This window comes from Myroides sp. DF42-4-2, assembly GCF_030326445.1.
In the GTDB taxonomy this organism is placed as follows: domain Bacteria; phylum Bacteroidota; class Bacteroidia; order Flavobacteriales; family Flavobacteriaceae; genus Flavobacterium.
Genome location: NZ_JACAKI010000005.1, coordinates 1 through 57,671 on the forward strand (window position 1 = coordinate 1; position 57,671 = coordinate 57,671).

50 protein-coding genes and 1 riboswitch are annotated in these 57,671 nt (G+C 38.6%); of the genes, 23 read left to right on the plus strand and 27 right to left on the minus strand.

Annotated features, from left to right (window positions below; all coding sequences use genetic code 11):
• Positions 1-133: 133 nt before the first annotated feature.
• Complete coding sequence (gene dusB, locus HX062_RS05590; RefSeq protein WP_182628007.1) at positions 134-1,129, minus strand: tRNA dihydrouridine synthase DusB; 996 nt, start codon at positions 1,127-1,129, stop codon at positions 134-136.
• 139 nt (positions 1,130-1,268) lie between these two features.
• On the opposite strand from dusB, the gene HX062_RS05595 reads away from it, so the two are divergent.
• Entirely contained in the window at positions 1,269-3,635 is a 2,367-nt protein-coding gene (locus HX062_RS05595) for a hypothetical protein (protein WP_182627932.1), read from the plus strand.
• Here the strand turns inward: HX062_RS05595 and HX062_RS05600 are convergent.
• Entirely contained in the window at positions 3,616-4,773 is a 1,158-nt protein-coding gene (locus HX062_RS05600) for a Pycsar system effector family protein (protein WP_286466746.1), read from the minus strand. The two genes, HX062_RS05595 and HX062_RS05600, sit on opposite strands and share 20 nt — an antisense overlap.
• A gap of 28 nt (positions 4,774-4,801) precedes the next feature.
• Between HX062_RS05600 and HX062_RS05605 the strand changes: the two genes are divergently transcribed.
• The gene (locus tag HX062_RS05605) at positions 4,802-8,512 is read left to right on the plus strand and encodes a BamA/TamA family outer membrane protein (protein ID WP_286466747.1); all 3,711 of its coding nucleotides are present in this window, start codon (positions 4,802-4,804) and stop codon (positions 8,510-8,512) included.
• Here HX062_RS05605 and HX062_RS05610 read toward each other — a convergent pair.
• Entirely contained in the window at positions 8,495-9,376 is an 882-nt protein-coding gene (locus tag HX062_RS05610; protein WP_182627926.1) for an SdiA-regulated domain-containing protein, read from the minus strand. The two genes, HX062_RS05605 and HX062_RS05610, sit on opposite strands and share 18 nt — an antisense overlap.
• Before the next feature lie 339 nt (positions 9,377-9,715).
• Between HX062_RS05610 and lepA the strand changes: the two genes are divergently transcribed.
• Positions 9,716-11,512 carry a translation elongation factor 4 gene (gene lepA, locus HX062_RS05615; RefSeq protein ID WP_286466748.1) on the plus strand — a complete coding sequence of 599 codons (1,797 nt, stop codon included), beginning with the start codon at positions 9,716-9,718 and terminating at the stop codon, positions 11,510-11,512.
• 779 nt (positions 11,513-12,291) lie between these two features.
• On the opposite strand, the gene HX062_RS05620 is transcribed toward lepA, so the two are convergent.
• The 7 genes from HX062_RS05620 to HX062_RS05650 all read right to left on the minus strand — a co-directional run bounded on the left by HX062_RS05620 (position 12,292) and on the right by HX062_RS05650 (position 19,558).
• On the minus strand, positions 12,292-15,027 hold the full coding sequence (locus HX062_RS05620) for a M16 family metallopeptidase (protein ID WP_286466750.1): 2,736 nt from the start codon (positions 15,025-15,027) through the stop codon (positions 12,292-12,294).
• Positions 15,028-15,236: 209 nt separating this feature from the next.
• Positions 15,237-15,554: a thioredoxin gene (gene trxA, locus HX062_RS05625; RefSeq protein WP_182627919.1), complete on the minus strand. Its 318-nt coding sequence runs from the start codon at positions 15,552-15,554 to the stop codon at positions 15,237-15,239.
• A gap of 5 nt (positions 15,555-15,559) precedes the next feature.
• On the minus strand, positions 15,560-16,987 hold the full coding sequence (locus HX062_RS05630; protein ID WP_182627917.1) for an MBL fold metallo-hydrolase: 1,428 nt from the start codon (positions 16,985-16,987) through the stop codon (positions 15,560-15,562).
• Positions 16,988-17,063: 76 nt separating this feature from the next.
• Positions 17,064-17,849, minus strand: a complete 786-nt coding sequence (locus HX062_RS05635; protein WP_286466751.1) for a sulfite exporter TauE/SafE family protein — start codon at positions 17,847-17,849, stop codon at positions 17,064-17,066.
• A gap of 3 nt (positions 17,850-17,852) precedes the next feature.
• Positions 17,853-18,488, minus strand: a complete 636-nt coding sequence (locus HX062_RS05640; RefSeq protein ID WP_182627913.1) for a Crp/Fnr family transcriptional regulator — start codon at positions 18,486-18,488, stop codon at positions 17,853-17,855.
• A gap of 83 nt (positions 18,489-18,571) precedes the next feature.
• Positions 18,572-18,985, minus strand: coding sequence for a DUF6691 family protein (locus HX062_RS05645; RefSeq protein ID WP_182627911.1), 414 nt, complete (start codon positions 18,983-18,985; stop codon positions 18,572-18,574).
• A 12-nt stretch (positions 18,986-18,997) separates the two neighbouring features.
• Positions 18,998-19,558, minus strand: a complete 561-nt coding sequence (locus HX062_RS05650; RefSeq protein WP_182628005.1) for a YeeE/YedE family protein — start codon at positions 19,556-19,558, stop codon at positions 18,998-19,000.
• Between the two features lie 203 nt (positions 19,559-19,761).
• Here HX062_RS05650 and HX062_RS05655 point away from each other — a divergent pair, with 203 nt between their 5' ends.
• The 14 genes from HX062_RS05655 (at position 19,762) to HX062_RS05720 (ending at position 36,878) form a co-directional block, all read left to right on the plus strand.
• Positions 19,762-20,124 carry a DsrE family protein gene (locus HX062_RS05655; protein WP_182627908.1) on the plus strand — a complete coding sequence of 121 codons (363 nt, stop codon included), beginning with the start codon at positions 19,762-19,764 and terminating at the stop codon, positions 20,122-20,124.
• A gap of 58 nt (positions 20,125-20,182) precedes the next feature.
• Positions 20,183-22,627 carry a bifunctional UDP-N-acetylmuramoyl-tripeptide:D-alanyl-D-alanine ligase/alanine racemase gene (locus HX062_RS05660; RefSeq protein ID WP_286466753.1) on the plus strand — a complete coding sequence of 815 codons (2,445 nt, stop codon included), beginning with the start codon at positions 20,183-20,185 and terminating at the stop codon, positions 22,625-22,627.
• 64 nt (positions 22,628-22,691) lie between these two features.
• Complete coding sequence (mscL, locus tag HX062_RS05665; protein WP_182627904.1) at positions 22,692-23,138, plus strand: large conductance mechanosensitive channel protein MscL; 447 nt, start codon at positions 22,692-22,694, stop codon at positions 23,136-23,138.
• Between the two features lie 436 nt (positions 23,139-23,574).
• Positions 23,575-26,931, plus strand: coding sequence for a SusC/RagA family TonB-linked outer membrane protein (locus tag HX062_RS05670; RefSeq protein ID WP_286466754.1), 3,357 nt, complete (start codon positions 23,575-23,577; stop codon positions 26,929-26,931).
• Between the two features lie 13 nt (positions 26,932-26,944).
• Positions 26,945-28,468 carry a RagB/SusD family nutrient uptake outer membrane protein gene (locus HX062_RS05675; RefSeq protein ID WP_286466755.1) on the plus strand — a complete coding sequence of 508 codons (1,524 nt, stop codon included), beginning with the start codon at positions 26,945-26,947 and terminating at the stop codon, positions 28,466-28,468.
• A gap of 21 nt (positions 28,469-28,489) precedes the next feature.
• Positions 28,490-29,386: a substrate import-associated zinc metallohydrolase lipoprotein gene (locus tag HX062_RS05680; protein ID WP_286466756.1), complete on the plus strand. Its 897-nt coding sequence runs from the start codon at positions 28,490-28,492 to the stop codon at positions 29,384-29,386.
• Positions 29,387-29,391: 5 nt separating this feature from the next.
• Complete coding sequence (locus HX062_RS05685; protein ID WP_286466757.1) at positions 29,392-30,681, plus strand: DUF4302 domain-containing protein; 1,290 nt, start codon at positions 29,392-29,394, stop codon at positions 30,679-30,681.
• 53 nt (positions 30,682-30,734) lie between these two features.
• Positions 30,735-31,214: a hypothetical protein gene (locus tag HX062_RS05690; RefSeq protein ID WP_286466758.1), complete on the plus strand. Its 480-nt coding sequence runs from the start codon at positions 30,735-30,737 to the stop codon at positions 31,212-31,214.
• Between the two features lie 94 nt (positions 31,215-31,308).
• Positions 31,309-31,932 (plus strand): 4'-phosphopantetheinyl transferase family protein, encoded by a 624-nt coding sequence (locus HX062_RS05695; protein ID WP_286466760.1) that lies wholly within the window; start codon positions 31,309-31,311, stop codon positions 31,930-31,932.
• 39 nt (positions 31,933-31,971) lie between these two features.
• Entirely contained in the window at positions 31,972-32,679 is a 708-nt protein-coding gene (locus HX062_RS05700) for a Bax inhibitor-1/YccA family protein (protein WP_182627889.1), read from the plus strand.
• Positions 32,680-32,739: 60 nt separating this feature from the next.
• The gene (gene pnuC, locus HX062_RS05705; RefSeq protein ID WP_286466761.1) at positions 32,740-33,360 is read left to right on the plus strand and encodes a nicotinamide riboside transporter PnuC; all 621 of its coding nucleotides are present in this window, start codon (positions 32,740-32,742) and stop codon (positions 33,358-33,360) included.
• Complete coding sequence (locus tag HX062_RS05710; protein WP_286466762.1) at positions 33,357-33,755, plus strand: aminoacyl-tRNA hydrolase; 399 nt, start codon at positions 33,357-33,359, stop codon at positions 33,753-33,755. The genes pnuC and HX062_RS05710 overlap by 4 nt, the downstream gene beginning before the upstream one ends.
• 70 nt (positions 33,756-33,825) lie before the next feature.
• Positions 33,826-34,509: a glycosyltransferase family 32 protein gene (locus HX062_RS05715; protein ID WP_182627883.1), complete on the plus strand. Its 684-nt coding sequence runs from the start codon at positions 33,826-33,828 to the stop codon at positions 34,507-34,509.
• A gap of 188 nt (positions 34,510-34,697) precedes the next feature.
• The gene (locus tag HX062_RS05720) at positions 34,698-36,878 is read left to right on the plus strand and encodes a TonB-dependent receptor (RefSeq protein WP_286466763.1); all 2,181 of its coding nucleotides are present in this window, start codon (positions 34,698-34,700) and stop codon (positions 36,876-36,878) included.
• A 60-nt stretch (positions 36,879-36,938) separates the two neighbouring features.
• Here HX062_RS05720 and HX062_RS05725 read toward each other — a convergent pair whose 3' ends face one another.
• Entirely contained in the window at positions 36,939-37,409 is a 471-nt protein-coding gene (locus HX062_RS05725; RefSeq protein WP_182627879.1) for a hypothetical protein, read from the minus strand.
• A 155-nt stretch (positions 37,410-37,564) separates the two neighbouring features.
• On the opposite strand from HX062_RS05725, the gene greA reads away from it, so the two are divergent.
• Both greA and HX062_RS05735 read left to right on the plus strand, forming a co-directional pair.
• Positions 37,565-38,041, plus strand: coding sequence for a transcription elongation factor GreA (gene greA / locus HX062_RS05730; protein WP_182627877.1), 477 nt, complete (start codon positions 37,565-37,567; stop codon positions 38,039-38,041).
• A gap of 18 nt (positions 38,042-38,059) precedes the next feature.
• On the plus strand, positions 38,060-38,449 hold the full coding sequence (locus HX062_RS05735) for an HIT family protein (RefSeq protein ID WP_182627875.1): 390 nt from the start codon (positions 38,060-38,062) through the stop codon (positions 38,447-38,449).
• A 93-nt stretch (positions 38,450-38,542) separates the two neighbouring features.
• Here HX062_RS05735 and HX062_RS05740 read toward each other — a convergent pair whose 3' ends face one another.
• Complete coding sequence (locus HX062_RS05740; RefSeq protein ID WP_182627873.1) at positions 38,543-39,691, minus strand: sensor histidine kinase; 1,149 nt, start codon at positions 39,689-39,691, stop codon at positions 38,543-38,545.
• A 317-nt stretch (positions 39,692-40,008) separates the two neighbouring features.
• Here HX062_RS05740 and HX062_RS05745 point away from each other — a divergent pair, with 317 nt between their 5' ends.
• Genes HX062_RS05745 through aat form a run of 3 tightly spaced genes read left to right on the plus strand, consistent with a single transcriptional unit; the run spans position 40,009 to position 42,083 of the window.
• Positions 40,009-40,881 (plus strand): flavin reductase family protein, encoded by an 873-nt coding sequence (locus HX062_RS05745; RefSeq protein WP_182627871.1) that lies wholly within the window; start codon positions 40,009-40,011, stop codon positions 40,879-40,881.
• A 23-nt stretch (positions 40,882-40,904) separates the two neighbouring features.
• Positions 40,905-41,396 carry a DUF3127 domain-containing protein gene (locus tag HX062_RS05750; protein ID WP_286466765.1) on the plus strand — a complete coding sequence of 164 codons (492 nt, stop codon included), beginning with the start codon at positions 40,905-40,907 and terminating at the stop codon, positions 41,394-41,396.
• A 42-nt stretch (positions 41,397-41,438) separates the two neighbouring features.
• Positions 41,439-42,083: a leucyl/phenylalanyl-tRNA--protein transferase gene (aat, locus tag HX062_RS05755; RefSeq protein ID WP_286466766.1), complete on the plus strand. Its 645-nt coding sequence runs from the start codon at positions 41,439-41,441 to the stop codon at positions 42,081-42,083.
• 14 nt (positions 42,084-42,097) lie between these two features.
• On the opposite strand, the gene HX062_RS05760 is transcribed toward aat, so the two are convergent.
• The 8 genes from HX062_RS05760 to thiS are packed head-to-tail and all read right to left on the minus strand — an operon-like array spanning position 42,098 to position 48,739.
• Entirely contained in the window at positions 42,098-42,808 is a 711-nt protein-coding gene (locus HX062_RS05760; RefSeq protein WP_286466767.1) for a HesA/MoeB/ThiF family protein, read from the minus strand.
• A 2-nt stretch (positions 42,809-42,810) separates the two neighbouring features.
• Positions 42,811-43,935, minus strand: a complete 1,125-nt coding sequence (gene thiH / locus HX062_RS05765; RefSeq protein ID WP_286466769.1) for a 2-iminoacetate synthase ThiH — start codon at positions 43,933-43,935, stop codon at positions 42,811-42,813.
• A 2-nt stretch (positions 43,936-43,937) separates the two neighbouring features.
• Entirely contained in the window at positions 43,938-44,708 is a 771-nt protein-coding gene (locus tag HX062_RS05770) for a thiazole synthase (RefSeq protein ID WP_286466771.1), read from the minus strand.
• Complete coding sequence (thiE, locus tag HX062_RS05775; protein WP_286466772.1) at positions 44,705-45,325, minus strand: thiamine phosphate synthase; 621 nt, start codon at positions 45,323-45,325, stop codon at positions 44,705-44,707. Before thiE ends, HX062_RS05770 begins: the two co-directional genes overlap by 4 nt.
• A complete protein-coding gene (locus HX062_RS05780) occupies positions 45,318-46,070 on the minus strand; it encodes a hydroxymethylpyrimidine/phosphomethylpyrimidine kinase (protein WP_286466773.1) in 753 nt (250 codons plus the stop codon). The genes thiE and HX062_RS05780 overlap by 8 nt, the downstream gene beginning before the upstream one ends.
• Entirely contained in the window at positions 46,037-46,669 is a 633-nt protein-coding gene (locus tag HX062_RS05785) for a thiamine phosphate synthase (RefSeq protein WP_286466774.1), read from the minus strand. Before HX062_RS05785 ends, HX062_RS05780 begins: the two co-directional genes overlap by 34 nt.
• 1 nt (position 46,670) lies before the next feature.
• Positions 46,671-48,488, minus strand: a complete 1,818-nt coding sequence (gene thiC, locus HX062_RS05790) for a phosphomethylpyrimidine synthase ThiC (RefSeq protein ID WP_286466775.1) — start codon at positions 48,486-48,488, stop codon at positions 46,671-46,673.
• A gap of 44 nt (positions 48,489-48,532) precedes the next feature.
• Positions 48,533-48,739, minus strand: a complete 207-nt coding sequence (gene thiS / locus HX062_RS05795) for a sulfur carrier protein ThiS (protein ID WP_182627852.1) — start codon at positions 48,737-48,739, stop codon at positions 48,533-48,535.
• A 63-nt stretch (positions 48,740-48,802) separates the two neighbouring features.
• Positions 48,803-48,898, minus strand: a riboswitch (TPP riboswitch).
• 83 nt (positions 48,899-48,981) lie between these two features.
• Here thiS and HX062_RS05800 point away from each other — a divergent pair.
• Complete coding sequence (locus HX062_RS05800; protein WP_182627850.1) at positions 48,982-49,281, plus strand: hypothetical protein; 300 nt, start codon at positions 48,982-48,984, stop codon at positions 49,279-49,281.
• A 167-nt stretch (positions 49,282-49,448) separates the two neighbouring features.
• Here the strand turns inward: HX062_RS05800 and HX062_RS05805 are convergent, their stop codons facing one another.
• From HX062_RS05805 to polA, 7 genes are all read right to left on the minus strand, one after another.
• On the minus strand, positions 49,449-50,630 hold the full coding sequence (locus HX062_RS05805; protein ID WP_182627848.1) for a dicarboxylate/amino acid:cation symporter: 1,182 nt from the start codon (positions 50,628-50,630) through the stop codon (positions 49,449-49,451).
• A gap of 89 nt (positions 50,631-50,719) precedes the next feature.
• Positions 50,720-51,685 carry a translation elongation factor Ts gene (tsf, locus tag HX062_RS05810; RefSeq protein ID WP_286466776.1) on the minus strand — a complete coding sequence of 322 codons (966 nt, stop codon included), beginning with the start codon at positions 51,683-51,685 and terminating at the stop codon, positions 50,720-50,722.
• 106 nt (positions 51,686-51,791) lie between these two features.
• A complete protein-coding gene (gene rpsB, locus HX062_RS05815) occupies positions 51,792-52,535 on the minus strand; it encodes a 30S ribosomal protein S2 (RefSeq protein ID WP_002987799.1) in 744 nt (247 codons plus the stop codon).
• A 140-nt stretch (positions 52,536-52,675) separates the two neighbouring features.
• On the minus strand, positions 52,676-53,062 hold the full coding sequence (gene rpsI / locus HX062_RS05820) for a 30S ribosomal protein S9 (RefSeq protein ID WP_182627844.1): 387 nt from the start codon (positions 53,060-53,062) through the stop codon (positions 52,676-52,678).
• Positions 53,062-53,517, minus strand: coding sequence for a 50S ribosomal protein L13 (gene rplM, locus HX062_RS05825; RefSeq protein ID WP_182627842.1), 456 nt, complete (start codon positions 53,515-53,517; stop codon positions 53,062-53,064). The genes rpsI and rplM overlap by 1 nt, the downstream gene beginning before the upstream one ends.
• Before the next feature lie 295 nt (positions 53,518-53,812).
• Positions 53,813-54,376 carry a 1-acyl-sn-glycerol-3-phosphate acyltransferase gene (locus HX062_RS05830; protein WP_182627840.1) on the minus strand — a complete coding sequence of 188 codons (564 nt, stop codon included), beginning with the start codon at positions 54,374-54,376 and terminating at the stop codon, positions 53,813-53,815.
• A gap of 284 nt (positions 54,377-54,660) precedes the next feature.
• Positions 54,661-57,462, minus strand: a complete 2,802-nt coding sequence (gene polA, locus HX062_RS05835) for a DNA polymerase I (protein ID WP_182627838.1) — start codon at positions 57,460-57,462, stop codon at positions 54,661-54,663.
• Positions 57,463-57,671: the final 209 nt, after the last annotated feature.

Consider the following 57,671-nt stretch of genomic DNA (forward strand, 5'->3'; position numbering starts at 1 on the left):
TTTTCCAAACCATTTATTACTATATTTAATAATGAAGTTAATGTTTAAAAACGGTCAACCATATTTAGGGATGTACATTATTCACCACTCACCACTCACTACTCACTACTCACTACTCACTACTCACCACTCACTACTCACCAATCACATAATCTTTGTATTCTTCAGCAATTTGGTCAAATAAGTTCAGTAACTCCGTTACGTCATCTGTAGTAACTAATTTCAGGCGATGTGGTTTAAAACTGTGGATACCTTTGAAGTAATTGGTATAGTGGCGACGCATTTCTACAATACCCAAGCGCTCTCCTTTCCATTCCATCGACCAAATCAGATGGTTTTTAGCCGCTTCTAAGCGATCTTGAATCGTCGGTGGGGCTAGGAGTTCACCCGTTTGGAAATAGTGCTTTATTTCATCAAAAATCCATGGGTATCCAATCGCAGCACGACCAATCATCATACCGTCTAAACCGAATTTTTCTTTGTATTCTAGGGCTTTTTGTGGGCTATCAATATCGCCATTGCCAAAAATTGGTATTTTGATGCGCGGATTGTTCTTAATGCGTTCAATATGGGTCCAATCGGAGTGTCCTTTGTACATTTGTGCGCGGGTTCTCGCGTGGATGGTCAAGGCTTGTACTCCCACATCTTGTAGTCGCTCAGCTACTTCGTCTATGTTAATCGACTCCTCATCCCACCCCAAACGCGTTTTGACCGTAACAGGCAAGGAGGTACTCGATACAACTGCTTTAGTTAGGCGGATCATCAAGTCAATGTCCTTCAATACACCTGCTCCAGCTCCTTTGGAAACGACCTTTTTTACTGGACACCCAAAATTAATATCCACCAAGTCAGGACGTACTGTTTCAACTATACGCGCTGACATCGCCATCGCTTCTTCGTCTCCACCAAAAATCTGAATACCAACTGGTCGTTCGTAATCAAAAATATCTAATTTCATCTTGCTCTTTATCGCATCGCGAATTAATCCTTCAGAAGAGATAAATTCGGAATACATTAAATCCGCCCCGTGCTTTTTACACAAACGGCGAAAAGGAGGATCACTCACATCTTCCATGGGCGCCAAAAGAAGCGGATGATCAGGTAATTCTATATTGCCAATTTTAATCATAATCGTTTTCGATATTTCCTGCAAAAGTACAATATTTTATTTTTTCGTTTTTTAGAACTTTTCAAAGAAGATAAATCGGCGGAAACGGAATTAAAACTAAGGGATTCCGTATCTTTAAACCCTTATTGAAGTACATGACATGAGATTAAAAGCGTTTGAATTGACCCCGTTCCACATCGAATTCTCCTTTGACAAGCTAAAAGAAGAATTGAGGAAGTATATTGCGCTTGACTATGGAAATCCGTATAAGAAAGCGTATTACGAAGATCTTTTAGCTAGAGCTGATCAACAGCTGATCGTCGATGAAGAGGTGATTGATAACCCCCTGGCAGATACCTATGAAAGCTTGGTAAAAGAACTCTTTGATGTTATCTTTCCTTCGGCTTTGTCAGACAATGAGATTAAGGCGGTTTCTATGCCTTTTCAAAATATCATGTTCAATCACACCAGGCGTTTTAAGCAAATTATTATCGATGCAGGAGGACGCTATACAGGGGAAATACGCAACTTTAATCAAAACGAATACTATATTGCGTGTTGTTGTATAATTATGAATTTTTACTTCAACACGACCTTTGATCTCAGCCAACCGCTATTTATTGATTTACCAGATAAGCGCGGCATTACGCGATATTATCGCGTGTTGTACAACGCGGATTTTGTCGAACTTTCTCCAAGGGAAAACGCCGTAATGCTCACCCAAGAAGACATCGAATTACTACAAGATAACTACGATAATTTCGAACTATGGCAGCGCTATTTTCCGCAGAAAAGCTGGAACCTCAAGGGATTCGGCTTGTTGAGTTTGGTCGATGTTACCTTTGAAAATGCCTTGTCACTGCTAAAAGAAAGCTTCTTGAAAACAGAACTACAACGCAAACCATTGGGTGATTTTATCAATCAATTGTTTAGTTCTATTTTTAAGTTGCCTAATCTCAAAGTCGGATTGACGGTGTTGCGCGGCGATTCTACTACACAAGCAGAGCTACAAAACGCCATGATTGTCAATAGCTATTTGCTCAATGAAGAACAAAGCAAAATCGTTATTTCTGCCCAAGCCTATCGCCAATTAATGGTTCAGAAGCAGTACTTTAGTATTTCCAACGTCCAGGCAGAAACTCAAAATGAAGATCATCGTGAAATGTGTCAAAACCTCGAGAAAAAGGGTGTTCGAAGCTGTTTATTTAGCCCGATTATCACCTCGACAGGAATTGAGGGAATCTTGGAAATCGTGTCGAGCAATCCACGCGATTTACACAGTGTGAGTGCACAAAAATTGAATGAACTCATGCCGATCATTTCCGAGACCATGGAGCGCGTGAGAACCGATGCTTTAAATCACATCGAAGCAATTATACAACGCGAATACACGACCATCCATCCAAGTGTGTATTGGAAATTTCTCGAAGAAGCACAGAAAAACTACCTAGATAGCGTGGCAGATAAAAACTATATGCTCAGACCTATTGTATTTCCTGACGTGTTTCCTCTATATGGTGAAATAGATATCAAAGGGTCTAGCCAATTGCGCAATAACGCCATTCAACAAGATTTGATGACGCAGTTAACTCAATTGTCAGATTTGCTAGAAGACTTTATGGATGCTAGCGATAATATCTTGTTGGAAAAGCATCGCTTGAAAATTCAAGCGTATTATAAGCAGGTAAAAAATCAATTTTATTCAGGATTAGAGCAACGCATTCAAAACTATATTCGAGAAGAAATACACCCTTTGTTGCGAAAAGAGAGCTATCTGTTTCACGCAGAAAAGTTAAATGAATACTTTGCGTATGTCGATTATGAACTCGATGTGTACTACCGTTACCGCAAAGTATTTGACAAGCAGATTGGACGCATTAACAAGTGTTATTCCGATATTTTAGACAAGAGACAAAAACAGGCCCAAGAGGTCTATCCGCATTATTACGAGCGTTTTAAAACCGATGGAGTAGAACACAATATGTATATTGGCGATTCTATTTGCCCTGATCGTCCCTTTGATATTACGTATTTGCAAAACTTGCGCTTGTGGCAACTACAGGTGATGGCAGAGCTAATGTGTGTGCATTACCGCAACAACATACAGGATAAAATACCCATGGACGCTACCTCGTTGATTTTAGTGTATGACGCCTCGTTGAGTATTCAGTTTCGAATGGATGAAAAGCGTTTTGACATTGACGGTTCCTACAATACTCGATATGAAATTATCAAAAAACGCTTGGACAAAGCAATGATTCAAAACTCCGAAGAGCGCATCGTACAACCGAAGAGTATCGCCATTGTATTTGCCTCTTATGCCGATCGCGATGAATATATGGCATACGTCAAGTACTTACAGCATCTCGGGCTGTTAGAATCAACTATTCAAGCTTTTGAGGTTGAGGATTTGCAAGGCGTTTCTGGGTTAATTGGACTGCGGGTGCTGGTGAATGTAGACTTTAATCTAGAGCGACTGGATTATCCTCAACTCATGGTGAATTTCCTTAGAAACCAATACCTCTAAACGCGAGAACAAAGGCAACAACCGATGCGAGTATACCAACAGTAAAAATGGTATACGTCATGCGTAATAGGGTATACTTGCGATGTAATACCTTGCCTAAGTAGTACAAATCGGTAGTCAGGGCTTCGTATATGTTTTCTTCTTTGCGAATTAAATTTCGCAGGGTTTTGTAGTATTCATCTAAAGGCATTTTGTGAAATGAACCAAAGAAAAGCAAGTTTACCGTGTGATTTTCAATTTCTTCTTGAGAAAAAGTGCCTGTGGTTACTTTAGGTCTAGTCGACATAATTGCAAATATAATGGTGGCTACACTGAAGAAGATTAACACAAAGGTTGGAACAATCAAATGGGCGTTTGACGGGCTATCCAGTTTGGGAATTAGCGTAGATAAGCAGATGGAAATGATGATTGCATTCACCGACAGTAGAATATTTGCTTTGCGATCTGCGATAGCACTCAGTTGAGTGTGATTGCGCAGCGTGGTGCGAAACAAAGTATCGATGGATCTAAAATGTTCTCTTTTCTCTGTTTTTTCTTTCTTTTTCTTGTCTTTTTCAATACGCGATTGAATGTCAAAAATATTCTGTTGTTTTTTGGGTTGCCAATTTTGTCGGGCGTAATCTGTGTAGTAACGGTGCCTATAAACGAGAAAATTTAGGTTCTGTTGGTTCCATTCCTCTTGTGTGAAAGCATAGTTACAAGTAGTGATTAATTCCTTTAATAGCAAATTGCTTACTTCGCTAAAGTCCTTGTCCGCCATATGTGCAAAATCGGCATCTTTGATAATACACTCTAACAGATTGGTTGGTACATGATCTAATTTTGTCGCTAAAATAAGCGCTTGTATACACTGAATGTCCGCTACATCAATGCCTTGGTTTTGCAGAAATTGTTCCGCAATAGCGGCACCGTGCTTCTCGTGTTCCTCACATGATATCGTGTAGCCAGTATCGTGAAACCAAGCCGCAAGTCTTAAATTCATCGCCTCTTTTTCACTGACACTGATTTGTTCTAATAACTCGTCTAAACCATTTACTACGCGGATAGTATGGTTAAAATTATGATAGGTATATTGTTGTGATAATGTATCTTTGTATAGTTGAAAGATATACTCTTCAACTTTTTGTAAAATAGTCATAGCAACCCTCTTTATTAGGTTTAAAAATATGAAATTATTTAGTCAAAACCCCGAACTGTATATTAAAATTAAGCCAATAGCTTATTTTCTTCTCGTTCTGCTGTTGTATTCTTGTGCTACGCTACACCCACAAGGGCACATGGACAAGGAACAACTACTGCTACAACAACGCCCAACAGCAGATAAAATTGTACACACCTATTATTTTGTCGGAAATCTACTTGCAGCAAAAACGGAGCAGGAACAAGCCCATATTGCCGAGTTGAGTCGTGTTTTTCAACAAGCAGACAAACAGTCAACGCTAGTTTTACTTGGAGATAATATACAAAAAAAGCAACTAAAGCAACCCGATGACATCCGATTAAATACGGCGTTGACTTGGTCAAAGCATTTTAAAGGGGAAACGGTTTTTATCAACGGAGAGGCTGAATGGAAAAAAGGATATGAAGGAATTAAAGATATTTCTAAGTTTTTAGCGACAACCCTAGAAGATAAAAAAGCGCTTTTGCCGCGTAAAGTATGTGGTTTCGAACGACTGAAGATTAATGATGAAACGGTACTAATTACCGTAGACAGCCAATGGTATTTGGAAAATTGGGATAAACAACCCAATATGAATGAAGACTGTGATATTAAAACACGTGAAGATTTCTTCGATGAACTTAGAGGGGAAATCAACAAAAATCAAAATAAGATTGTTGTATTAGCGCTGCACCACCCTGTGTACAGTACTGGAAATTACGGGGGGTACTTTTCACTGCGCGACCATCTGTATCCGTTGGATGCGAAAATCCCAATGCCTGTTATAGGTTCTGTATGGAACTACACTAGAGCGGTTTCTGGTATACACGTACAAGATTTACAAGGAAAAAAATACAACACATTGAATAAACGCTTGCAAACGATGGCTCAGATGTACGACAACGTCGTTTTGGTATCAGGACACGAGCGCAACTTGCAATATGTGGAAAAGAATGGAGTAAAACAAGTAATCAGTGGCGCATTGGGAGATTTATCTCCTGCTAGAGCGATTGAAGCCGGTAGTTTTTCTGCTGGTCAATTGGGGTATGCAACGCTGGAAATAGCAGCTGATAAAAGCAGCTATTTGACGTTTTATTCGTTTGCAGAAGGCAAACATCAACCCTTGTGGAAAAGACAAATTTTTACGCCAGAACCAGAGCATACTACAGATTTTGGAGCACCTAAAAGTGATTCGATCTTAGCAAGTGTATATCCGACACCATGGACGAAAAAAGGCAGGCTGTATCGCTTCCTGTGGGGCGAGCACTATCGTTCGACTTATGGACAACCTATTTTGGCCCCTGTGGCAAATTTAGATAGCTTAAAGGGAGGATTGACACCTTTGATCTCCGGTGGTGGAAATCAATCACTGTCGCTGCGATTGGCCGATAAAAATGGCACACAATACGTCATGCGTGGCGTGCGAAAAAGTGTATCCCGTTTCTTGCAAACGGCAGTCTTTACGGACCAATATGTCATGGAGTCATTTGACAATACTTGGGCGGAAGGTTTTATTTATGATTTCTATACAACTGCCCATCCCTATACGCCTTTTATCATTGGCGAATTGTCGGATAAGGTTGGGATTTATCACACGAATCCTGAGCTGTACTACATTCCCAAACAACAAGCCTTGGGCGCATTCAATTCAAAGTACGGCGATGAGCTGTACATGATTGAAGAACGTCCCAGCGAAGGACATGAAGAAGCCGCTAGTTTTGGAAATGCAGCCAAAATTATCAGTACTACAGATGTGATTGCCAATTTGAGAAAAAATGATAAATACGCCGTAGATGAACAGCTCTACTTGCGTTCGCGAATCTTTGATATGTTAATTGGCGACTGGGATCGACATGGTGATCAATGGAGATGGTCTGAGTTTAAAGAAGAAGAACAAACGATCTACCGCCCAGTACCAAGAGATCGCGATCAGGCGTTTGCCAAGATAGATGGAGCTCTATTGTCACTAATTAAAAAATTGCCTATGCTGCGCCATATGCAAAATTACACCGCTGACTTTGCTGCCCCGCGCTGGATTAATCACACGGCATTTCCCCTTGATCAATACTTGCTCAAGTCGACGTCAGAAGCTGACTGGGTCAGAGAGACTCTATCCGTTGTAGAGGCGCTAGACGATGAAAGTATTGATGCAATTTTTGCTCAGTTACCCAAAGAAGTACAAGGTGAAGACGTGGAACAAATCAAAGCCATACTCAAAGAACGCAAGAAAAAAATAGTAGCCTATATTCCTCTTTATTACAAGGAATTGCGCAAATACGTTGTGTTGTCAGGAACAGACAAAAAAGATACCTTTAAATTCAATCGTCAAGACGATGGTTCGATCCACTTGACCCAGTTCAGAGATAAGAAAGAAGGACAAGAATTTGTGTTTGAGAAAACATATGACCCTAAGGAAACTAAAGAAATTTGGGTATACGGATTGAATGACGAAGATACCTTTATCGTAGAGGGAAGTAAAAAGGCAACAATTAAGTTGCGTTTAATTGGAGGAAAAAACAAAGATACCTTCCAAGTGGAGCAGGGAAAAAATGTGGTTGTATACGATTACGCAGATAAGAATAACGAAATCGCTGAGACTGGTGTAGCAGCAAAACACCATTTTACAAATCGCTATGACTTGAACAATTTTAATTACAAAAAACTGCCTTTGACTGTCAACATGTTATTGCCTAATATTGGTTATAATCCTGAAGACGGAGTAAAATTGGGATTTTTGTATTCGTCAACACGCAAAACATTTGTGCAAGATCCCTATCGAGCAAAGCACGTGATTAAAGGGTTTTATTCCTTTAATACCAAGGGAGTAGAAGGGGAGTATACGGGGCATTTTCCCAATGCAACTAACAACTGGGGTTTTACGCTAAACGCGAGAGCAACTAGTCCAAATTTTGCAATAAACTACTATGGAATTGGTAATGAGACGACGTATTTCGACAAGGAAATGGGCACTGAATACAAGCGCGTTCGAATGGAAAGTTACGCTATTGCGCCCGGCTATAAATATCAAGGGGAAAACGGAGGGGCTTTTGAAGTAAAAGCCGAATATAAAGCAATGAAAGTTCAAGATAAATCCAACCGTTTTGTGAGCAGTAGTCCAGCTGTAGTGGATCAAAAGGTGTTTGATTTTCAGCAATATGCAACATTGCAAGCAAGCTATGATTTTCAGCAGTATGACAAACAGGCGAATCCGACCAAGGGATTTGCCTTCCACACCACAGTGGGATGGAGAACTAACTTGGAGGACAGCAAGCAAAACTTTCCGTTTTTAGATGCAAAAGTAAGTTTTGCACATTATTTAGAGCGTAGTGAGCGACTGGTTTTAGCAACGAATTTTACATATCAAACCCGATTGAATTCCAATTACGATTTCTATCACGGGGCTACCATAGGAGGAAATACCAATTTAAGAGGATTCAGACCAGAGCGCTTTACCGGAAAAACCTCTTTTGTTCAAACAACAGACTTGCGTTTTAACGCTGGACAATTTACCGCAGGATTCATTCCAATGTCTTACGGTTTATATACGGGGTTTGACTATGGACGCGTTTGGACACCAGGAGAAGACTCTTCCAAATGGCATAATGCCTATGGGGCAGGTTTATGGGTGAATGCCATAGAACAAGCCACCTTACACTGTTCGTATTTTTACAGTGAAGATGGCGGGCGATTTGTCTTTGGCTTAGGATTTGGGTTTTAATTGATTCAAGTTTACCTTGTAAATCTTACCTCCAGATTTCTTTTTTACTTCATCGGAAATATATAAAGTGCTGTCATCCCCAAAGGTGACAGCTTCTTTTTGTGTATCGTGGTAGAGCTTGTGTTCTTGGATTCGCCCATCTAAAATGGCATTGGGATTGAAGTTGTCTACAATCCATAGTTTCGTGTGAGAGAGCAAGACAAAGGTCTTTTGATCTGGGCTTATTGCGGCTCCAGTTATAGCGCAGTGTTTGTATACGTTACACCCTCTAAAAGTCTGTACGTATTCGGCTTGGTGATGTCCCGCTACATTGGGGATTTTATAGACCAAAGAAGTGCCATCAAAGGCTTTACTTCTATTTTTGGTAAACAGGTAAAAATGATCATCATAGTAGAAAAAAGCTTCTGCATCATAAAGCATTTCTGTCGCTTTAGGAGGAAATTCTTTCTGTTCTGGATAATCAAAAGTAATAACGTAGGCCGGTTCAGTTTCTGTAGCCGTTAAGTTGTTTTTGTCAATCTTGATGATCTGTAAATCGCGGCGACTGTTTTTGTTGTTGCCAAAGTCGCCAATGTATAGATTCCCATCTGTATCAGCCGTTAACTCTTCCCAATCTCGATTTTTTTGCTTGTCAATTTTGAGCGTATGTATCACCTGACCTAAGGAGTCAATTTGATATAATTCATTTTTGTTTCCGCTATCTTGTAGCATCCAAAACGTATGTGAATGGGCGTCGTATGACATGCCAGAGACCTCTTTTAAATAAGAGGGAAGTGTTGCGTAATCTTGGATAACATCACTCTTCTGACTACATCCAACTAAAGAGCTTAATGTGAAAGCAAATACAAGGATAATTTTTTTCATGACAGCGTAAATTTTGTACACTAAAATACGGAAAATCTTCGGAGAAAACGAATGAGCATGCGGGAATATTGTGAGGGGTGAAGGTTCTTTTTATTTGCAAAAGCAGAGGCACCTCCTCTCTTTGGCAGTGAAGTATAAATAAAAACGTTTTTTTTCTCGCGATTAAAAGTGAATATCTCCTCCAAAAATTCAAACTTTAAAGTATATTTGCAAAATATAGGCGTATTGTTTGTAATTAAAATAAAACGAAAGTCTTACAACTTAGATCACGGGGATAAGAAGTCCTATTTCTTCTGACTTTTTTACTTTACTGATCTTATAATAATGGATATAACCAAGATGAAGAACATTAGAAACTTTTGTATTATTGCTCACATTGACCATGGAAAGAGTACGTTAGCAGATCGTTTGTTAGATGCTACACAAACGGTAAGTGCACGTGAGCAACAAAATCAACTTTTGGATAGTATGGATTTGGAGCGTGAGCGCGGGATTACAATTAAATCTCATGCGATCCAAATGGAGTATGAATACAAAGGTGAAAAATATATATTAAACTTAATTGACACACCAGGACACGTAGATTTCTCTTACGAAGTTTCTAGATCTATTGCGGCTTGTGAAGGTGCGTTATTAATTGTAGATGCTGCTCAGAGTATTCAAGCGCAAACTATTTCAAACTTGTATTTAGCTTTAGAGAATGATTTGACCATTATTCCTGTTTTAAATAAGATTGATTTGCCAAGTGCTAATCCTGAAGAAGTAAGTGACGACATTGTCAACCTATTGGGTTGTGATTACGAAGAAATTATTCCTGCCTCTGGTAAAACAGGTTTAGGAGTAGAAGAAATATTATCAGCTATCATCGAGAGAGTTCCTGCTCCAAAAGGTGATGTTGAGGAGCCATTACAAGCGCTTATTTTTGACTCAGTGTACAATCCATTTCGTGGAATCGAAGTAATTTTCCGTGTTATCAATGGAAAAATTACAAAGGGTCAGAAGATCAAATTTATGGCGACAGGCAAAGAGTACTTTGCCGATGAGATTGGTACTTTAAAATTAAATCAAGTTCCCAAACAAGTGATCTCTAGTGGAGACGTAGGGTATTTGATTTCGGGTATTAAGGAAGCAAAAGAAGTAAAGGTTGGAGATACCATTACAGATGCGAAGGTACCTACTCAAAATATGATTGAAGGATTCGAAAACGTAAAACCGATGGTATTCGCGGGTATTTATCCTGTAGATACTGAAGATTACGAAGAATTGCGTAACTCGATGGAGAAATTGCAATTGAATGATGCTTCTTTGGTTTTTGCGGCAGAGAGTTCAGCTGCTCTAGGATTTGGTTTCCGTTGTGGATTCTTGGGAATGCTACATATGGAGATTATTCAGGAGCGCCTTGAAAGAGAGTTCAACATGACGGTTATTACAACGGTTCCCAACGTGTCGTATTTGGCGTACACCAAGAAAAACCCAGAAACGCCAATCGTGGTAAACAACCCTTCTGACTTGCCTGAACCTTCAAAATTAGAACGCGTAGAAGAACCCTATATCAAAGCAACAATCATTACTAAAGCCGATTTCGTTGGACCTGTAATGAGCTTGTGTATCGAAAAGCGCGGAATCATCACCAACCAAACGTATTTGACAGAAGACCGTGTTGAGTTGATGTTTGATATGCCTTTAGCGGAGATTGTATTCGATTTTTACGATCGCTTAAAAACAGTTTCTAAAGGATATGCCTCTTTTGACTACTCACCTATCGGTATGCGTACGTCAAACTTAGTGAAAGTAGACGTCATGTTGAATGCCAACGTAGTCGATGCTCTTTCTGCTTTAATGCACGCGGATAACGCCTATCACATTGGAAAGAAAATGTGTGAGAAATTGAAAGAATTGATCCCACGTCAACAATTCGACATTCCAATTCAGGCAGCAATTGGAGTAAAAGTAATTGCTCGTGAAACTGTAAAAGCATTGCGTAAAGACGTTACAGCAAAATGTTATGGGGGGGATATTTCTCGTAAGCGTAAATTACTAGAAAAACAAAAAGCAGGAAAGAAACGTATGCGCCAAGTAGGTAACGTTGAAATTCCACAAGAAGCTTTTATGGCTGTATTAAAATTAAATGATTAAAACGATTATTCGTTCGATATAAAGACTATCTCCTCTTGGGATAGTCTTTTTTTTTGTGAAAAATAAGTGAGCCATCGATAAAAACTGCGATAAAAGTAATCCTTATTTTAGCTCTATTCGCTTTATATGCATGTAAAGACATTGACCAAAAACCAGTTGTACAACCAATTGATGCATTAGAACGCGTCAATATTGCATAAGGGGAATTTCTTGTGTGGAAATCGATCGGTAATATTCTTATTCGCTTCCAGTACCACCCACTCCAATGATTTCTTGCTGCAACAAACGTTGATTGACGAATGGGTAACGTCTGAGGGTATAAGTAGATGGTTAAGGGTTAATAAGGGGTTAGTAAGGGGTTAGTAAGGGGTTTGTAAGGGGTTTGTAAGGGGTTTGTAAGGGAAAACATTGGTAAAAGGGCCTAAAACCCTTGTAAGTATTAACTTTCCCCTTACAAACCCTTTACAAGTACTTATCTCGTTCATTTCAAAATACTGAAATTTAGTTGGTTATTTTTTTTCGGAAAATAATGGAAATGAACTCTTTTTTTTCCAAAAAGTGGAAGAGTATGGAAGGGGGTATTGCAGGTTTTTTGAATTTGAAAAAATAGAATAGCACGAAATAGGGCCATAACAAGGGGTTGCCTGTTGAGCAAAACATCTGATTTCATCGTAACACAAACAGCGACAATCAAGGGAACATTCACAAAAAAACCTCACCTAAAAATTAGATGAGGTTCTATCTTGAAACGCTTATTAGACAGCTTCTTTTTTATGGATTTATTTCTTCGTAAAATCACCCACATAAATGGTTGTGAACTTTGAAGGTTGCAAGTATTTCTTAATTGCAGCATTCACTTGTTTTACTGTTAGCTTGTCAATATCGTCATTTAGCTTGTCAAACTCGCTGAAAGGAGTATTGTACATCAAGTAAGTATTAGATAGAGACATTAAATAACCATCATTACCTAAATTCGTTTGTCTTGCGTTTTTCCAGCTCTTTTTGTTTGTTTGTAGCTCTTCTTCGGTAATTCCATTGGCAACTAATTTAGCGAACTCATCGTTGATGGCTGTTTCTACTTCTGTGCGTTTGGTTGGATTCAAGAAAGCGTAAATCATCCACGATGAATTGTTGTTGTTCACATCAGTAGGAACGGATAGATAAGTACCAGCTCCGTAGCTAATGCCTTCTTTTTCGCGTAATCTTTGTGGAATACGAGCGGTCATAAAGCCACCTCCCATCACTTCATTTGCAAAAGTTAAGGCTGCAAAATCGGGGTTAGATTTGTTCATTTCAAAGTTTAACTTTCCAACAGCAGCGGCATTTTCTTTGTCTGCTGTCTGAATAATATCCTTACTTTGTTTGGTTGTAAAGAATTTAGGATAAGCTCTTTCAAATTTCACTTGGTTGTTCCAGTTTCCTAATACGCGCTCTAGCATCTCTTTGGTTTGTGCTTGATCAGACATACCCAATACCGTAGCAACACCGTTGTTTGCGCCAAAGAATTTTGTGTAGAATTCTTTAATTTCCTCGATGGTAACCGCCTTGAATCCATCAATATCTTCTTGTATACTACCTGAATAGAAAATACTTCCCTTCTCTTCATTTGAGGTAGCTTGTGCTATTTTTTTGAAGGCAACCGCCTGAGGGTCATTTAAGTTTCCTTCCAAATACGTGGTGTATTCTAATTTTAACTTGGTCAATTCACTTGCTGGGAATACCGGGTTTTTCAGTACATCTTCTAGAATATCCATCGTTTCTTTGATGGTATTGCGGTAGGAAGAAACAGAAATCATAATGTTTTGACCACTGAAATTGATAGCTATACTCGATTTCAATTGGTCTAACTGATCTTTAATTTCCTGTTTAGACAAGGTCTTAGTTCCCGAAGTTAACATGGATGCTGTAAATGATCCGATGTATTGCTTGTTGTGAAGGTCCTTTTGATTTCCTACGGGAATTTGAATCGATATACTTACTTTTTCACCTTTTAAATCCTTGTCAATACTACCAAATTTCATTCCATTACTCAATTGACCTGAGGTGTAGTTTTGTTGTAAATTGGCAATAGTAGGAGCAAAGTCTCGAATGTCATGCGCTGTTTCCTTTCCTTTGTAGTCTTTGACTAAAGCGTCAATATCCGTATTCAAGAATTCGGTTGGTTTTACGCGTACTTCATCTTTTGTTGGGATGAATAAACCTACAGTTCTGTTGTTGTCTGTAAAGTATTTTTTGGCCACGCGTTTGATATCTTCTACTGTTAGGTTTTCAATATTGTCGCGGTACAAATATCCCAAGCGATAATCGCCAGAACCGATAATTTCCGTTAAGTTGATAGCGGTGTAAATGGTGTTGTTGTGCAAGGCTTCGATACCTTTTAAAAGATTGGTCTTTGCGCGATCAATATCTTCCTGTGTATAGGTAATATCGCCAATTTTTGCCATTTCAGCCTTAATTTCGGCTAATGTGTTCATTTGATCTTTATCATTGGGAACGTCGAAGTTGAATAACATAAAACTCGCGTCTCTTACTGTAGGACTGTACGCCCATAATGATGAAACTTTTTGTGTTTCCACTAAGGCTTGGTGTAGATATCCCGATGGGTCATTGTTTAAAATGAGCTCTAATGCTGCCAATGCCGCGTAGTCCTTATCTGCATAAGAAGCTGTGTGGTACAACATTTGGATGTGTTTACTATCGCCATTGCGTTTTACTTCAATGTATTTTTCACCATCTTGTGCAGGTTCAACAGTTAGGATCTCGTCCAATACGCGTGCAGGCTTAGGAATAACAGAGAAGTATTGCTCAATATATCCGATGGCTTTCGCTTCGTCAAATTTACCTGCGATTACTAGAACCGCATTATCGGGTTGGTAGTATTTTTCGTAAAACCTTCTCAATTGAGGTGTTTTAACGCGTTCAATATCTTCTTTCGATCCGATAGTGCTTAATCCGTAGTTGTGCCATAGGTAGGCCGTATTGGCTGTGCGCTCCATTAATACGCCTGTTGGGCTGTTTTCTCCAATTTCAAACTCATTGCGCACCACGGAAAATTCTTTGTCTAAATCTTCTTGTAGTAGGGTTGCATTGATCATGCGATCCGCTTCCATTTCTATTGCCCAAGATAAGTTTTCATCTGTAGAAGGAAATATCTCATAGTAGTTCGTACGGTCGTAATAGGTCGTACCGTTGGCTGATCCTCCTTTATCCGAAAGCATCTTCTTGATGTCTCCCAAGTTTTTTGTGCTCTTAAAAAGCATGTGCTCTAATAAGTGAGCCATTCCTTTTTCGCCATACCCCTCGTGTTTTGACCCTACTTTATAAACAATGTTAACAACTAAATTGTTTTGTGAAGCGTCGGGAATGAGTAAAACTTGAAGGCCGTTGCTTAGCTTGTATTCCTTAATATCTTCAACTTGAGTAACATAACTCGCTTTACTTGCTTGTTGTGCAGCTACAAAATTGGAAAAACCAATAGCACTTACAAAGACAAGAGTGTAAAATAATCTTTTCATTTTTGATGGTTTTAAATAGATTGGTTAGAATTCATTCAGCTTGTGCTTTTTGAGAATGAACCCTAGAAGAATAAGACGCAAGTTTAGGGAATATGTTACTCGTTAACAAATAATTAAGTTTAACGGCAAGACAAAAGCAAAAAAAAGCACTTAGATCTAGACCTAAGTGCTTGAGTTGATTTATTCAGAAAAACAAGGGAAGAAGGCTTCTAATACTTGTTTTTAAATTGATTAAACTGATGTAATAGCGTTTGTTTATCCGTATATCCGGATTGTTTCCACAAGAGTTTACCTGCTCGAAACAGCATGAGGGTAGGAACACCTCTCATGTTGTATTGGGTGCTGTATTGAGCGGTAAGCGCCTGATTTTTATCCACGTCAATTTTGATGATGGTAATCTCATCTTTCAACAAGGCCTTTACTTCTTCGAGTACGGGAGCTTGCATCTGACATGGACCACACCAGGTTGCAAAAAAATCGACTAGTACAAATTGATCGGATTGGATTAACGCTTCAAATTTTGTCATAGTTATTACTTTACGTTAGACGAACAAGTAGACGTACAGCTATTGTCTGCCAAGGCAATTCCCGTATTTTTAATCGCGCCAAATCCGCCGATTACATCAATCATGTTGTGGTATCCTCGAGCTTTTAGTATAGAAGCAGCGATCAAAGAGCGGTATCCACCAGCACAGTGAATATAGAAACTTCCTGTAGTTGGAAATTCAGCCAAATGATCGTTTAAGAAATCCAAAGGGGTGTGATTGAGGTTTTTGTAGTCGATATGTGCAGCGTTAAATTCACCTGGTTTGCGAACATCAAAAATAGAGATATCTCCTGTGTTGATTGCTGTTTCCAGTTCTGTAGCTGTGATCTGTTGTACGGTATCGTATTCTTTACCCGCGTTTTTCCAAGCGTCAAAACCACCAGCTAAATAGCCCAATGAATTGTCGTAACCCACGCGTGATAAACGAATGATACACTCTTGTTCACGTCCTTCCGGCGCAATAATCAATATCGGTTGTTTGATATCTGTGATTAAAGCACCCACCCACGGAGCGAATTGTCCGTCGAGTCCAATGAAAATGGCCCCAGGAATATGTCCTTGAGCAAAATCTGCAGCTGCTCTTACGTCGAGGAGCAATGCGCCAGACTCTTCAGCAACTGTTTCAAATTCACTAGGTGATAATGCGCGATTGTTGTCAATAATAGTCTCCACATTGGCATATCCTTCTTTGTTTAACTTTACGTTGAGGGGAAAATATGCAGGCGGAGGTAATAGTCCGTCAGTTACTTCTTGTACAAATTCTGCTTCGGTCATATCGACGCGCAAGGCATAGTTTGTTTGTTTTTGGTCGCCTAAAGTCCCTACAGTTTCCTTACTTAGGTTCTTTCCGCAGGCTGAGCCTGCGCCATGCGCTGGATAAACAATAACGTCATCAGCTAATGGCATGATTTTATCGCGTAAGCTGTGGTATAAAGTCGCTGCGAGTTGTTCTTGCGTTAGGTTAGCCGCTTTTTGCGCGAGATCCGGACGCCCTACATCCCCTAAAAACAAGGTGTCTCCTGTGAAAATTGCATGGTCTTTGCCCTGTTCATCTTTTAATAAATAGGTTGTACTTTCCATGGTGTGACCAGGCGTGTGTAGTGCTGTAATGGTGATATCTCCTAAGTGAAATACTTCTCCATCTGTAGCAATATGCGCTTTAAACGTTGGATTAGCATTGGGACCATATACAATTGGTGCACCTGTTTTTTCTGCTAAAGTAACGTGCCCACTCACGAAATCAGCATGGAAATGCGTTTCGAAAATGTATTTGATAGACGCACCAGCTTTGTTTGCTTTGTCTACATATTGCTGTACTTCTCTCAACGGGTCGATAATCGCAACTTCACCCTTGCTTTCTATATAGTAAGCACCTTGTGCTAAACATCCAGTATAAATTTGTTCTATCTTCATAAGTCTTGTTTATTTTTTTATTGATATAGTAAAAGTAAGAAGATGTTTTGAATTGTGCTGTAACCTAAGTTACAAACTAGAAAAACACTTCTTTGATAAAAATGTAGAGGGCCATGAGTAATACAAAATAGCCAAATCCTGTTTTGAGGTTTCGATCGGGAATAAAACGCGTGAGGAAAATGCCGATAAATATGCCGATGATCGATATCGCACTAAAATAAAGAAGTAAGTGCCAATCAATTAGGGGGTTACCAGCATCACCTAAAAAGCCAATGAGCGATTGAATAGCTACGATAAACAAGGAGGTGCCCACAGCTTCTTTCATACTGATATTGGCAAATAAAATTAAGGCCGGAATAATCAGAAATCCTCCACCAGCTCCTACAGTCCCTGCGACTACTCCAACAAGAACGCCTTGCAGCATCAATTGAGTTTGTTGAGGTTGAGATTGCGTTTGTTGTATGGTTTTGGGGCGAATCATTTTCATAGCGGATGCGAACATCACGAGGGCAAAAAACACCATGAGCACTACATTCTTGGATAGATTCAGCGATCCAAAGGCGATCGTATCAGGCACTAAAATCAATACATAGGCACGCATCACATAAACGGCAAGTAGAGAGGGGAGACCAAAGAGCAAGACCAACTTGTAGTTTACCTTGCGATTAATAGCATTCTGTACACCCCCAACCAAAGCAGTTGATCCAACGATAAAAAGCGAATATGCCGTTGCTAAAAAAGGCTCTATTTTTAGTATATACACCAAAATAGGCACGGTTAAAATTGATCCTCCGCTGCCAATTAAGCCCAGTGAAATACCTACTAACAGTGCTAAAGCATATCCGACAATTTCTACATTCATGGGTTAGGTATTTTTAAGTAATTCAATGTATTTCCTATTTAGGCGAATAATTCCTTGATTCTCTAATGTTTTTAAAATTCTCGAAATAACTACACGAGAGGTGTTAAGTTCTTCGGCTAGCTCTTGATGGGTGTTGTTGATGAAGGTGCTGTTGTAAATCTTGGCCTTGTCTTGTAAGAGTTTGCACAAACGCTCCTCCATATTCATAAAGGCCAAGCTATCTACAGCAGTTAGCAACTCATTCATGCGGTTGTTGTAGCTGGCTAAAACAAAGTTGCGCCAACTCTTATAGCGAACCAACCAATCGTCCATTTTGCTGACAGGAACTAAGATAACAGCCCCGTCAGTTTCCGCAATAGCGCGCACCTGACTCTTGGTTTCTCCCAAACAGCAGGTTAGCGTCATAGCACAAGTGTCACCTTCTTCGATGTAATAAAGCACAATTTCGCCTTCTCGTTGATCTTCGCGAATGATCTTAATGGCCCCTGATAACAACAAGGGGATTTTTTTGATGTACTCTCCAATTTCCATTAGGCGTTCACCTTCTGTAAAATCTTTTATCGTGGATACTTCGATGATTTCATCCAGCAGTTTTTCTTCAAAATGGCTGCTGTATTTTTCTCTAATAATGTGTCCCATAATAACTCCTCCAATAGTTTGGATTTAAAGATAGGCTAAATGATTTTATGTATCAAAAAATAGAGAACATCCACCCCTAAATTTTAGTGGGGTAACCATCTTTTTACCAGACCATAGCACCAAGTACCAGCTAAAGCACCAACAATAGCAATGATAATAGGATAAAATCCAGCTCCAACCAAGGCGAACATCGGTCCAGGACAAGCACCGCCTAAGGCCCAACCTAATCCAAAAAAGATACCGCCAATCAAATAGCGTGCGATGCTCTTTTCTTTGGGTTGAAAGACAATAGGGTTTCCTGAGAAATCGTTTATTTTTTTCTTTTTGATGAGTAGCGTTGCTAGCACAGCAAGTGTCAATGCTGTCCCCATAATGCCATACATGTGAAAGCTGTCAAATTGAAACATTTCATAGATTCTAAACCAAGAAGCAGCCCCTGATTTAAACATTCCAATACCAAACAACAGACCTACTGCTAAATAAGCTATTTTTTTCATTTTTTGTCGAGGTTAAAATAAGAAAGGAAAGATGAGGTGAACCATGATGAGTCCGCCGATAAAGAAGCCAATTACGGCGATTAACGAAGGTAACTGAAAGTTGCTTAAGCCAGTAATGGCATGTCCAGAGGTACAACCACCAGCATAGCGCGATCCAAAACCTACAAAAAAGCCAGCGACTAAGAGCAAACCGATTGTTTTTGCGGATGAAAAGGCACCTTGACCAAAGAGCTCAGTGGGTACATACGCTTGGCCTGCACTTTCAATTCCCAAGGCATGTAGTTTTGTAACTGTCGTTTCTCCTAATGGAATGGCAGCAGCATCAACACTTAAAAAGTGATATGCGATAAAACCACCGAGAATGGTTCCTACTAAGAAAAGTAAATTCCACGTTTGTGCTTTCCAATTAAAGCAGAAAAAGTCACAAGTTTTTCCAGCGCCAGCCATTGCGCAAATCGTTCTCAAATTGGAGGAAAATCCAAATGTCTTCCCCATAAGCAAGAGGAGAATTAAGGTTGTAGCAATAAAAATTCCGCCAATATACCAAGGCCAAGGTTCATAAATCCAATGCATCATAACAAGTGTATTAAATAATGTATGGAGCAAATTTCTGTATTATTTTGTAGGTGGACAGTAACTTTTGATACATTCAGTTATGATTTTCAGTAATAGTGGGCTAAAAGCTATAAAAAACAAAAGAAAATATCGGATAATGAAAAAGGATTTAGTAGCTTTATATTTAATCAACAAAAAAACAAAAATAAACGAGTACAATTATGAATACAGCAAAAAAACATAGCGTTGTTTTTCAAATGAATACGGAAAATATTAATGAACAAAACGCTTTAATGACCTATGTAACGAATATTAGAAACCATTGGGGAGATGATGTAAATATTCACGTTGTTGTGCATGGCCCAGCGATTGGAATGGTGCGAAAATCAAAGACGATGGTTGGTGATGCCTTAAAGCAAGCCTTTCAAAGAGGAGTTCAGTTTTTTGCTTGTGAAAATACCATTCGCGTGCGTCAGATAGACAAAACAGATATTTTCGAAGAAGTGAACTACGTGCCTTCGGGTTTAATCGCTATTATTGAAAAACAAGAAGAGGGTTGGGCGTATATAAAATGTAATTTATAGCGCTAAAAAACAGGCGAACCCCTTACCTTTGTGCCTACAAATGATTAAAGACTAATTCATGTATATCGTTGCCGCAAATTTCTGTACAGTGCTACAGGCCGAAGTCCTTGGTGAGCAAGCAGAGGAACGCTTTGAAATTAATCGTGTATCCGTAGACAGTCGAACGTTGCTCAACGATGACACGACTTTGTTTTTTGCTCTCGTTGGACAAAATCACAATGGACATGCCTATATTCAAGAACTGATTCAATTAGGGGTTCGATATTTTGTTATCTCTCAACGAGATAAGGTAAAAGTGCAAGCAGGAGTTACGTACTTTGTGGTTCGCGACACCCTCAAGGCTTTGCAACAAGCTGCTGCTTGGCATCGCCAAAAATTCGATATTCCCGTTGTGGGAATCACCGGGAGTAGGGGAAAAACCGTAGTAAAAGAATGGTTGAATTTCCTGCTCAATATGGAATATACAATCATTAAAAGTCCCAAGAGTTACAATTCACAAACCGGCGTTCCACTTTCTGTATTTGGCATGGCAGAACAACACACCTTAGGGGTATTTGAAGTGGGTATTTCAACGGTCAACGAGATGCAAAATCTCGAGCCAATTGTAAAGCCAACCTTGGGTATTTTGACTTCGATTACCGATGAACACAAAGAAGGTTTTGTGAGCGAATTCCAAAAAATTAAAGAGAAAATGGCGCTTTTTGCCCATACATCTGTCATTTTAGGCGAGAAAAGGAAAGATATTCTTGACGCGATTCCTCCTTCCGCTACCTATATTAGCTGGAGTTTAACCGATACAGAGGCAAATCTGTATGGGGTAGTAACGGACCATGTTGTCCAACTCTATTATAATAAGGTAGAAACTTTTTCAGTGGAATTGCCGTTTACAGATGCGACTGCAATAAAAAATAGCATGACTTGTATTTTAGCTATGCTTGTGTTGGCCTATGATATTTCTGTCATTCAGGAACGCATTAAAAAATTGTATGCCGTAGAATTGCGCTTGCAAGTAAAAAAAGGAATTAACAACTGCTCGATAATTGACGATGCATATAGTTCCGATTTTCAATCGTTAAGCATTGCGTTAGACTTTTTAGAGAAGCACCGAAGCCATGCTAATAAAACGGTTATTTTGTCCGATGTTTTTCACAGCGGTATAGAACCGAAAGCACTCTATAAACAAATAAATATCTTGTTGAAAAATTACGGCATTGGCAAGGTAATTTGCATAGGCGAAGAAATAGCACAATTTGCTATGGAGTTGCCAGGTATGCGTTTTTTTTCGTCTACGGCTGAATTTTTACAAAAGATAGCACTTGATGATTTTGTAGACGAAACTATTTTAGTGAAAGGAGCTCGTGGTTTTCGCTTCGATAAAATTGTCAGTTTGTTGGAAGAAAAAACTCATGAGACTATTTTAGAGGTTAACCTAACCGCTATTCGTCATAATTTGAATTATTATCGAGCCAAATTAAAGCCAGAAACAAAAACGATGGTTATGGTCAAGGCGTTTGGCTATGGACATGGCAGTGTGGAAATTGCAAAATTGTTGGCGCATGAAAAAGTAAACTACCTCGGTGTGGCGTTTGCCGATGAGGGAATTGCGCTGCGCAAAGCGGGAATTAAAACCAATATCATTGTGATGAATCCCGAAATTAGTGCCTTTTCTGCTATGATTGCCTACGACCTAGAACCTGAAATTTATTCGATCCGTGAGCTTCGCGCTTTCCTTCAAATTGTACGCGAAAAAAACGCGGATCAATACCCTATACATATTAAGGTAGAAACAGGTATGCATCGCCACGGTTTTTTGACAGCAGAACTCGATGAGTTAATTGCGCTTCTTAAACAAACCAATGTAGTAGCTGTGCAATCTATTTTTTCTCATCTTTCTTCTAGTGATATGGAAATGTATCGCGATTTCACTTTAAACCAAATGAAGTTGTTTGAACAAAACAGTACCTATATTAAGGAGCAATTAAATATTCAACCAATCTTACACATTTTAAATACGTCGGGCATATACAATTTTACAGCATATCAAATGGATATGGTTCGCTTGGGGATTGGGTTGTATGGTATTGGCAATGACAAAGAGGAAATGAAGGCGTTGCGCAATGTAAGTACCTTGAAAACGCAGATTATGCAAATCAAAGAAATTGATGCGGGCGAGAGCGTGGGCTATGGTCGCCGTTTTCGAGCCACTCAACCGACTAAAATTGCAACGGTGCCCATTGGATATGCCGATGGTATTCATCGCGTGTGGGGAAGCAACGGAGGCTATGTTTTGATACAGCAGCAAAAAGCACCGATTACGGGTTCGATATGTATGGATATGTTAATGGTCGATGTGAGTGCAATTCATTGTAAAGAAGGGGATGAGGTTATTATTTTTGGGGAGGATCTTCCAACAACCGTTATTGCGGAGGCCATACACAGCATTCCATATGAGATTCTAACAAGTGTGTCTCAAAGAGTTAAAAGAATTTTCTTTGAAGAGTAAAAAAAAGTTTTTTTTTCGAATAAAATAAGTATTTTTGTTAAAACCAATCAATAAAATTTTAACTATGGGATTTTTAAAAGAATTTAAAGAATTTGCTGTAAAAGGCAATGTAATGGACCTAGCAGTAGGGGTAATCATTGGAGGAGCATTTGGTAAAATCGTTACAAGTATAGTAAATGATGTTATTATGCCTTTAGTTTCTGCTATTATTGGTACACCTGATTTCTCAAATATGTACTTAGTACTAAAAGGAGAGGCGGCAGACGGAGCTCCATTAGCTGCGGCAAGAGGCATTGACGGAAACGTTATTTTCGCTTACGGTAGTTTTATTACAGAAGTAATCAACTTTACGTTATTAGCTCTGTGTGTATTTCTTATGGTTAAAGGAATTAATCAATTGAGAAAGAAAGAAGCAGCAGCTGTAGAACCAGAGCCTGCAGGACCACCAGCACCAACACAAGAAGATTTGTTGGCAGAAATCAGAGACTTATTAAAGAATCAAGGAAAATAAGGAATATAATTTCCGCAATAAAAAGAAAGAAGATCGGCTCATGCCGATCTTTTTTTTTGACTACGGTTGATTGATAGTTCAATGTTGTATTTTTTATTTGATTTTAGTTAAATGTTTTTTTAAGAAAATTTTCTAACTCTATTTCTTTTTGCACTAATTGTTAATGTATCTTCTGTAATTGTTTGATTGTTCTATTTCTTTTGGTTTTGTTAACTTGTTTTTTTTGTGTAATACACATTCTTTTAAGACTTTGTTATTCGAGCTGATAAGATGTATATTGCGGGTATTGATTGGGTTTGAAGACGTATTTGTGTAATTGGTTGCAAAACAATACAGTACAATTTTTAACTTTTTCAAATTGTAAAAAAATAACATAAAATTAGCATATGTCGATTTTTTGTTATTTGTTTGTTAAACAATTTAAAATTAATAAAACATGAGGAAAATTGTACTTCATTTCTTCTTTGTTATAGCCGCCTTACTAATGGTAAATGAGGGGTTTGCACAAAGTAGAAAGGTTACAGGACAAGTTACTGGTGAAGACGGGTTAGGTCTGCCAGGAGCTAGTGTGTTGATTAAAGGAACCCAAGAGGGTGTTGGTACCGACTTTGATGGTAACTACTCTATTAACGTAAAAGACGAGAATGCTGTTTTAGTATTCCAGTTTGTAGGGACAGTTACCACAGAAAAGAAAGTTGGGAAAGCTAGCGTAGTAAACGTTGTTTTAAAAGACGACAGCGCAATGATGCAAGAAGTAGTAATTAATACGGGGTACCAAACTTTATCTAAGCGTAAAGAAGCGGGAGCTATTAGCCGTATTGATGCTAAAGAATTGAAAGTTGATGGGGTAACGGATGTTAGTAGAATGATTGAAGGAAAAGCTGCTGGGGTTACTGTACAAAACGTTACAGGTACTTTCGGTGCTGCTCCTAAAATTACTGTTCGTGGTGCTTCGTCAATTATGGGGGATACAAAACCACTATGGGTAATTGATGGTGTTGTACAAGAGGATATCGTTAACGTATCATTCGAAGATTTGGCTTCTGGTAACTCAGAAACTTTATTGAGTTCAGCTATTGCTGGTCTAAACGCGGATGACGTTTTGAGTATTGATATCTTAAAAGATGCTTCAGCTACTGCAATCTACGGATCTCGTGCGATGAACGGAGTTGTAGTTATTACGACAAAATCAGGTAGAAGAGAGTCTCCACTGTCTATTAGCTATTCAATGGAGAATACAGTGCGTACTGTTCCTAATTATGGAAGATATGACATCATGAACTCTCAACAAACAATGGATGTTTACCAAGAGTTAGAAGCAAAAGGACATATTACTTATCCAAATTCATTGAATGGTAGATATGGTGGTGTATACAATATGTACTATAGAGGAGTTAACAACTATATTACAGAAGAAGATCGCTTTCAGTATATCAATGACCGTGTAGGTAAGAATACATTCTTGCGCAAACACGAAATGGCGAATACGAATTGGTTCAAAACCTTGTTCAGACCAGCTATTTCACAAAGCCACTCGTTGAGTTTTTCTGGAGGTGGTGAAAATAATGCATACTTCGCTTCAGTTGGATATTTTGCAGATCCAGGATGGACTGTAGCGGATAAAGTACACCGTTTAACAATGAATTTGAAAAATACGTTCTTTGTTAATGATAAATTTACTCTTGCTCTATCATTAAATGGATCGGTGCGTGATCAAAAAGCGCCAGGTACATACGATGGAGAAGTTGACGTTGTTAATGGAGCAGTATCGCGTGATTTCGATATTAACCCGTTTAGCTATGCGTTAAATACAAGTAGAACTTTACGCCCTTATACAGATAATGGTGGATATGAGTACCACAGAAGTAACTGGGCTGACTTTAATATCTTAAATGAGTTAGAGTCGAACTATATGGATATTGATGTAAAAGATATTCGTTTCCAAATTGATGCAGATTATAAAATCTCTCCTAAAGTTACTTATAACTTGAATGGAGCTGCTCGTTATGCGGCTACTAAACGCGTACACAGCTTAACTGAAAATTCAAACGTTGTTGCTGCGTATAATGCTTCGTCGAATACAGTAGAAAGAGATCAGAATATTTATTTATATAAAGATCCAAACGATCCAAACAAACCAGGTGTTCCTGTAATGCCAAATGGAGGGATGCGCAGAAACTTCACAAATGATTTAACATCATTCTACTTAAGAAACAGTATTTCATATAGTGATGTTTTTAATGATAAACATGAATTAGATGTTTTTGGTGGTACTGAGATGAGAGTTGTGAATCGTAGCAACGATTATTTCTTATCACACGGTGTACAGTATGATAAAGGGTTAACTTCTTATCCTAATATGATAGCTTTACAAAAGCTGATCGACCAAGGGGGTGAATACTACACATTCGCAGAAGAAAGAGAGCGTACATTAGCCTTCTTTACTCGTATTGGATATACGTATGACAATAGATATACAGTAGCGTTTACAGGTCGTTATGACGGATCAAATAGACAAGGAGATTCTTCGTCTTCAAGATGGTTGCCTACTTGGACTGCTTCTGGAAAATGGAATATGAAACAAGAGAGTTTCTTGATTGATAATGAAACAATTAGTAATTTATCTTTAAGAGCTTCTTACGGATTAACTGCAACTTCTGGACCTGCTACAAACTCGTTAGCAATCTATAGAAGTAGAATTCCTTTCCGTAACTTCCAAAACGAGCGTGAAAATGCTTTAGAAATCGAAGCTTTACAAAACGCAGATTTAACTTGGGAGAAACAGTATGAGCTAAACCTTGGATTTGATTTAGGGTTGTTTAACAACAGAGTTCAAGTTGCTTTTGATGCATACCAAAGAAATGCATTTGACTTAATTGATATTGTACGTACTACAGGTGTTGGTGGAGAAAGTTTAAAATACGGTAACAATGCCGATATGAAATTAAAAGGATTAGAGTTTGGTATTACTACAACAAACATTAAAACTGAAGATTTTTCTTGGACTTCTACAATTAACGCATCTGTTTTCAAACAAGAAATTACAAGTTTACAAAATAGAGCGAGAGTTATTGACTTGATTCAAGGTATTGGAGGTAACGTTGTTGGAAAACCACGTAACTCGTTATATTCTTATGACTTTACAGGATTAAATGCTGAAGGATTGCCTACATTTATTATGGCTAGCGGTGAAACGGATAACGTAACTGGAGCTAACTTCCAAGATTCTCAGAATATTACAGATTACTTAAAATATGAAGGATCTACTGAACCAAATAAAACATTAGGTTTCTCTAATACCTTCACGTATAAAAACTGGAGCGTGAACTTATTCTTCGTTGCTTCAGGTGGAAATAAAGTAAGATTAAACCCAATGTTCTCTTCTTCATACTCTGATTTAGATGTTTTCTCTAGAGATATGAACGATCGTTGGATGGTACCTGGTGATGAATTTAGAACTAATGTTCCTGTGATTGCTGATATTACGCAAATGGGTAATTACGGTTCTTCTAATTTAGCTCTAGCTTATAATGCATATAACTATTCTACTGCTAGAATTGCTGATGGTGATTTCGTTAGATTAAAGAATATTTCTGTAGCGTATGAGTTCCCTGATCACTTCAAGAAGAAAGTAGGTTTCTCTAATTTCTCTTTAAGAGCGATGGCAACGAACCCATGGTTAATTTATTCTGATAAAAAGCTAAACGGACAAGATCCTGAGTTTTTCCAAAGCGGAGGGGTAGCTATGCCAGTTACTAGCCAATATACATTAACGTTAAATGTTGGATTTTAAATTAGGATAGAATATGAAAAAAATAAATATTGGAGTTGGATTATTAATCGGTTTGTTCTTTGTTAACTGTAGTGGATTTCTAGATGAAACACCAGACAACCGTACTAAAATCGACTCAGTTGAAAAAATTGGAGAAACAGTAACGCTAGCATATCCAAAAGGGACGCATGTTATTTTCGCTGATATCATGAGTGATAATACAGTTGACAGTGAGAATATTAACTTAGAAAACGTGTCGAATACAGAAGCGTTTTTCTGGCAAGATATGCGTGCTGAAAGTCAAGATTCTCCAAGTTATTATTGGTTCTCTGCTTATACTGCTATTGCACAAGCTAATACTGCTTATGAAGCAGCTTTAAAAATAGAGGCTGATTTAGAGCAAAAGGGTAATACTGCTGAACTTAAAAAGTTAAAAGGTTTCAAAGGTGAGGCTTTGATCGCTAGAGCGTACGCTCACTTTATGTTGGTTAATTTATGGGCTCAAACTTATAATCCAACAACAGCTGGTACTGATCTAGGTATTCCTTATATGACAGAAGTAGAAACAGAGTTATTGCCTAAGTATGTTAGACATTCTGTTCAAGAAGTATACGATTTTATCGAAAATGACCTTATTGAAGGTATGGCTTTGATCGGTAATTTAGATCGCCCAAATAAAACGACGGTAAAGTATCACTTTAACATGACTTCTGCTAAAGCATTCGCAACTCGTTTCTTCTTGTACAAAGGAGATTTCAACAAAGCAATCGAGTACAGTGATGACATTCGTGTTGATGGATCTAATTTACGTGACTATAATCGCTATAATGATCTTGGACCAGACTTAACACAAGTGGAATATGCTAAGATTAGTGAGGAAACAAATTTATTAGTTTCAAGCGTAATGTCTGGTTTGGGATATGAAACTGGAAAACGTTATTCGATGACTACCAAACAGGCAACTGATTATTTAATCAGTGGTAAATCAAATCCTTTTGGAAGAGAGTGGAACTATGGTGGATATGGTTATACAGGAAGTAAAATGTTTATCGGTCTAGGTAAATATGCTAGAACTTTTGAAGTAACAGATCCAACAAATCAAACGGGGTATCGCTATACAAATGTGGTGCTGTTTTCTAGAGATATGTTGTATCTAGATCGTATCGAGGCATTAATCTCTGCAAATAGATTGTCTGATGCCTTAACTATGATGAATGTTTGGGTGAAGAGACATACAGAAAATGTACCTGCTTCAGCTACTTTAAAAGAGTCTGACATTCTTAAGTATCAACCTACTGCTAAGGTAGATCCTTTCTATATTAATGACCTATCTAGTACTCAAGTTGCTTACTTGGAGTATTTAGCAGATTTAAGAAGAAGAGATACACATACGGAAGGGCAAAGATGGTTTGACGTAAAACGTTATAATATCGAATATACTCACCGTAATATTACAGGGGCTGAAAGAAGCGAAACACTGGTTAAAGGTGATCTTAGACGTGCGATTCAATTACCTCAAATGGCTATTTCAAACGGATTAGAAGCAAATCCAAGATAGTTAATTAAATAAATGTTAAGTATGAACATATATAAAAATATAAAGAAAGTTGGTCTTTTATCAATGCTAGGTTTAGCGTTTGTCTCTTGTGACAATGATAATGACTTGCGCCCTAGTGGATTCGACGTATCTGAACAACCTAAAGGGGTGTTAGATCAGTGGATTTATGATAACTATACTAAGCCTTATAATATTGAAGCTACCTATAAATGGAATCAAGCTTTTGGATATTATGACAAAGTGCTTACACCACCAAAAGAAGAAAATGTGAAACCAGCTCTTCAAATGGTTAAGAAAATTTGGTTGGATAGTTATGCTGATGCAGCTAAAGAAAAAGAAAAATTTGTAAAAGGTATTGCGCCTAGACAGTTTCACTTGATCGGAAGTTATAACGTGAATAACGATGGTACGATTACCTTGGGTGAAGCCGGAGGTGGAGCGCGTATTACGTTGTTCAATACCAATTACGTAAAAAATAACGATTTAGAAAGTGTACGTCAATTTGTTCATACGGTGCAACACGAGTACGTTCACATTTTAAATCAAACTAGAGATTTTGATCGTGTAGCTTGGGCTGAGATTTCAAGAGGTGGATTGTATACTTCTTCATGGTATTTATATTCAGATCCAGAATCTAATGCTTTAGGGTTTGTTACCTCTTATGCTAGATCGAATTACGACGAGGATTTTGCTGAAACTGCATCTTTTATTTTGATGAAAACAAAGGCAGAATGGGAACAATTCCTTGCTGAATTAACCTCAGAGAGTGGAAAGAAAGATATCTTAGCTAAAGTAGATCTAGTTGTAGCTTACTATAAAGATGAGTTCGATATTGATTTTTGGGAGTTAAGAGATCATGCTGAACGCAATACAAATGATGTTGTTTCAGGCAATTTTGAAGAAACTAATGAAAACTAGAAGTTATGACGAAGAGAATATTTAGTATAGGAGCATTGGCTCTGATGATATCTGCCACAACGGTTTCATGTAATAATGACGATAGTGGCGTGTTTTCAAAAAATCCAATGGAACGTGAGAGTGAGCAACAAAAAGAGTTAAAAGATCTTTTAGTAAATGCAGAGCAAGGATGGAAATTTAATTATTTTCCTGAAGAATCTGGCTTAGGAGGTTTTACTTTCTTAATGAAGTTCAATGCAGAAGGAAAAGTAACGATGGTATCCGATTTCTCTGAAGAAGGATATACTGAAAATACAACAGATTACGAATTGCAGTTGAGAGGAACTACTAGTTTAGTTTTTGTTGACGAAACGTGGATTCACCTATTGTCTGATCCTATCAATTCCGCATTGCGTACAGCTAAAGGTTTTGAAGGTGAGTTTCAGTACAGATATTACGGCTTTGACGATAACTCTATTTTCTTTAGAGGAACTAGAGAGTTTGACAAAGAATTTAGTTTTGTCCGTGCTACTAAAGAAGATTGGGCTAACTTCGAAGGAAGAAAATCAGCAATTTCTACAATCGCTGATGATGATGCACCAGTTTTTAGAAGTATAGAAGTTGACAAGAATGGTAGTGTAAACAAATACGATGCAATGTATTCTGGTGTATTGCGCTATCTAACTTTCAATGACGGTGTATCTCAAGAATTAATGCCAGGTAAAAGTGGTCTTGGAATTGGATTTTCTAACGATGGATTACTTGTAGAACCTGCTATTGTTGTTGATGGCGAGAAGTATCAAGACTTTAAATGGAATGAGTCTACTCAAGAATTTATTTCATCAAATGGTTCTGGAACTAGCGTGAAGATCAAAAATGTTACGCATCCAGATTCTTGGACAGATGATTATAAAGATATCATGTTTTCTAACAATCAAGTAAGTATGGGCTTCATTAAAGGTCGTTTAATGAGTGCTCCAGGTAACTCTACGAAGTTTCTTGAGGCTGTTCAACCTGTTGATCTTGAGCGTATTCAGTTAATGTTTAGAAATGGAACGGTTACTATTGTTTATATTTTAAATAATGATCAAAGATTCGATTATCAATCTAGCTTAACAGATACAGGTATCTCTGGTAAAATGTCAAATGGTCGTTGGCTTAATTCCAATGTAACAGATGAAATCAAAAACTTACACGATGTATTGTTTGCTTATGGTGAAATTTTGCTAAAAGAACAACGTTATACTGTTCAAGCTACCAATACTATTATGACTGCATATTGTGGAGGGGTAGTTTTTGATAACTATCTTTTCTAAAATGATTAGCAGAAGAGGGGTAATCCCTCTTCTGTTTTTTTAAATTATGATGTATGAGATATATAGGGATATTGCTGTGCACGCTATTTCTTTTTAGTTGTTCTAAAAGCGATGACAACGGAAGTAAAACATACGATGAGCAGCTAGTAGGAAAGTGGAACTTGATTAAAGAAGAGCGATTCAATGCTTCCTCTCAGTTGATTGCTACGATTAGCCTTAAAGCAGCTGAGCACTGTGATTATGATCAATTAGATTTCTTGCCTTCAAATACGATAGATTATAATGCGTATTATTTAGAAGAAGGATCTGATGTGTGTAAAAGTAGGTTTACAAAAAACGCCTACCGATGGACGATGTTGGATCATCGTAGACTCGCATTAGATAGTGGAGACGGCCGTGTAGACTTCGTTGTAACAACTGTTTCCGATGCTGAGTTGATCTTGACTCGACCGTTAACAGCAATGGAAAAGAATACGAATGAATCACTGAAAGACGTTTCTTTTATCAAAGTGTTTTATCAGAAAGCAAAATAAGTTAGAGTCGCATTGCGACTCTTTTTTTTGTACCTTACATATTGTATTTTTGTAGCCTAAAGCTGTCAGTTAAGCTGAACAGCCTTTTTTATTTATGGGAATAGTTAGAGAAATTGAGTTACCGGCTGGGGTATTGTACATATGGCATATTACTGAATCACTAGAGGAGTTGTCGCATGATCTTCTGCTCAGTGATGCTAGCCAACAACGCCTTAGTGCAAAAAAATACGAGCAACATCAAAAGGCTTTTTTAGCCGTGCGCCAAATATTGAGGCAAAATGGAATATCAGATTGCGAACTGTCCTATGATGATAAGGGCAAACCTCGTTTGCGCTCCGGACTTCATATTTCGATTTCACATTCGTTTGATTACGCTTTAGTCGCTATTAGCCAAGAAAATATAGGGATTGATATTGAACTCAAACGCGAAAAAATTATTCGTCTAAAAGATAAATTTTGCAATCCAAGAGAATTAGCACTAGCCCCTGCAGATTTCCAACTACAAGTCGATTACTTTACGGAAGTTTGGTCTGTCAAAGAAGCGCTCTATAAAATGTGTAATTCTCGTAGTTTGAGCTTTGCTCAAGATATGTCTGTCTGCGTGTTTGAGAAACAAGCTGAAATCATTCAAGCTGATTTTTCTGTTGAATTTACCTATAAGACCTTTCGTATAGATGATTATGTCCTTGTTGTAAGTCAAGTAAAAAGAGTGAAATAATTGAGCGGTTTTTCGTAAATTGCGCTAAAAATATTTAATATGGAAGACAATCAACCTATTTATGTTGTTGCTCACGAATCGGATGCCGTTAAAGCACAGTTTTACCGCAGAACATATGGAAATTTAGCTTTAGGAGTACTAGCGTTTATCGTATTTGAAACCATTTTGTTGAATACGCCTTTTGTTGTTGAAGGAATGATCAAACTGTTGATGACAGGTAAATTCTCTTGGTTAATCATTTTAGGGGCATTTATGGGGGTTACGTGGTTCGCCCAAGGTCTAACCTATAAGTCAGCAAATAAGCCACAACAATACGCTGGTTTTATGTTGTACGTATTGGCAGAAGCCTTCTTGTTTGTTCCGATCCTTTATATAGCACTCAATATGACGGGAGATTCCTCTTTAATCGTACAAGCAGGAGTGTTAACTTTAGCCTTATTCCTCGGTCTTACTGGTGTTGTTTTTGGTTCAAACGCAAATTTCTCTTTCTTGCGCTCTATCCTTACCTTAGGGTTCTTTTTAGCCTTAGGTACCATCGTCGCTGGAATGCTCTTTGGTTTTGACCTCGGACTTTGGTTCTCTTTAGCTATGGTAGCTTTGGCTTCAGGATCCATTCTGTACTCAACATGGCAAATTAAAAATGAATATGCAGCTGATCAATATGTGCCTGCTGCCTTGAGCTTGTTTGCTTCATTAATGTTGTTGTTCTGGTATATCCTTAGAATTTTAATGAATAGAAATAGTTAATACTAACAACGTATATCTTAAAGCCATACCAATCGTATGGCTTTTTTTATAGCATAGAATATGATAGAATTTTTCTTTGGCGCCTATCGCGATACTAGTTGGCTAAATATCGTATTAGAAAGTATTGTTTTTATTTTTGGTATCTTAAGCGTTTGGTACGCAGGGAGAGAAAATATTTTAGTTTATCCAACAGGATTAGTTGCAACAATAATTACCGTCTATTTACTCTATTTAGCGGGTTACTTGGGTGATATGATCCTCAATGCTTATTACTCCTGTATGAGTATTTACGGATGGTATAATTGGTCTAAAATAAAGGGAGGTGAACAAGTTGTTAAAATTAGTCGAACCACCACCAAAGAAAAAGCCTTCGGCCTGGTTGTCTTCTTCTTTACTATTGTACTAGTATATGGCGTTTATACCCTTACTAATACCAATATAGGCCCAGAAAATTACATCGATATTCTGACCTCTGGGATCTTCTTTTTAGGGATGTATTATATGGCATTAAAAAAGATTGAGAATTGGACCCTTTGGCTTATTGGAAATCTTATTTCCATTCCCCTATACGCATACCGCGGTTTAGGAATTTTAGCTATTCAGTTTATAGTCTTTACTGTATTAGTCGTGCAAGCCTATATCGCCTGGTATAAAATTTTAAAAAACGAAGAAAAAGAATGAATGTACAAGAATTAATCAAAGAGTTAAATTTTAAAGCCGTGCGCAGTGGTGGTGCAGGTGGACAACACGTAAATAAAGTGTCCTCTAAAGTCGTCTTGTTTTGGAACCTAGCGGAATCAAAAGTGTTCTCCGCAGAAGAACAAAGTAGATTAGAGAAAAAATTGAGCAATTACCAATCTAAAGAGGGAGTGATTATCTTGAGTTGTGAAGAAACGCGTAGTCAAATCAAGAATAAGGAAATAGTCATTCAAAAGTTAGTAGCCCTAATAAAAGTGGCTTTAGTCCAACAAAAAATTCGCAAAGAAACAAAAGTTCCTAAAAGCGTTATCCGCAAAAATAAAGAGAATAAAATCAAACTAAGCCTAAAGAAAAATCTTAGAAAACGCATAATTTGAGTTTACTTAGTTTTAACATAACAATTTATTGATATAAATAATGTACTTTTGAAACAAAAGGTTTTATGTTATGAAAATTCCGAAAAAAGTGCATTTATGTTGGTTTGGCAATGGAAACTATCCTGAGGAAATGGTGAAGTGTTTAGCTTCCATACAAGAATTTGTTCCAGACTACGAGGTGTGTATTTGGACAGAAGACAATTTTGATGTTAATGCATATCGCTTTGCTAAGGAAGCGTATCAAGAAAAGAAATACGCCTTCGTTTCTGATGTGTGTCGCCTACATGTACTCTATGAACACGGAGGGATCTACCTAGACACAGATGTGGAAGTAGTGCAGAATTTTGACGCTTTCTTACACCATAAATTCTTTTGCGGATTCGAATCCGATCGCCTTTTGAGTACTGCAGTGTTGGGGAGTGTAAAAGGAAATCCCATTTTGCAAAATTTCTTGACGATGTATAAAACCAAGTCTTTTTACCGCAAACACCTCTACAAAAAATACCATACAACACCCAATACGATCACTATTACAGATGACTTTTTAGGTCGTGGACTCAAGTTAACTAATCAAAAACAACAGTTAGAAGGATGTGAAACAGTTGTTTATCCTCAAGCTTTTTTTAGTCCTAAAAATTGGATTACAGGAGAATATCACATTACAGCGGATACCGTAGCTATTCATCATTTCCTAGGCTCATGGAAACAAGGGAAAAATAGAAAAGATTGGATGAAGCGTTTATTTTTATTCTAAATAATACTGTCTATATTTGCAGTTCAAGTCTCAAAGGGGTGCCAATACTGGCTGAGATCATACCCGTAGAACCTGGGCAGGTAATGCTGCCAAGGGAAATAGTGCATATCAACTACATTGCACGGGAAAAGTGTAATTATTAATCAAACAATAATTGCCCCTTTTATTTGTGAAAATATTTTTTACGAATGAAAAAAATAACTGTAAACAGCTTGTTTGTTTTGGGATTGTGTTTAGGTGTAACTTACTCAAGTAAAGGACAAAATGCAATCACTCCAGATTCCATTCAGAAAACAGCATTAAACGAAATCGTTTTATCTGCTGTTCGCGTGGATGGAAAATCACCAATTGCCTATGAAAATATTTCGAAGAAGCAAATCGCTCAGCGAAATTTAGGACAAGATATTCCTGTCTTAATGGGTAATATGACCTCAGTAGTAACCACTACAGATGCGGGAAATGGCATTGGATATACCAGTTTTCGCGTACGCGGTTCTGACGGAACACGTGTCAATGTAACGCTAAATGGTATTCCATACAACGACGGTGAATCCCAAGGGTCTTTCTGGGTGAATATGCCCGACTTTGGCTCGTCTGTTCAAAATCTACAATTGCAACGCGGTGTTGGTACCTCTACAAATGGGGCTGGCGCTTTTGGCGCAAGCTTAAACCTAAAAACAGACGATTATTCTCAAGAAGCAACTGGTGAAATTGCCAATTCTTTTGGTAGTTATAATACCCGAAAATCAACGGTCAAATTCAGTACCGGATTAATCAACGACAAATTTGAAATCGCAGGACGACTTTCTGATATGCACTCTGATGGATACATTGATCGCGCTTCTTCGGATATGAATTCTTATTTCTTACAAGGGGTTTATGTCGGGAATACTTCATTAATCAAAGCCTTAGTATTTGGTGGAAAACAAAAAACCTATCAAGCATGGAACGGCGTTACTCAAGAGGAAATGGATCTGTATGGTAGACGCTACAACCCTGCTGGAAGATACAAGGACGACCAAGGAAATACTCATTTCTACAACAATGAAACAGATAATTACAAGCAAGATCATTATCAGTTGCATTGGAGTGAAAGATGGTCAGATCTGTGGAGTTCGAACGTTTCTCTACACTATACCAAAGGATATGGGTATTACGAAAATTACAAAAGAAAACAAGAGTTTGAAGAATATGGATTGGATCCAATCCTCGTCAACGGAGAAACGGTTAATAAAACCGATTTAATTCGACGAAAAGGATTGGACAACCACTTTTATGGGATGGTCTGGAATGCCAATTATACAGCGCAAAACTTGAATGTAGTTTTGGGTGGAGGAGCAAATAAATACGAAGGAGATCACTTCGGTTCTATTTTGTGGGTCAAACAACCCGTTGCCTATGACTTTAAACAAGAATATTATCGCGATCACGCAGTGAAAACCGACGTAAATTTCTTCGCTAAAGCTACGTGGAAGCTCGACGAACAATGGAGTTTCTTCGGTGATATGCAATACAGACGCGTGACTTATGAAGCTAATGGACAAGAAACAGGATTAGTCAATGAGAAATTCAATTTCTTGAACCCCAAAGCAGGTATTACGTTTCAAGTAAATGAGGAGAATCAATTGTATTTCTCTTATGCAAGAGCCAATAAAGAGCCTAACCGAACGGATTACAAAGAGCGCAAGTTGAATCAAATGCCTAAATCTGAAAAAATGGATGACTTTGAACTGGGATGGCGTTTTGCTAATTCTTATGCCTCTATTAACGTGAACGCATTTTATATGAAGTACAAAGATCAATTGGTGTTGACAGGACAATTGAACGATGTGGGGGCCGCTGTTCGCGAAAATATTGACAATAGTTATCGATTTGGAATTGAGGTTGATGCCAATGTAAAACTGTTGGAGAAATTCCATTGGAGCCCTAGTATTGCGCTAAGTTCAAATAAAAACAAAGACCTATACTACTTATGGGAAGGCGAAATGAAGTACTTTGGAACCCGAGATATCGCTTTTTCTCCTACTGTTGTCGCCTCAAATGCACTTACCTATTTGCCTGTCGACGGAATGAGTGTATCCCTACTCACTAAATTTGTAGGAGAACAATATATGTCTAATGTTGAAGCAAAAAACTCAAAATTAGATTCTTACTTTGTCAATGATTTGAGTGTGAACTATGAATTTCCTGTGAAAAAATGGTTTAGAAGTATTGGGGTTTCCCTACTTGCAAATAATATTTTTGATGTGAAATACGTGTCAAATGGATATTATTGGTCAGACTATGATGGCGAACAAGCCATTGATGGAGCGGGGTATTATCCCCAAGCAACTTTTAATATCCTTGCTGGATTAACCTTGAAATTTTAAGGAAAGACAAATGCCCGAACCGCTTGAGATTCGGGCATTTGTCTTTGTTGTGTGAGCGGATTAATAGCGTACAATCACAACACCACCTTCTCTTGTTGTAGGATAAGATTTCATTGTGTATTCTAAGTTTTGGTCTACCGCTTTACCCCAAAATCCCAAAGCTATATTGTAATATACTTTTTCACCATGGTGTAAATGCGTCGCATTGCAGTAGAAATAAGTCGGACGCTTGGGATCTTGGATCAAAACAGAAGAACCATCGTGTTGAACTTCGTGATTTGGACAAGTCAATTCATAGCTATAGTACTCAGTTAACCCGTCTCTAGAATATATCGCCACACCTGAAATTCCCGCTTGTGCAGAACGATCCACGTGAACACCCCCTGGGTGATTTAGGTTGTCCGCCAAAACAAGGGGAATTCTCAAATTTACATTTTGATTCGGTAAATACGGATTCGAAGATCGATAGCTATCAGTAGAACAACCTAGAGCAAATAATAGCACAAAGGTTAGGAATAAAATTTTTTTCATCGCATAAAATATTTGTAAAACAAATTTAATTAATTAACTTTGACATGTAAACCTTACAAGATTAGATAATTTATTCAAATAAATAATAAAAATATTTTACGCACCAGAAAATCCCGTTTCATGGGATTTTTTCTATTTATATAAACCAGTTAATTATGAGTAAAATTTCGTATTACACTGCTGAGGGGCTGAAGAAGCTAAAGGATGAATTAGAGCAGTTAAAAAGTGTAGAGCGTCCAAAAGCATCGCAAGCAATTGCGGATGCAAGAGACAAAGGGGATTTATCGGAGAATGCGGAGTATGATGCTGCAAAAGAAGCACAGGGGTTACTGGAACTTAAAATTGCTAAAATGGAAGAGGTAGTTGCTAGTGCTAGAATTATTGACGAATCTCAATTGGATGAGTCTAAAGCATTAGTACTTTCTACAGTTAAAATTAAAAACCAATCTAATGGTATGATTTTAACTTATACATTAGTAGCGGAAAGTGAAGCTGATTTGAAAGCAGGAAAAATATCTGTAACGTCTCCTATTGGAAAAGGATTATTAGGGAAATCTGTTGGTGAAATAGCAGAGATCAAAGTACCTAATGGACAAATGAATTTCGAAATTCTTGAAATTACAAGAGATTAATTTTAAAACGATGCGATTATGAGTTCAATTTTTACTAAAATAATAAATGGCGAGCTTCCAGCTTATAAAATCGCTGAAAATGATCAGTTTTTAGCTTTTTTGGATATTAATCCCAATGCAAAAGGACATACGTTGTGTATTCCAAAACAAGAGATTAATAAAATTTTTGACATGGAAGAAGAACACTATCTAGCTTTGATGAAATTCTCAAGAAAGATAGCAAAAGCATTAGAACAAGCAGTTCCATGCCAAAGAATTGGAATGTCTGTTGTAGGATTAGAAGTGCCTCATGTTCACGTGCACCTAATTCCTTTACAAACAATGGATGATATTCGCTTTAGTAAAAAAGAAACGCTAAGTCCAGCAGAGTTTGAAGAAGTAGTGAAAAAAGTACAACAATACCTGTAAACACCAGTTTAAAGGAGAAATAAAAAAAGCAACAGTAAACCCGTTTACTGTTGCTTTTTTTATACGTCCTATATTGTCGTTAATCATTCCTTGTTACAGCTGTACTTTTTTATAGGTTATACTAAACGTTGTTCCCTTTCCAAGTTCAGATTGATGAACTTTGATCTTCCCATTTTGATATTCTTCTACAATTCTACGCGAGAGTGAGAGACCCAAGCCCCAACCGCGTTTTTTAGAGGTATACCCGGGTTCGAATATCTTTTCAAATTTGTTCTTGGGAATTCCACTTCCCGTATCTGAAATGTACAACTGAAGAAATTGACCCGTTTCTGTGATTAGAACGGATATTTTTCCTTTACCCTTTGTCGCATCTATGGCATTTTTGATTAAGTTTTCAATGGTCCAGCTGTGTAATTCTGGGTTGAGAGAAACTAATATACCGCAATCGGGTGCCGTAAACTCAAATGTAATTTGTTTAGATGAGCGCTGTTGAAAATACGCATAGGTCTTATGCGTCTCGGCAATGATATCAACAGGTGTTAATTGAGGTTTGGAACCGATCTTTGAAAAGCGGTCTGCAATTGTTTGTAATCGCTTGACATCCTTGTCAATTTCCTCAATGATTGACGGATTAATTTCCTCTAATTTCATGATCTCAATCCAACCCAATAAAGAGGACAATGGCGTGCCAATTTGATGAGCCGTTTCCTTAGCCATCCCTGTCCAAAGTCGATTTTGCGCCGCAATCTTATTGCTGCGATAAAAAATAATGATCAATACCGTAAAGAAAATGAAAATCAATATTAACGCCAATGGATAGTATTTTAATTTGAGTAACAAAGAGGAATTGCCGTAATACAAATACTGCTTTTTCTTTCCTACCTCTACCTCAATGGGGGTATTTTCATTTTTGAGTTTGCGCAAGAACAGCAAAGCCTCCTGTTCATCCTGTTGCACTTTTAGTGGTACATTGACCATCGCCAAGATACTATCGCGCTCATTCGTTTGAATGATGGGGATCGTCGTATTATTGGTAAGAATCAATAATGGAAGCTCTAAATTGGTGTCAGAAGGATTTGCCTCGTTCAGCGTATTGGATGCCGTTGCCCAAATTTCCATTTTGATGCGTTCTTCTTCTTTATACGTCTGAAAAAAAGAATACGTATTCCACAAAATAAGCAAGAGGACCACAAAAGCTGTAGCGATTAATACCCAACGAATAATTTCCCTTTTGATTGTCAAGATAATTGTTGATTTTGAAGGTTAAAGATAGAGAAATAAACGCGAATCTAGGTGGACATTAGGTGTTTTCCTCCATTTGTTTCCCCTTATTTCCCCTCTATTAAACGGGAAAACGGATCAATTGATATAGGGAATCGTTATTTTTTGCTGTGATACTAGTGAGGATTGCCGTCTTACCTACATAGCGGACACTTGAAGTATCGGAATCGTTTGCAAAGTTAAAAGAGCGCAATTAAAAGTGTGTTTGTCCACCGTGTTTTTTTGTGGTTCGATCTGCTTTTACTACCTTTACTCATCTACCAAAAAGAAGAAACAAAATGAAAACAATAAACCCAAAAGACATTTCAACTGTTGAATTACAAGGATACTTACAAGGATCCGTGGGACCACGACCTATCGCCTTAGCCAGTACAGTTGATGCTGATGGAAAACCAAACTTATCGCCTTTTAGCTTTTTCAATCTATTTAGTGCAAACCCACCAATTTTAGTTTTCTCCCCTTCGAGAAGAGTGCGTGACAATACGTGTAAACACACTTTATTTAATGTACAAGCAACCATGCAAGTGGTTATTAATGTGGTAAACTACGATATGGTACAGCAAACATCACTGTCGAGTACAGAGTACAAAGATGGGATCAATGAGTTTGTAAAAGCTGGATTTACAATGATTGAGTCAGAGGAAGTTCGCCCATTCCGCGTCAAAGAAAGCCCTGTTCAATTCGAGTGTATCGTAAATGAAGTAATTGGGTTAGGAACAGAAGGAGGTGCAGGAAATTTGGTGATATGTGAAGTCGTTAAGATGCATATTGACGAAGCTGTGTTGAATGAAAAAGGAGGTATTGACCAACATAAAATCGACCTAGTTTCTCGCATGGGTGGAAATTGGTATAGCCGTGCAAATGCTGGTATGTTTGAAGTAGAAAAACCATTGACTACGTTGGGATTAGGTGTTGATGTGATCCCTCAAGAGGTTATTGACAGTGGTATTTTTTCAGGTAACGACTTGGGGATGTTAGGCAATGTTGAGCATCTTCCTACAGCGGAAGAAGTACAAGCCTTTTTAGATCAGAATCCGCAAGCACAACAAATCGTAGCATCGGGTGATTTGGAAAAGAAATTTAATCAAGCTAAAAAGTATTTAGAGGAAAATAATGTACCTTTGGCTTGGAAAATGATAGTAGCAAAGTAAACAATCAGGAAAAAAAAGATATAATGGAAATAATAGGAAGAATTAAAGTGATTGGGCAACCACAAGATATTAGCGCAAGCTTTAGAAAAAGAGAACTTGTAGTTACTACAGAAGAACAATATCCACAAGATATCCTAGTTGAGTTTATTCAAGATAAAGTAAACTTATTGGATAGTTTTCAAGTGGGAGAGCCAGTACGAGTGTCTATTAATTTAAGAGGTAGAGAATGGACTTCCCCTCAAGGAGAAGTGCGTTATTTCAACACTATTCAAGGGTGGAGAATTGACAGAAATCAGCCTGCACAAGCAATGGGACAACCAGCGCAAAACCAATACATGCAGCAACCGAATATGGGACAGCCAGCTCAACAAGCTGGTGGTTTTAATCAAAACTACCAAACAAATCAAGCTGCGCCAAATCAGTTTGCTCAACAAGCACCTCAGGCGCCACAAACGCAACAATTTCCTCCTGCTCCGTCGTTCACGGAAGAGGATCACGATGATTTACCATTTTAATTAATATAGTCCCTAGTCGTTGAGATTAGGGATTTTTTTTTTATGATAACAATTCTTGACCCAACTATTTTGCGTTTTCCGTCAGTGGGAAAAACGCATCCATCGGGTATTTTAGCTATTGGCGGAGCATTGACCTCCGATTGGCTTATCCATGCCTATCAACGGGGTGTATTTCCGTGGTTTGAAGACGGGGAACCCATTACCTGGTGGGCACCTGATCCGCGGATGGTCGTGATACCTTCTGCATTTAAACCCTCTAAAAGTATGCGAAATATCCTGAATAGAGGAATGTTTCAGGTCACTTTTAATACCAATTTTAGAGCTGTAATCCAGCATTGTCAAAGGGTAAAGAGACAGGGACAAAACGGTACGTGGATTACCGATGATATGCTCGAAGCCTATTGTGAACTACACCAAAAAGGGTGGGCAAAATCGGTAGAAGTTTGGCAAAATGGAAGCTTAGTCGGTGGACTATACGGCATTGATTTAGGTCGTGTTTTCTGTGGAGAAAGCATGTTTTCCTTAGTCTCCAACGCTAGTAAAGTGGCCTTTCATCACCTGATTCAAAAGTTAAAGGAAGAAAGCTATTACTTGTTGGATTGTCAAGTGTACAACCCTCATCTCGCCCTATTAGGAGCAAAGGAAATGCCTAGAACTGAATATATGGACTATCTCAATAAGAAGTAAAAGATCTTCGAGTGTTAAAAGGTCAACACTCGAAGATTCCAATTCAACGTGTCAATCAACAGCAATTGATTGTGTAGAGGTTGTGCATCTACAATCACTTTCAGGGTTTCTTGTGCCATCATGGTGCCCATGATTCCTGGAAATGTGCCCAATACGCCGTTTAAACTGCAATTTGGTACATCTTTCGGATCTGGCATCTCAGGGAAAATGGCTCGTAAGTCTTTAGATTGCTTGTGATTAAAAACCGCTAGCTGCCCTTGGAAACCCAATATCGTACCGTAAATTAAGGGCTTGTTCAATTGTACACAAGCATCGTTAACCAAGTACCTAGTGGCAAAATTATCAGTCCCATCCACCACGTAATCATAGTGTTCTACTAGCTGTAGCACATTGGCCTCTGTAAGTTTTTGGCTATGTGAACGTATACAAATATGTGGGTTTAGCTGTGACAAGCGCTGGGCTGCAATTGTCGCCTTACATTGGCCAATATCCCCTTCTGTGAATACTATTTGACGGTGTAAATTGTGAATCTCTACGCGATCAAAATCAACAACCCCCAACTGTCCAACTCCAGATGCAGCTAAATAGGTGAGGATAGGCGAACCCAATCCTCCAGCTCCAATGACCAATACTCGAGCCTCTTTAATCTTTAGTTGCCCTTCAACGCCGACCGCCGTGACATTCATGGGACGACTGTAACGCATAAAATCGTGTACTTCTAACATAATTATTGCAATAAATAGTTAGCAAAACTCGCGTGCCAATCAGTCCAAACGGGTTCGTATCCCTTGGATTGAATGAGACGATGAATTACTTCTGTTGAACGATTGTCACAAATTTCAAATTGAGCTAGTGACTCTTGATCTACGCTGTACCCCCCAGGATTAGTTTTGGAACCTGCACTCATCGAAGTGACTCCTAAACCAATGACGTGATTGCGGAAATGCTCACTCTCACGTGTTGAAATAGATAACTCAATATCTTCATTCCAAATGCGGTAGGCAAACATGAGTTGAAGTAAGTCAATGTCTTCCATAATGAAATTAGGCTCTACATTCCCCTCTGCTGGACGTAAACGCGGAAAGGAAATAGCGTATTTTGTCTTCCAATATTTCTTTTGTAAATAATCCAGGTGTAAAGCCGTAAAAAAACTATCTACCCTCCAATCTTCTAATCCCAACAATACGCCCAAACCTATTTTGTGTATCCCTGCTTGGCCAATGCGATCTGCAGTCTCTAAACGATAGCGGAAATTAGATTTTTTCCCCTTGGGATGATAGCGTTTGTACACTGCTTCATGATACGTCTCTTGATAAACCAAAACAGCATAGACGCCCAGTTGGGCTAATGCGATATAATCCTTTTCTTCCAATGGTTGTACCTCAATTGAGATGGTGGAGAAATGGGGGCGTATTTGTTTAATCGCATCTTCAAAATACGGCATATGCACCGTGTGGTTCGCTTCTCCTGTTACTAATAGAATGTGGTCATAGCCTTGGCTCTTGAGTAACTGTATTTCTTGTTTAATTTCTGGAGGTGCAAGGGTTTTGCGTCTAATTTTATTGTCCATGCTAAACCCGCAATAGGTACATATATTGTGGCATTCATTGCTCAAATACATAGGGGTATAAAGTTGAATGGTTTTGCCAAAACGCTTATGAGTCAACTGTTGACTCAATTGCGCCATTTCTTCCAAAAAAGGTCGAGCAGCAGGAGATATAAGGTGGATAAAATCGCGAATGTCTCGTTTGGACTTGGCTAAACTACGGGCAACATCACTCGGGGTAGTGGCTTCAATTTGCTGACGCACCTCTTCCCATACATAGTCTTTGTATATTTCGTAAAAGCTCATGATTATTCGTACAAAAATGAGGTTAATGGACTAGATGCATGCGCGTGATGCTGTACGATACCTAATCTAGCTTCATACGCCATACGACCTGCAATAACTGCTTGTTGAAAGGCTTTTGCCATCTGTACGGGGTCTCCTGCAACGGCAATGGCAGTGTTAACTAATACTGCATCAGCACCAAGTTCCATCGCTTTTGCTGCATCAGAAGGTGCACCAATACCAGCATCTACAATTACGGGCACTCGACTGCTTTCAATGATAATTTCTAAAAAATCTTGTGTTCGCAATCCCTTGTTGGTTCCAATGGGGGCACCTAGTGGCATAACAGCAGTTGTGCCTGCCTCTTCTAATCGCTTACACAATACAGGATCCGCATGAATGTATGGCAAAACAAAAAAACCTTGTTTAGCTAAGGCTTCCGTTGCAAGTAAGGTTTCAATAGGATCGGGAAGTAAATACTTCGGATCGGGGTGTATTTCTACTTTTACCCAATTTGTCCCTAGTGCTTCACGAGCTAATTGGGCGGCGAGAACAGCCTCTTTTGCAGTTCTCGCTCCCGATGTATTGGGAAGTAAACGCAAATGAGGATGGTTAAGGTGAGCAAGGAGTTGATCGTTCTCTTGGGCTAAGTCCAATCGCTTTAAGGCAAGCGTAACGAATTCTGTGCCACTGGCTAAAGTAGCCGCTTCCATTATTGCTGGTGAACCGTATTTGCCCGTTCCTAAAAATAAGCGGGAATGAAAGCTGTGATCGCCTAGTTGTAAGTCTGTCATAAAAAGTAAGCTTTTAGTTGTTGTGTAATTTGTTGAGGTTGTTTATTTTGATGGAATAAACTCGAAACAGCAATTCCCGATAACCCTAGGTTTTGCAAAGGAGAAATATCTTGAAGGGTGATACCACCTATGGCTACAATTGGTGTCTTCTTCTCCTGTTCTGTCAATGCAGAAAGGATGATGCGATATCCCTCATACCCCAACAAAGGACTTAAATTTTGCTTGGTTGAAGTATAGCGCAATGGACCTAAGCCTATGTAAGAGCATCCAGCCAATATATGCTGTTGGACATCCTGCAAGGTATTGGCCGTACCGCCAATAATCTTATTGGGCAGGATCATTCGCGCTTCAGCTATGGATTGATCTTTTAAGCCCAAGTGAACGCCATCAGCATCAATAGCACGCGCTAAATCGGAATGGTCGTTGATAATTAAAGTAGCTTGGTATTTTTCGCATAGGTATTTGACCTGTTCCGCAGTGCTCCAACGAATAGAAGAAAGCGTATTCTTAAAGCGAAATTGAATCCATTTTTGACCAGCGTCTAAAACAGATTCGATGTGATACAATTGTTCTTGTGGGGTATCACCTTGACTGATATATTGAATGGGATTAAACATGATATGCAAGTAAAGTTGAAGTGGATCCTATTGTTTTTTCGATGTATTGTTTGGCTTTTGCAATTGCCGAAAATAATGGGTAGTCCAGGGCGACATAGCTGGCAATTGCCGACGATAATATGCACCCTGTCCCGTGTTTGGTCGTGTAATAGATCTGTTGAGGATAAAAGACGTGGTGGGCTGTGGCGGTAAACAATTGATCCTGCCCCTTTAAATGGGGATGATGTCCACCTTTTAAAAGGACAGCACAAGCAGTACTCAAGTATTTGGCCTTTGCTATTGGGGGGGCTGTGCCCGCTACTAATAGGTCTATTTCCGGGTAATTGGGGGTGATTAAATCGATTTGTTCTAAAATCGCCCACAGCATGTTCTCTTCTATGGGTGATGTCAAGTTAAAGTGGGTACTCGAGCGCAATACGGGGTCCCATACAACAAATGCAGTTGGAGCATAGCGCTGAATCAACTCGAGATAAGTCAAGAGCTCTTCCCCAGATTGGACAATTCCAATTTTGATCACCCTTGGGGAATAACGCTGCAGGAGAACCTCCAATTGTTGGCGTACAGTGTCGCCTTCTTCCCAATGAAGAGCCGTGAAGCTATCTTCCGTTTGAATCGTATTGGCCGTGAGAATGCCAATGCCGTATACTTGATTTGCTTCAAATGTTTTGCAATCGGCTAGTAAACCCGCACCTGCACAGGGATCAAATCCCGCTATCGAAAAAGCAATTGGTCTTGTCGGTAACATAAATCAAATTGTTTAAGGGGATCATCGGCTTGCCAAATCGAACCGAGTATCGCAAAGTCATTAAAACCCATCGCACGGACGGCAGAAAGTCGGGTAGGGGTTACACCTCCCAAGGCAACAGTCTGAATCCTCGGAAAGGACCATTGTTGTATTTCTTGCTGCCAATTCACTGTAGGGTGATAGTCCTTTTTTGATATACTCGAAAACACTGGACTCAAAAACACGCGTCTATGCTGTGTTGATAACTTTTGGTATTCGCTAGAGTTATGAACACTTGTTGATAAATAGGGCAGTTGATTACCTAAGTTATTAACAAATGAACAATTCATTGTTGATAAGTGGGCATAATCAGCCTCTATTGTGTTGATAAGTTGAGTGTATTGTTTAAAAACTTCCACTTTATTGTTCATAACAAGGGTAGGAATGTGAATAACTAGTCGTTGTCTATGTTGATAACTTATCTTTTCCACCCATTTTTGCACGTTTTCAAACGTCCATTTTGGCTTGCGTAGGTGCAAAAGAGGTAAGCCCCTCGCCAGCATTTCATTGGCGAGGCTTATCTCTTTGGGATGTATATCGGGGGGAGTAATGACAACCATCTTACAAATAAATCTCTTTACCTGATTTGATAAATTCCTCTGCCATTTCCTTCATTCCTTGATTTGCAGTATCTCGAATTTCCTGTGAAATTTTCATCGAACAGAACTTCGGTCCGCACATCGAACAAAAGTGTGCCACTTTAGCGGCGTCTGCTGGGAGGGTTTCATCGTGAAATTCTCTTGCAGTATCGGGATCTAACGACAAATTGAATTGATCTTCCCAACGGAATTCAAAACGCGCTTTACTCAAGGCGTTGTCTCGATATTGTGCGCCGGGATGCCCTTTGGCTAGATCGGCGGCATGTGCTGCTAGTTTGTACGTGATCACGCCGTCTTTCACGTCTTTTTTGTTGGGTAATCCCAAGTGTTCTTTCGGGGTTACATAGCACAGCATAGCCGTGCCATACCACCCAATCATCGCTGCGCCAATCGCGGATGTAATATGATCGTATCCCGGTGCTATATCTGTGGTCAAAGGGCCTAAAGTATAGAAAGGGGCCTCGCCACAATCGCGCAATTGTTTTTCCATATTTTCCTTGATCAGGTGCATGGGTACGTGTCCTGGTCCTTCGATCATGACCTGAACATCGTGTTTCCACGCAATTTTGGTCAATTCACCTAATGTTTCTAGCTCTGCAAATTGAGCTGCGTCATTCGCATCGGCAATAGATCCTGGTCGTAAACCATCCCCTAGTGAAAAGGCAATGTCGTACTGCTTCATAATCTCGCAGATTTCTTCAAAGTGAGTGTATAGGAAGTTTTCTTGGTGGTGATACAAGCACCATTTGGCCATAATAGAACCTCCGCGAGATACAATACCCGTAACGCGTTGGGCCGTAAGGTGGATGTAGCGCAAAAGTACCCCTGCGTGTATGGTAAAATAGGAAACACCTTGCTCAGCTTGTTCGATTAGCGTATCTCTAAATATCTCCCAAGTGAGGTCTTCGGCAACACCCTTTACTTTTTCTAAGGCTTGATAAATGGGAACCGTACCAATTGGTACAGGCGAATTGCGAATAATCCATTCGCGTGTTTCGTGTATGTTTTTTCCTGTTGATAGATCCATAATCGTATCTGCACCCCAGCGACACGCCCAAACCGCTTTCTCTACTTCTTCCTCAATGGTTGAGGTAACCGCACTATTGCCTATGTTCGCATTGATTTTTACCAAAAAATTTCGCCCAATAATCATCGGCTCACTCTCTGGATGATTGATATTGTTGGGAATAATCGCTCTCCCTGCTGCAATTTCTGCTCGTACAAACTCTGGTGTTATAACGTTTTTAGGTGTATTGGCTCCAAAACTGTGCCCTTGGTGTTGTTGTTTTAAGGATGGCGATACGTTCTCCAACTGTTCTAAACGCTGATTTTCGCGTATCGCTACATATTCCATTTCAGGAGTTATTATTCCCTGTTTAGCATAGTGCAATTGTGTGACATTTTTGCCAGGTTGCGCTACTTTGGGCTTGTGGGTAAATTCAAAACGCAAGTGTGCTAATGAGGGATCCTCTGCTCTTTTTTGCCCATATGCTGAGGTTAGTTGATCTAAAACAACAACATCGCCTCTATTGATAATCCATGATTCACGCAAACGCGGTAATCCCTTTTTGATATTGATGTTTTGGTTTTCGTCCGTATACGCACCAGAAGTATCATATACTGTTACCGCTGGGTTTTCCTCTGTGGTTCCCGTGCTGAGTTTCGTTGGATGCAAAGTGATTTCGCGCATCGCCACGCGAATGGGAAATAAGCTTCCCTCCACATATATTTTTTTTGAATTGGGAAAAGGCGTTTGTGAGATTTTTTCGTGTTGTTCCATACGTTGATTTAATTTTAGTTTAAAATTGAAGAGTACTAATGGAATCAACCGCCTTGCGTCGCCGTAATGATCAGAATATCATCTGTTTCGCTTAGTAGATGTGTGAACCAATCCGATTTCGGAATAACGCAGTCGTTTACTGCAACAGCAATGCCTTTCTGTTGTGTGGGCCAATGCAGATCCAACAGCAGCTGAATACTGATCGACTTTTGCTCGAAGTGAATTTTTTGATTGTTGATTTGTAGTTCCATTCCTCTTTTGTGTTTATGATACAACTTTAGGAGTGGCTACAAAAGGGTACGACAAGTACCAATTGAAGTCATCTTACTTTTCCCTACGCTAGTATGAACTAGATCAGGTTCAAAGGGTAAAATCTCAGCCTACTGATGTAGACACCCCTAAAGTTGAAGGCAAATATAAGCATTATTTGATAGGAAGCAAATGTTGGTTTATTTTTAAAAAAATATTAAATTCGACTAAAAATGAACAACTTATGAAAAGATCAGAGCTGAAATTTATGACCGATTGGGAAAACAGAAGGAAAAGTGGATGCCTCAAATACTGTCTCTTAGATGGAAGTGCTTTTGGTTTGATCATGCTCTTGTTTGTTGAGGTATTGACTTATTTTTTTGTGGCAAATTACACCTTTACATGGGCTCGATTAGGTTTTGCTTTTGGGGTTTGGGTCTTGGGAGGAATCACAATTTACGGTCCTTTGATGTGGCTAATCCATGGTTATTACTACAAAAAATTTTCCAAAAAATATGCGCTATATGCGCAAGAAAAGAAGTAAAGTAAACAAAAGGTATTTTGTGTTTTTGGGGTGCTTTATGTTTGATTAGCTGATGATAATAAACACTAAAATGATTTAAGTAGAAGCTGTCAATAGATAGAATACAAAAAAAGTCAGAAGATTTCTTCTGACTTTTTTTTGTATCTATAGGTTTTATTTTTTGAGCATTAGGCTTCTACAGCTACCTCATTGGTTTTCATACCTATTTTGTCTACGATAAGTGCGATTGCACCGTCTCCCATCACATTACACGCGGTTCCAAAGCTATCCATGGCAACATAGAGTGCGATCATCAAGGTCTGCTGCTCTTGGTTGAATCCCAAGATAGATTGTAATACACCTAAAGCAGCCATAATGGCTCCGCCAGGAACCCCTGGAGCGGCAATCATTGTTACGCCTAGCATAAATATAAAACCAATCATAGCCAAGGGATCGATCGGTGTATTTTGAATGAGAAGCAAGGCAATTGCACAAGCAACAATTTTTAGCGTACTTCCCGCCAAGTGTATAGTAGCACAGAGGGGTACAACAAAACCTGCAATTTTAGGATTGACACCATTGTTTAAGGTAGACTCCAAAGTGACTGGAATTGTAGCCGCAGAGGATTGAGTACCCAAAGCGGTGAAATAGGCAGGTAACATGCGTTTCATAAGGAGGAAAGGATTCTTTTTTACCACCGCTCCGGCCACGCAATATTGAAAAACTAAAAAGACAATATGCAAGGCAAAAATGACCCCAATAATTTTCAAGAAGGTTTCCAGTACAGCAAATACTTGCCCACTGTAGGTCATGTTTAAGAACACACCGAAAATAAAGAGAGGTAAGCAAGGGATAATAATCCTTTCGATTACTGTAGTGATAATGGACTGAAACTCGTTAAAAACGCCCTTTAAATGCGTGAAAGGCCCCTTAGAAATACAAATCCCAATAATGAATGCTAAGATTAAGGCGCTCATTACATCAAATAGAGGTGGAATTTCGATTGAAAAGTAAGGGAGGAGTACCTTTTCTGTATTCACGACCAATGCTGTGGATTGCGTATTGAGCAACTGAGGAAAGATACTTATAGAAACCCCGTAAGAGCTAAAACCAGCTAATAGGGTGGAGCCATAAGCCAAAGCTGTAGTTAGCACTAAGAGTTTACCAGCTTCTTTGCCAATATTGCCAATCGCAGGAATAATTAATCCGACGATGATTAAGGGAATAAAAAAGCTTAGAAAATTCCCAAAGATAGCATTGAAAGTGCTAAAAATGCGGCTGATTCCCAAGGGGAGAATATCGCCTAAATAAGTCCCTAGCGCAATAGCAATGACAATTTGTAATAATAAACTGTTCTTGAGTAGTTTCATATCTTTTTGTTTTAAAAATACGAAAATAAATAAAAAAACCTCAAACATTTCGTTTGAGGTTTGATATTTTAATGTCTTTAGGAAAAATATTATCCTAGTGAAGCTCTTTTGAATCCTGTGATTTCAACACCAAAAGCTTTTACATAATCAGAAACCTTTTTAGATTCATCTTTGATGAAGTTTTGGTCTAATAATGCTTTCTCTTGGTCTAAAGTTGTATTGTCACTGATGAAACGAGCAACTTTTCCAGGTAAAATTCTATCCCAGATGTTTTCAGGTTTACCTTCAGCTTTTAATTCAGCTTTAGCATCTTCTTCCGCTTGTTTCAATACTTCTTCAGTAAGTTGAGCGTAAGAAATATATTGAGGTACATTTTTAAGTGTTTTACCTAAACGTACTAATTCTTCGTTTTCTTTAACAATAACTGCAATACGAGCTTCTGTTTCTTTCGCGATGAATTCTGCGTCAAAATCTTTGTAAGATAAAGTTTCAGCTCCCATTGAAGCAACTTGCATAGAAACGTCTTTAGCAATTTCCTCTGCTTTAGCAACTGCTGAAGATAAAGCAGTGATTGCAGCGATTTTGTTTCCGTGAACGTAAGAACCGATGAAAGCACCTTCTAATACTTCGAAAGAACCGATTTCGATTTTCTCACCGATAACTCCTGTTTGCTCGATACATTTGTCAGCAATAGTCATTGTGTCATTGTATGGAGAAGCTAAGAATTCTTCTTTTGTATTGAAGTTGATTGCTTTTTCAGCTAATTCTTTTGCCAATGCTTGGAACCCGTCGTTTTTACCTACGAAGTCAGTTTCACAGTTTAATGTAATAACAACACCTCTAGTTTTGTCAGCGTTCACAAAAGCTACAGCAGCTCCTTCTGATGACTCACGGTCAGAACGGTTAGCAGCAACTTTTTGTCCTTTTTTACGTAAAACTTCGATTGCTTTATCGAAATCTCCTTCAGCTTCAACTAAAGCTTTTTTACAGTCCATCATTCCGGCACCTGTTTGTTGTCTCAGCTTGTTTACGTCTGCAGCAGTAATATTTGCCATTTTAGTAATCTTTTAAAGAGTTAATAAATTAAAAAAGTCGTTATTGACAGTTGAATACAAAGGTAAACATCTATCAGCATAACGACTTTATGATATTGTTAAAAAATTATGCTTTAGCTTCAGCGTCAGCTTTTACAGCTGGTGCTTCTTCTTTTTCAGATTTTCTTTCTGCATTACCTTCGATAATAGCAGCAGTCACTAAAGATAAAATTTTATCGATTGATTTAGAAGCATCATCGTTTGCTGGAATTACGTAGTCAACTTGACGTGGGTCAGAGTTCGTATCCACCATAGCGAAGATCGGAATGTTTAATTTTTGTGCTTCTTTAATCGCAATGTGTTCAGCTTTGATATCTACAACAAAAAGAGCAGCTGGTAGACGAGTCATATCAGCAATAGAACCTAAGTTCTTCTCTAATTTTGCACGAAGACGCTCAACTTGTAAACGCTCTTTCTTAGAAAGCGTCATAAATGTACCGTCTTTTTTCATTCTATCGATTGAAGCCATTTTTTTCACAGCTTTACGAATAGTAACGAAGTTTGTTAACATACCACCTGGCCATCTTTCAGTGATGTATGGCATGTTAGCCGCAGCTGCTTTTTCAGCTACGATGTCTTTCGCTTGCTTTTTTGTAGCAACGAAAAGGATTTTTCTTCCTGATGCAGCGATTTTTTTCAAAGCTTCATTTGCTTCTTCAATTTTAGCTGCAGTTTTATATAGATTGATAATGTGAATACCATTACGCTCCATATAGATATAAGGAGCCATGTTTGGATCCCACTTTCTAGTCATGTGTCCAAAATGAACACCTGCTTCTAGTAATTCTTTTACTTCTACTTTGTTTGCCATTTTCTAATAGTTTACGTTCTGTTACTTTAGCAATGATTCAGTAGCGATTTCTCGGTCTCAACCATTTAGATGCTAAACTACTTCTTACAAAAAATGCAAGTGCGCAACAAAAACCTAGATTTTTTAATAATAAATAAATATTAACGTTTAGAGAATTGGAATCTCTTACGAGCTTTCTTCTGACCAAATTTCTTACGCTCAACCATACGTGGGTCACGCGTTAATAAACCTTCTGGTTTTAAGATTGCTCTGTTCTCAACATCAATTTCGCACATCGCTCTAGCAATTGCCATACGCACTGCCTCAGCTTGTCCTGTAGTTCCTCCTCCGTATACATTTACTTTTACGTCAAAGTTCTCAGCGTTCTCAGTAAGTGTAAGAGGCTGTAATACTTTGTACTGTAATGTACCAGTAGGGAAATAAGTTGTAAAATCTTTTTTGTTTACTGTGATCTTTCCTGTTCCTTCTGAAACATAAACACGAGCAACAGCGGTTTTTCTTCTACCGATTTTGTGAATAACTCCCATTACTTAATTTCGTTTAAATTAACGGCTTTAGGTTGTTGAGCCTCATGTTTGTGCTCAGCGCCTACATTAACATTTAAATTACGGAATAATTGTGCTCCTAATTTGTTTTTAGGCAACATCCCTTTGATTGCTTTCTCTACTAATAATGCAGGGTTTTTTTGTTGCATTACTTTAGCAGTTAAAGATCTTTGTCCTCCTGGGTAACCTGTATGACGGATGTAAGTCTTGTCATCTAATTTGTTCCCTGTAAGGTTGATTTTTTCTGCGTTGATTACGATTACGTTGTCTCCACAGTCTACGTGCGGCGTGTAATTTGTCTTGTGTTTACCTCTTAAAAGTGTTGCCACTTTAGAAGCAAGACGTCCCAAATTTTGGCCTTCAGCATCTACAACTAACCATTCTTTTTGAACAGTTGCTTTGTTAGCTGATACAGTCTTGTAGCTTAAACTTTCCACAATAATTTTGTATTTAATTAAACATTCCATTCCCAATTAAGGGAGTGCAAAATTACATAATTTCTTTTATTATACAAATTCAATAGACTGTTTTTTGCTTTTATTTGCTATTAAATGACTGAGTTGTAATTTGTTTGAATAAAAATCCAAAGTTTTTTTGCGTACTATTTTCCCCGAAAAAAGGGTGGAGGTATTAGTACACAAATTGTTCTTAATTACTGATTTTGTGTCAGGATAAATCAGTATCTATCCAAAATTACTCATAATGAGAGTGTTTCGATTCCAAGTTCTTTGTTTAATACAACTTTGGATTGTAATTCTCAGGATATTTTGCCATTTCTGGACTGTAGTAGGGCGCAATCTCGTCAAGTAGCTCTTCAAAGGATTTATCGCCTACTTTTATCAATTTCATGATGCCACATTGCTTCTTCTTGTAATCCGCATAGCACAAGGCAATCGGTATGTTTGTTTGTCTAGCCATGTGATAAAACCCCTGTTTCCATTTAGGGGAAAAAGAACGCGTTCCTTCGGGAGTATTAATCAAGGCAATTTCATCTGCTTCCTCGATGATTTGAACGGCATAGTCTACCAAGTTCTGACTTTTTGTACGGTCTACACCAATACACCCTATCGCCTTGAAGAAAAAACCAAACCACGATTTAGTGTAATAGTCTTTGATGAAGATTTTAAAAGGCATACCCAACACCCAAAAACAAGCCAAACTGTAGTAAAAATCCCAATTGGTGGTGTGGGGTACACAAATAAGTATACTCTTCTTCTCCTGCTTAAAGGATTCATCGTGAACCACTAGTTTCCATCCCGTGATGGCTAACATCAATTTTCCTATTGCTTTTTTCATGTAGTCAATGTATTGGAGTACAAAAGTACGAGTTTTTTTGAGAGGGGAGCGGTAGATAATTATTGGTGTTTGACCTTGAGTTAGAGACCAACTCCCTCTTCGTTTGGGTTAGTTTGGCTGAGGTTGATGGGTAGGCTTATCTCTGAACAACAAAGGGCTAAAAAAACTATTCACTTGTTTTTAATCACTCATTTCTCTAAAAAGGAAGAGGTTGTCTAAGCAGACAACCTCTTCCTTTTTAGTATCATAATGGCTTTATCTCCTAGTGATTCCATGGTTTAAAACTAGTGCGCTTGAAGCCAATTCTCTCCTGTTCCCAAATCAACAACAAGGGGAACAGCTAGGGTAAAGGCGTTTTCCATTTCTTGTTTGACCATGGTTTTTAACGCTTCTAGTTCTGCTTTGTGTGCATCAAACACCAACTCATCGTGTACTTGCAACAACATTTTTGATTGCCATTGTTCTTCAACCAATCGCTTGTGGATGCGGATCATCGCAATCTTAATGATATCTGCGGCACTTCCCTGTATTGGTGCATTTACGGCATTTCGCTCGGCTGCACTACGAACGACTGCGTTTTGGGAGTGAATGTCTTTCAAATAACGTCTTCGACCTAAAATGGTTTGTACATAGCCGTATTCTCTCGCAAATTCGATTTGCTGTGCGATATAATCTTTTAACTTCGGATAGGTTTCATAATAGGTGTCAATCAGCTCTTTGCTTTCCGCACGTGATAAATTCGTCTGATTGCTCAATCCAAAGGCAGACACACCATAGATAATCCCAAAGTTTACTGTTTTGGCGTGACTTCTTTGTTCCTTTGTTACTTCTTCTAAAGGAACGTTGAAAACACGTGCCGCTGTAGAGCGGTGAATGTCTTCTCCTTTTTTGAAGGATTCAATCATGTTGGGTTCTTCACTCAGTGCTGCGATAATGCGCAATTCAATTTGAGAGTAATCCGCGGCCAGTAAGACGTAATTCTCATCACGAGCGACAAAGGCTTTGCGCACTAAACGGCCGCGTTCTGTGCGGATAGGGATATTCTGTAAGTTGGGGTTATTCGAACTCAAACGCCCTGTAGCAGCTACCGCTTGCATGTATTCGGTGTGAATGCGGTTAGTTGACGAATTGATTTGTTTCGGCAATGCATCTACATAGGTATTCTGAAGCTTAATCAATTGACGCCAATTTAAAATATCGGCTACAATCTGATGCTTAGGGGCTAATTCACTTAAAATTTCTTCTCCTGTAGCATATTGACCTGTTTTGGTCTTTTTGGGTTTAGCGCCTCCTATTTGCAATTTCTCAAATAAGATATCCCCTAACTGTTTGGGAGATGCCAAATTAAAAGTCTCTCCCGCTGTTTCGTATATCGCTTGCTCTAATTGTTTGATATCGCTGTCTAAGGTGCTCGATAGTGACTGTAAGAATTCCACGTCTAAGCGAATTCCCTCATTTTCCATATCTGCAAGGACAGACACGAGGGGAATTTCGATGTTTTTAAATAAGTCAAGTGTAGCGGTTGCTTCTAGTTGTGGAAGAAACTCTTGTTTGAGTTGGAAGGTGATATCTGCATCTTCTCCTGCGTATTCCTTAACGAGTTCTACCTCAATTTCGCGCATGGTTTTTTGATTCTTCCCTTTTTTACCCAACAGGGCTTCAATAGGTTGTGGCGTGTATTTCAAATAGGTTTCCGCCAATACATCCATGTTGTGACGCATATCGGGGTTGATCAAATAATGCGCAATCATAGTGTCAAACAACGGATGGTTGACTTGGATACCGTATTGTTTTAAAACTTTGATGTCGTATTTTAAATTCTGACCGATTTTCTCAATGGTTTCCGATTCAAAGAAAGGTTTGAAGTGAGCGAGTGTTTCTAGCACTTCGTCTTTATTGGCTGAAAGGGGAACGTAAAAAGCAGTACCTTTTTCAAAGGAGAAGGAAATACCTACTAATTCGGCAGTTAGCGGATCTAATCCTGTTGTTTCTGTATCAAAACACACGCTTTTTTGTTGCATTAATTGCTGAGCCAACAAGCGAATAGCCATAGGCGATTGTGCTAGTTGATACATGTGTTTCTTCGTTTCTAAGGTTTCAAAAGGCAAGGCTGTGGATGAACCGCCAGCAGTGCCAAATAAGTCCAACTGCTCTTCTGAATTGGCTGCTACAGTCGAAGTAGGAGCTTCTGAGGCGCTTTTTGAAGCGAAAATCTTATCGAATTGTTCTTTCATTCTTCTGAATTCCAACTCTATAAAAAGAGCATCCGTCTTTTCAACATCGGGTTGCTCTAAAATGTAGTTATCCGCGTTAAACTCAACCGGACAATCGAGTATAATTGTGGCTAATTGCTTCGAAAGAAGCCCTTTCTCTTTGTTCGCCTCAATGTTTTCTTTCATTTTTCCTTTTAGCTCATGGGTATTCGCCAAAAGATTTTCCATCGAACCGTATTCTTTGATGAATTTTTTTGCCGTTTTCTCACCTACTCCAGGTAATCCCGGAATATTGTCTACTGCATCTCCCATCATCCCCAAAAAGTCAATGACTTGTTCTGGGTGGTCCACTTCAAATTTCTCTTTTACCTTCTCAACATCCCAAATTTCAATACCATTGCCCATACGAGCAGGACGGTACATCACAATATTGTCGGAAACTAATTGGGCGTAGTCCTTATCAGGTGTTACCATGAATACTTTGAAGTCTTCCTTCTCCGCTTGTTTGGAAATGGTTCCAATTAGGTCATCAGCCTCAAATCCTGCTACCTCAATGATTGGGATATGCATAGCTTTTAGAATTTCCTTGATATAGGGAACCGCAATTTTAATCGCTTCGGGTGTTACATCTCGATTGGCTTTGTATTCAGGAAATATCGCCAAACGATCTTTACTTCCACCATTGTCAAAGGCAACTGCTAAATGATCGGGATTTTCTCTTTTAATGACATCTAAAAGTGAATTCATGAACCCCAATATCGCTGAAGTATCTAATCCTTTTGAGTTTACTCTTGGGTTTTTAATAAGTGCGTAGTATCCCCTAAAGATTAAGGCATAGGCATCTAGTAAAAAAAGACGTTTTTGTTGAGCCATTGAATGATGGTTTTTATTTTAGTATTGAATTAATTTCAAAGATAGTGATTTTGTTTTTCTAAGCGAGAAGAACTCCGAATCCAACCAAATTTTCACAACAAGAGTAGCTTTTTTTCTTATGCTTTTTTTGTAGGTACGTTTATATGAGAAGAAAAAAGGTTTCATTTGAGTGGATGAATCAGAATAAGCCTAATAAACTAATATAACGT

Bases quoted from the DNA above. Each gene is read 5' to 3' on its own strand.
- HX062_RS05760 (WP_286466767.1), bottom strand. From the start codon at position 42,808: ATGTTAGAAGTACACGATTTTATGCGTTACAGTCGTCCCATGAATGTC.
- HX062_RS05805 (WP_182627848.1), bottom strand. From the start codon at position 50,630: ATGAAACTACTCAAGAACAGTTTATTATTACAAATTGTCATTGCTATT.
- thiH (WP_286466769.1), bottom strand. From the start codon at position 43,935: ATGAGCTTTTACGAAATATACAAAGACTATGTATGGGAAGAGGTGCGT.
- HX062_RS05640 (WP_182627913.1), bottom strand. From the start codon at position 18,488: ATGGGACACATTATTAGAGAAAAATACAGCAGCCATTTTGAAGAAAAA.
- HX062_RS05750 (WP_286466765.1), top strand. From the start codon at position 40,905: ATGGAAATAATAGGAAGAATTAAAGTGATTGGGCAACCACAAGATATT.
- rpsB (WP_002987799.1), bottom strand. From the start codon at position 52,535: ATGGCAAACAAAGTAGAAGTAAAAGAATTACTAGAAGCAGGTGTTCAT.
- mscL (WP_182627904.1), top strand. From the start codon at position 22,692: ATGGGATTTTTAAAAGAATTTAAAGAATTTGCTGTAAAAGGCAATGTA.
- HX062_RS05610 (WP_182627926.1), bottom strand. From the start codon at position 9,376: ATGAAAAAAATTATCCTTGTATTTGCTTTCACATTAAGCTCTTTAGTT.
- trxA (WP_182627919.1), bottom strand. From the start codon at position 15,554: ATGACAAAATTTGAAGCGTTAATCCAATCCGATCAATTTGTACTAGTC.
- HX062_RS05800 (WP_182627850.1), top strand. From the start codon at position 48,982: ATGAAAAGATCAGAGCTGAAATTTATGACCGATTGGGAAAACAGAAGG.
- HX062_RS05770 (WP_286466771.1), bottom strand. From the start codon at position 44,708: ATGACAGACTTACAACTAGGCGATCACAGCTTTCATTCCCGCTTATTT.
- HX062_RS05655 (WP_182627908.1), top strand. From the start codon at position 19,762: ATGAATACAGCAAAAAAACATAGCGTTGTTTTTCAAATGAATACGGAA.
- aat (WP_286466766.1), top strand. From the start codon at position 41,439: ATGATAACAATTCTTGACCCAACTATTTTGCGTTTTCCGTCAGTGGGA.
- rpsI (WP_182627844.1), bottom strand. From the start codon at position 53,062: ATGGGAGTTATTCACAAAATCGGTAGAAGAAAAACCGCTGTTGCTCGT.
- HX062_RS05645 (WP_182627911.1), bottom strand. From the start codon at position 18,985: ATGAAAAAAATAGCTTATTTAGCAGTAGGTCTGTTGTTTGGTATTGGA.
- HX062_RS05735 (WP_182627875.1), top strand. From the start codon at position 38,060: ATGAGTTCAATTTTTACTAAAATAATAAATGGCGAGCTTCCAGCTTAT.
- thiE (WP_286466772.1), bottom strand. From the start codon at position 45,325: ATGTTTAATCCCATTCAATATATCAGTCAAGGTGATACCCCACAAGAA.
- HX062_RS05675 (WP_286466755.1), top strand. From the start codon at position 26,945: ATGAAAAAAATAAATATTGGAGTTGGATTATTAATCGGTTTGTTCTTT.
- dusB (WP_182628007.1), bottom strand. From the start codon at position 1,129: ATGATTAAAATTGGCAATATAGAATTACCTGATCATCCGCTTCTTTTG.
- HX062_RS05620 (WP_286466750.1), bottom strand. From the start codon at position 15,027: ATGAAAAGATTATTTTACACTCTTGTCTTTGTAAGTGCTATTGGTTTT.
- thiC (WP_286466775.1), bottom strand. From the start codon at position 48,488: ATGGAACAACACGAAAAAATCTCACAAACGCCTTTTCCCAATTCAAAA.
- greA (WP_182627877.1), top strand. From the start codon at position 37,565: ATGAGTAAAATTTCGTATTACACTGCTGAGGGGCTGAAGAAGCTAAAG.
- HX062_RS05780 (WP_286466773.1), bottom strand. From the start codon at position 46,070: ATGTTACCGACAAGACCAATTGCTTTTTCGATAGCGGGATTTGATCCC.
- HX062_RS05745 (WP_182627871.1), top strand. From the start codon at position 40,009: ATGAAAACAATAAACCCAAAAGACATTTCAACTGTTGAATTACAAGGA.
- HX062_RS05785 (WP_286466774.1), bottom strand. From the start codon at position 46,669: ATGGTTGTCATTACTCCCCCCGATATACATCCCAAAGAGATAAGCCTC.
- HX062_RS05630 (WP_182627917.1), bottom strand. From the start codon at position 16,987: ATGAAGATAGAACAAATTTATACTGGATGTTTAGCACAAGGTGCTTAC.
- pnuC (WP_286466761.1), top strand. From the start codon at position 32,740: ATGATAGAATTTTTCTTTGGCGCCTATCGCGATACTAGTTGGCTAAAT.
- HX062_RS05715 (WP_182627883.1), top strand. From the start codon at position 33,826: ATGAAAATTCCGAAAAAAGTGCATTTATGTTGGTTTGGCAATGGAAAC.
- thiS (WP_182627852.1), bottom strand. From the start codon at position 48,739: ATGGAACTACAAATCAACAATCAAAAAATTCACTTCGAGCAAAAGTCG.
- tsf (WP_286466776.1), bottom strand. From the start codon at position 51,685: ATGGCAAATATTACTGCTGCAGACGTAAACAAGCTGAGACAACAAACA.
- HX062_RS05720 (WP_286466763.1), top strand. From the start codon at position 34,698: ATGAAAAAAATAACTGTAAACAGCTTGTTTGTTTTGGGATTGTGTTTA.
- HX062_RS05725 (WP_182627879.1), bottom strand. From the start codon at position 37,409: ATGAAAAAAATTTTATTCCTAACCTTTGTGCTATTATTTGCTCTAGGT.
- HX062_RS05650 (WP_182628005.1), bottom strand. From the start codon at position 19,558: ATGCATTGGATTTATGAACCTTGGCCTTGGTATATTGGCGGAATTTTT.
- HX062_RS05690 (WP_286466758.1), top strand. From the start codon at position 30,735: ATGAGATATATAGGGATATTGCTGTGCACGCTATTTCTTTTTAGTTGT.
- lepA (WP_286466748.1), top strand. From the start codon at position 9,716: ATGAAGAACATTAGAAACTTTTGTATTATTGCTCACATTGACCATGGA.
- HX062_RS05595 (WP_182627932.1), top strand. From the start codon at position 1,269: ATGAGATTAAAAGCGTTTGAATTGACCCCGTTCCACATCGAATTCTCC.
- HX062_RS05670 (WP_286466754.1), top strand. From the start codon at position 23,575: ATGAGGAAAATTGTACTTCATTTCTTCTTTGTTATAGCCGCCTTACTA.
- HX062_RS05685 (WP_286466757.1), top strand. From the start codon at position 29,392: ATGACGAAGAGAATATTTAGTATAGGAGCATTGGCTCTGATGATATCT.
- HX062_RS05695 (WP_286466760.1), top strand. From the start codon at position 31,309: ATGGGAATAGTTAGAGAAATTGAGTTACCGGCTGGGGTATTGTACATA.
- HX062_RS05700 (WP_182627889.1), top strand. From the start codon at position 31,972: ATGGAAGACAATCAACCTATTTATGTTGTTGCTCACGAATCGGATGCC.
- HX062_RS05660 (WP_286466753.1), top strand. From the start codon at position 20,183: ATGTATATCGTTGCCGCAAATTTCTGTACAGTGCTACAGGCCGAAGTC.
- HX062_RS05710 (WP_286466762.1), top strand. From the start codon at position 33,357: ATGAATGTACAAGAATTAATCAAAGAGTTAAATTTTAAAGCCGTGCGC.
- HX062_RS05635 (WP_286466751.1), bottom strand. From the start codon at position 17,849: ATGAATGTAGAAATTGTCGGATATGCTTTAGCACTGTTAGTAGGTATT.
- HX062_RS05605 (WP_286466747.1), top strand. From the start codon at position 4,802: ATGAAATTATTTAGTCAAAACCCCGAACTGTATATTAAAATTAAGCCA.
- HX062_RS05600 (WP_286466746.1), bottom strand. From the start codon at position 4,773: ATGACTATTTTACAAAAAGTTGAAGAGTATATCTTTCAACTATACAAA.
- HX062_RS05680 (WP_286466756.1), top strand. From the start codon at position 28,490: ATGAACATATATAAAAATATAAAGAAAGTTGGTCTTTTATCAATGCTA.
- HX062_RS05830 (WP_182627840.1), bottom strand. From the start codon at position 54,376: ATGAAAAAAGCAATAGGAAAATTGATGTTAGCCATCACGGGATGGAAA.
- polA (WP_182627838.1), bottom strand. From the start codon at position 57,462: ATGGCTCAACAAAAACGTCTTTTTTTACTAGATGCCTATGCCTTAATC.